Here is a 57,671-nt window from a genome sequence, read left to right as displayed (position 1 = left end):
CGAGTTTGTGATTCCTTCAGTTTTAGCTCGTAAAGTTTCATCATATTGATAAACGCTAATACAAAGAAGCTTCTAAACACCGCAATAATAATAATTTTATTTAACTCTTCGACTGTAAGTGAAGAACCCATTCCATATAGCTGAAGTATTAATTCGATTAAACTAGAAGTGATTTCAATAGTAATACCGAAGACTCCTATTAGTAAAGGATGCTGAAACCGATTCACCTTCAGTAAATAAAATAAAACGGAATATGAAAAATAATATAAGAAAGTAGGAAATCTAACCGAAAAAGATGAAGCAAGATTAAAATCGGTCAATACTAACCAATCTAGCCCAACACGGAATACAAAGACAGATATGCCTATTAATAGTCCTATTAAAACAGAATGATAATTCCTAAAATACAATAAAGAAAAGAAAAAAATTGGGGTTCCAAAACTAACTCGAAATATATTATCAAATGGATGAAAGTTCAGTTCACCCGCTATTGGAACTATAACCATAAGTGCAATAACAATCCAGAAATCTTTACCTTGCAGTCCTTTAGATTTCAAATCCGCCACTTCCTGATTTTTGCTACTAGTATATCGCCTTGTTGTTATTAACACAATGATCCTCCATACTACTAAATTTCATAAGAAAATACAGCTTGATAATACAAGCTGTATTTATGTGTATAGACAAAGTCCTAGTTATTTGATTTTTAGACTGATTGCAAGCGTTTATCTTTCGAGGCGTGAAGCCTGATGAGGAGCGGAGTTACCTTAGACTGTAATGAGCACCGCAGGTAGGCAAAGCAACGAAGAAAGCGAGCGTTTTCGGGCAGTCTAAAATTATATAGTGACCAATTCTTTTATAGCTTTAATCGGACGATATGCAGGCTCCCACATTGCGTTTCGTACTGCTTGCTCAATATCGTCGTGTACAACTCGAGCTACTCCATCAGCAACTGCTGCTTTTGCTACTTCAATCGCAACTACTTCAGAAATAGTACGTAGATTCTCGATTTGAGGAAGTAAAGGTGCACCTAATTTACTTACATCGATCATTTCCGCTACAGCTTCTGCAGCCGCTGCAAACATTCCATCAGTAATAATACTAGCGCGTGAAACATTTGTTCCAAGTCCTAAGCCTGGGAAAATAAGCGCGTTATTTGATTGACCTATTACATAAACCGTTTTGTTATATGTTACTGGAGCAAATGGACTTCCAGTTGCTACTAATGCTCTTCCTTCAGTCCACTTGATTAAATCAGAAGGTTTTGCTTCTGCAAGTGGTGTAGGATTGGACATCGGTAAAATTACAGGTCTTTCAACATGTGCTGCCATATCTTTTACAATCTCTTCTGTGAAAGCACCGGCAACAGTTGAAGTACCAATTAAAATCGTCGGATGAACTTGGCTTACAACTTCTGCTAGGCTTGCACCTGAGTTATTTTCCTCAATTTGGCGTGCATACGGTTGTTGGAAGTCGAACAACCCTTCCATATCCTCTGCAAGCAATCCATTTCGGTCAATACACCAGAATCTGCGGTTTGCTAATTCGAATGAAAGGCCTTCACGTACCATTGCGTCACGTACTTGATCTGCGATTCCAATACCAGCCGCTCCTGCACCGAATACAACTACACGATGTTCACTTAGTGGAATACCAGATGCATTCACTGCTGCTAGCACAGCTGCAAGTGATACAGCTCCTGTGCCTTGAATATCATCATTGAACGTACAAACTTGGTGACGATACTTATCTAATATGCTACGTGCATTTTTAGAGCTAAAATCCTCCCAATGAAGTAATGCATTTGGGAATTTTTCTACAGCAGTTGTTACAAACTTATCAATGAACGCATCATATCGACTATCGCGAACGCGAGGATGACGGTTTCCAACATAAAATGGATTATCTAGTAGCTCTTCGCGATCAGTACCAACATCTAAAACGACTGGCAATACTCTTGCTGGATCAATACCTGCCGCAGCTGTATATACCGCTAATTTACCAATTGCGATATTAATACCTCCAACTCCCCAGTCACCAATTCCTAATATTCCTTCACCGTCAGTAATAACGATTAAATCAATTTCATCTGCATTTGCGCCATAATTATCAAATGCTTGTTCAATACCATCCTCTTCATTAATCGATAAATACAAACCACGAGGTCTTCTATATTCATTACTATAACGTTGAATTGCTAAACCAACTGTTGGTGTATAAACAACCGGAAGCATTTCAGGTAAGTGATCAGTTAGCACTCGATAAAATAATGTTTCATTACGATCATGTAAAGCTGATAATGCAACATTTTTATGCAAATCAGTTGGTTGTGACGAGAATTGCGCGTAAGCTCGTTTAGCTTGCTCCTCCAGCGTCAATACAGCTGGCGGTAATAATCCTGTTAAACCTAATTCTTTTCGTTCCTCTTGAGTAAATGCAACTCCTTTATTAAGCATTGGCACACCTAATAATTCGGCACCTCGCAAGGTAGTCTCCACTTCTCCATTCGAACCTACCTTGAATTTATGCATATAATCCCATCCCTTTTCTATCTTTTTTATTTTTATCTTTTTTAGTTAAGCAAAAAAGGGCTTTTCGCCCTTACTTTGTAATTATTAATTTTCAGTCTGATTGAAAACGAATTATCTTTCAATGCGCAAGGCCAGAAGCGGTGCTAAATTTACATACATGGCGGTATAAGCACCGCAAACAGGCTAAGCACAGAGAAAGTGAGCGTTTATCAGCAGGCTAACTGTTTTATTGACGTTCTAAAAGAACTGCACCAGCAATACCAGGGTGAGTCATTTCAAATGGATCTAAAATTAAATCAAGCTCTTCTTCTGATAATACGTCATATTTTAAGCAAAGTTCACGAATTGGCTTTCCTGTTAAAATTGCTTCTCTTGCTATTCTCGCAGCAACTTCATAACCGATATGTGGATTAACAGCTGTGATTAGACCAACGCTCTTTTCTACATATTCTTTCATTCTGTCTTCATTAGCTTCAATTCCTTTTAAACAATTATCTGTAAATACACGGAATGCATTATTCATGATGTTAATTGATTGAAGTAAATTAAATACTAAAACAGGCTCCATAACGTTTAATTCTAATTGTCCTGCTTCAGACGCTAAACAGATTGTATGATCATTACCGATTACTTGGAATGCAACTTGGTTAATAACTTCTGCCATTACAGGATTTACTTTACCTGGCATAATAGATGAACCAGGTTGACGTGCTGGTAATGAAATTTCACCAAGACCTGCGCGTGGGCCAGAAGCCATTAAACGTAAATCATTCGCAATTTTAGACATATTCATCATACATACTTTTAGAGCAGCCGATACTTCTGTGTAAGCATCAGTGTTTTGAGTAGCATCAACAAGATGCTCAGCTCCAACAAGTGATAAGCCGCTTATTTCAGCAAGTTGCTTAACAACTAGTTCAATATAGCGTGGATCTGCATTTAAACCTGTTCCAACCGCTGTAGCCCCCATATTTACTTCATATAAGTGCTGACGAGATTGTTCGATTCGTTTTATATCACGACCAAGTACTCGAGAATATGCTTCGAATTCTTGTCCTAAACGAATCGGCACTGCATCTTGTAAGTGAGTACGGCCCATTTTAATTACATGGTCAAATTCTTTTGCCTTTAACTCAAATACATCACGCATATAATTCACTGTGTTTAATAATTTATCTAACATATTTAAAGTCGCGATATGAATTGCAGTTGGGAATGCATCATTTGTAGACTGCGACATATTTACATGGCTATTTGGACTAATGCAGAAATAGTCACCTTTTTCTTTTCCTAGTATTTCAAGCGCACGATTTGCAATAACTTCATTTGCATTCATATTCATTGATGTACCCGCGCCACCTTGAATCGGATCAACAATGAACTGATCATGCCATTTGCCCTCAATAATTTCTTGAGCTGCCTCTGCAATCGCTTTACCATTTCCCTCATAAAGACGTTTTGTTTCTACGTTAGCAAGTGCTGCTGCCTTCTTTACAATTGCTAAAGCTTTAATTAGCTCTTCGTGAATTTTATAACCAGTAATAGGAAAATTCTCAACTGCGCGTAACGTTTGGACACCATAGTAGGCATCTGCTGGAATTTCTTTTTCCCCTAAAAAATCTTTTTCAATGCGTATGTTTGGTTTAATTTCAGTAGCCGCCATTTGTTTTTTCTCCCATCTTTACGCAACTTTTGATTCCTTAATAGAATCAATATATTGTTGCGCTTTATCTTTATCGTATTCGCCTTCCCATTTCGCCATCGTAATGGCTGCTAACGAGTTTCCTAATACATTTACTGCAGAACGAACCATATCTAAAATACGATCAATACCTGCAATTAATGCGATACCTTCTAAAGGTAATCCCATCGAACCTAGTGTAGCCAGTACTACTACGAACGATGCACCAGGGACACCAGCCATACCTTTTGATGTAAGCATTAGTACAAATAATAATGTGATCTGTTCCATAAATGACATGTGAATATTGTACATCTGAGCAACAAATAATGCAGCAAGAGCTTGGTAAATCGCTGAACCCGTTAAGTTAAACGAGTACCCTGTCGGTATAACAAAAGATACTATTGCTTTTGGACAACCCATGTCTTCCATTTTTTTCATAATGTTTGGAAGTACTGCTTCCGAACTTGCTGTTGTAAAAGAAAGAATCAGCTCTTCCTTTAAAATCTTCATAAGTGTAAAAATATTCGTCCCTGTCATTTTAGCATTAATACCTAAAATAACAATAGCAAAAAATGCCACAGTTATATAAACAGCTAAAACAAGTTTACCAAGTGGTAATAAAGTACTTACACCAAACTTTGCAACTGTTACAGCAATTAATGCGAAAACCCCAAACGGAGCGGTTTTCATAACTTGATTCGTAACCCAAAACATCGCTTCTAATACACCTTCAAAAAATCCAAGAACAGGCTTTCCTTTATCCCCTATCGCTGCTACTCCTAAACCAAATAGAACAGAGAAGAAAATAATCGGCAATAGATCACCTTGTGCCATTGATTCAAACACATTTTTCGGGAAAATGTGAACAATTGTCTCTGCAAAACCACTTTGTTGTGTTGCAGTTGCTGTTTGTTCATACGCTGAAATATCACCTTTTTGCAGATGAGTCATATCTACGCCTTTACCTGGGTGGAATAAATTCGCTGCAAGCATTCCAATTCCAAGCGCAATCGTCGTAATGATTTCAAAATAAAGAAGTGTTTTTCCTCCAAGTTTTCCTAGCTTCTTTATATCCCCTACACCTGCTACAGCTACTACAAGAGCTGAAATGACAATTGGCATAACAATCATTTTAATTAAATGAATAAAGATATCACCAATCGGTTGAATATAAGATATTGCTTTATCATTTCCGTATACTAAAGCTCCTACAACAATACCTAATATAAGAGCAACAAAGATTTGCGTAGCTAATCCAAATTTCTTCATATAAATCCCCCTTGTTAACGCTTTCAAACATATAAATGAAATACATAACTAATTCTATATGCAAACCTACAAAACAATACAAAAACCTACAAACACTTTTAAAATAATTATAAAAAGTTTCAAAAACACTAAATGGTGGAACGAATTGAACAAAGAGGAGACCTAAGAAAAATTAATGTATGTAAAAAAGCTGCTACTTTCTGAAATAACTAAAGACAGACAAAAATTAAAAAGTCCGTCCATAATCAAAGGAAAGATAGGGAAAAGGAAGAATAGTAAGGAGGAATTGAAAATAGCGGAATTTACGCATGATGAACTAATCCCACAAAATAAAAAAACTCCTGTCCACAAAGTGGAGAGGAGTTTTGAACGTATAAATAAAAATTAACGTTTTGAGAACTGAGGAGCTCTACGTGCACCTTTAAGACCGTATTTTTTACGCTCTTTCATACGTGCATCACGAGTTAATAATCCAGCGCGTTTTAAAGTTCCGCGGTATTCAGGATCAACTTGTAATAATGCTCTTGAGATACCGTGACGAATTGCACCAGCTTGACCAGTGTATCCACCACCGTTAACGTTTACTAAAATATCATAGCTACCTAATGTTTCAGTTGCAACAAGTGGTTGTTTAACAACTTCTCTTAATGCAGCGAATGGGATGTAATCTTCAAAATCACGACCGTTAATGATAACGCGTCCTTCGCCAGGAACTAAACGTACGCGAGCTACTGAGCTTTTACGACGTCCTGTGCCATAGTATTGTACTTGTGCCATGTGAATGCCCTCCTTTTATAATTATCCGCGAAGTTCGTAAACTTCTGGTTTTTGTGCTTGGTGTGGATGCTCATTACCAGCATACACGTGTAACTTTTTAATTTGAGCACGTCCAAGACGTCCTTTTGGAAGCATACCTTTAACAGCTAACTCAAGCATTTTAACTGGGTAGTTAGTACGCATTTCTAAAGCTGTACGCTCTTTTAAACCACCAGCATACATTGTATGACGGTAGTAAATTTTATTATTTAATTTGTTTCCTGTTAATTCAACTTTCTCAGCATTGATGATGATTACGTTATCACCTGTATCAACGTGTGGTGTGAAAGTTGGTTTGTGCTTACCGCGAAGTAAAGTAGCTACTTCAGTTGCAAGACGACCTAAAGTTTTTCCTTCAGCGTCTACAACGAACCACTTACGTTCAACTTCGCTAGCTTTTGCCATATAAGTTGTGCGCATTCTATTTTCCTCCTAATACAATATACATAAAGTAAAATTGTTTTTATTGTTTATCTTTAACACGACTGGTTCCGGGGCTAATCGTGGTTCTTAAAACAATACCGTATTTAATATTAAACTTTATACCTTCTAATGTCAAGCAAATGTTACACCAGGATTAGTTGTTATAATCAACTTTCCATAAAAACAGCCCATTAGGCGGTGAAGTCTTGCCAGCCTTGGCTCGATCACATGCTAATAATGCGTTTTTAACACTTTTTACATCACGCTTTCCTTGCCCTACTTCAATTAATGTTCCAACAATTATTCTTACCATATTATAAAGAAAACCATTTCCTTCAAGAGCGATGACAATCCCCTGATCTGTTTTATTAATACTTCCTTTATAAATCGTTCGTACTTTGTCCTTAATATCCGTATTTGATGCACAAAAGGAACTAAAATCATGTGTACCTAGTAAGCAATCTAATGCTTCTTGCATTTTATCAATATTTAGTTCAAAAGGAAAAAAATAATGATGGTTTCTAGAAAAAACATTTTCGTCTTTTTCATTCCAAATAAAATAACGGTATTCTTTCCGAACGACGTCAAATCTAGAATGAAAATTATCATCGACAATTTCTACATATCTCACATTAATATCTTTAGGCAATTGTGCATTTAATGCTCTCTTCCATTGCTCTGGTTGAAGCGCATATTCACTATCAAAATGTATTACTTGTCCTACTGCGTGTACCCCTGTATCTGTCCTACCAGATGCATGGATTCTTATTGGATTACCTTTGTGCATTTTTGTTAGTACCTTCTCAAAATCTGTTTGGACTGTTCTCTGATTAGGTTGAACTTGGTATCCATTAAATAGTGTGCCATCATATGAAATTATACATTTAATTCGATTCATAACTTATCTCCATTACTTACGTAAAAACAATAATAGTAAAAATAATATTAGTAATACAACAAAACATGCTGTATCCCTTAAATGCCACTTCATAATACGAAACTTTGATCTTCCATCTCCGCCTTGGTAACCTCTAGCTTCCATCGCAACAGCTAAGTCTTCAGCTCGTTTAAATGAATGAATAAATAATGGAACAAGTAAAGAGACTAATGCTTTTAACCTGTCTTTTATAGGTCCTGAAGAGAAATCCACTCCTCGAGACGATTGTGCCTTCATAATCTTTTCAGTCTCTTCCATAAGCGTTGGAATAAATCGTAGTGAAATTGACATCATTAAAGCCATTTCATGCACAGGTAAGCCAAATCTTTTAAATGGGTTAAATAATGACTCAAGTCCATCGGTAATTTCGATTGGATTTGTTGTTAATGTCAGTAAAGTAGTAATTGAAACTAAAAGAAAAAATCTCAAAGATATAAAAATACCTTGAATAATACCTTCTTTATGAATTTCGACCCATCCAAAATGATAAATTAGTGGTCCCTCTTTATTTGTAAAAACATGCAATAAAAACGTGAACACTGCTAATAACCAGATTGCTCTTAATCCTTTTAAATAATAATTAAGAGGCACTCTTGATAGCAATACTGTTACAATTGAAAATAAAAATAAAATACCGTATGTTATAAAATTATTTGCTAAGAAAACGATACAAATAAAAATAAACATTGTAAGAAGTTTTGCTCTAGCATCTAGACGATGAATAAGTGAATCGATTGGAATATATTTTCCGATAATTAGACTATTCATTTTGTTTCCCCATTATAAAGATTCGCTATATAATTAGCGAGTTGTTCGATTGTTAAACTTGTAGCTTTTTCATTAATGCCTAATTTTTGATTTAGTTCTTGGTGGAATTTTAAAGAAAGTGGAATTTGTAATCCAATTTCCTCTAGTTCCTTTTCATATGAAAACACTTCTAAAGGGCTTCCCTTTAAGTACGTAGTCCCTTTCTGAAGCACATGAATCGTATCAGCATATCTCGCTGCATCTTCCATGCTATGAGTCACCAAAATGATCGTCAGGCCCTTTTCTTTATGCAATTCGTAAAACATTTCCATTAACGCCTTTTGACCACTAGGATCAAGTCCAGCAGTTGGTTCATCCAAAACTAAAACTTCTGGCTCCATTGCTAAAACACCTGCAATAGCAACCCTTCTCATTTGACCACCACTTAATTCAAATGGTGACTTCATTAAATATTCTTCACTTAAGCCTACTTTTTCAATTAGATCTTTAGCTCTTTTTTTTGCTTCATCTTCAGAAACACCAAAATTCATTGGACCAAAGCAAATATCTTTCTCTACAGTTTCTTCAAATAATTGCTGCTCAGGAAACTGAAAAACTAATCCTACTTTTTTTCTTAATGATTTTAAATTCTTGTTTTTCTTATCTGATAAAAGGGTAATATCGTCTATTTTTGCGATGCCCTCTGTTGGTTGTAAGAGGCCATTTAAATGTTGCAGAAAAGTAGATTTACCTGAGCCTGTGTGACCAATTACAGCATAATATGACCCATCTGGTATCGCAACATCTATATCATAAAGAGCACGATGCTCGAAAGGTGTCTTCGGCTGATAAGTATAGCCTACTTTTTCAAAAGTAATTTGCATAATTCGCTCACCAAGCTTTCTTGCTCTAGATGGTCTTGTCTCAAAGGTAAACCTTTTTCAATTAATAAACTAGAAAGGTTATTTGTAAAAGGAGATGCTAATCCAAGCGACTCTAAAGAAAACTCTGTTTTTAAAAGCTCTTCTGGAGTTACGCTTTGAACTAAATGACCATCATGCATAATTAAAATACGGTCTGCATGTATTGCTTCTTCTATATCATGAGTAATTGAAATAACAGTCATATTAATGTCTTTATGTAAATCACGAATTGTCTCGATAACTTCTTTTCTACCAAAAGGATCTAACATCGATGTAGCTTCATCTAATATTAATATACTTGGTTGAATTGCTAATGCTCCTGCTATTGCTACTCTTTGTTTTTGGCCACCAGAAAGAGAGTGTGGCTCATGGAGTACAAACTCGTTCATATTGACGATGTTTAAAACTTCTTCAATTCGACGATCCATTTCTTTTTTCTCAATTCCATGGTTTTCTAATCCAAATGCAATATCGTCTATTACAGTCGTACCTACAAACTGATTATCAGGATTTTGAAATACCATCGCTATTTTCTTTCGCACGTCCCAAATTGTTTTTTCTGATAAGCTAATTTCCTCATCAATCACAATATGGCCTTCTTCGGGTAATATTAATCCATTTAAAAGTTTAGCTAATGTTGACTTTCCTGAACCGTTTCGACCTACAATAGCGATCCATTCATTTTCTTTTATATTAAATGATACAGAATGAACTGCATTTGATTGTGCCTGTGGATATTTAAAAGAGATGTTATCTACTTTAATACTATCTTTTCTCATTTGTTCACCTATAATTTCTCATTGTTTATAGATATATAATAGTCTAAAAGTAAACAGAAAAAAAGGGCAACGACATGTTTACAAGAAACGTCGAGCCCTTTTGTATTCGAATATTAAACTAATTCGATAACAACCATTGGTGCTGCGTCTCCGCGACGAGGACCAATTTTTGCGATACGAGTGTATCCACCTTGGCGCTCAGTGTAACGAGGAGCGATGTCAGCAAATAATTTTTGTAAAGCGTCTTGACCATTTTCAGCGTTAGCAACTTCATTACGGATGTAAGCAGCAGCTAGACGACGAGCGTGTAAGTCTCCACGTTTACCTAATGTAATCATTTTTTCAACAACTGAACGTAACTCCTTCGCACGAGTTTCAGTTGTTTGAATACGTTCGTTGATAATTAAATCAGTAGCTAAGTCACGTAACATAGCTTTACGTTGTGAGCTAGTACGTCCTAATTTTCTGTATCCCATTTCTAGTTCCCTCCTTTGTAAGTAGTATCAAAATTGGGTCATATAGACATGAAGAGAACGCCTCTCCCTTTATAGAAGCTACAATCAGTCTTCTTTACGTAGGCCAAGACCTAACTCTTCTAACTTATGTTTTACTTCTTCTAAAGACTTACGACCTAAGTTACGTACTTTCATCATGTCTTCTTCTGTCTTATTCGCAAGCTCTTGTACAGTATTAATACCAGCTCGCTTTAAGCAGTTATATGAACGAACAGAAAGATCAAGTTCTTCAATCGTCATTTCAAGGACTTTATCTTTTTGATCTTCTTCTTTTTCGACCATGATTTCTGCATTTTTAGCTTCGTCAGTTAAACCTACAAAAATGTTTAAGTGTTCAGTAAGAATTTTTGAACCAAGTGCGATCGCATCCTTTGGTCCAATACTTCCGTCAGTCCAAACATCAAGTGTTAACTTATCGAAATTTGAAACCTGTCCCACACGTGTATTTTCAACTTGGTATGTGACACGAGACACTGGAGTGTAAATCGAGTCGATAGGAATAACACCTATTGCTTGATCCTCTCTTTTGTTACCATCTGCAGGGATGTATCCACGTCCACGTCTAGCAGTTAGACGCATACGTAAATGAGCATCTTTAGCAAGAGTTGCAATATGAAGATCTGGATTTAGAACTTCAACATCGCTATCATGCGTAATATCGGCTGCAGTAATTGGCCCTTCACCGCGCACATCAATTTCTAATGTTTTTTCTTCATCTGAATAAATTTTCAGAGCAAGCTTTTTAACATTAAGGATAATTGTTGTAACGTCTTCTACAACACCTTCAACTGTAGAGAACTCATGTAACACGCCATCAATTTGAATAGCAGTTACAGCGGCACCAGGAAGTGAGGATAAAAGGATACGACGTAAGGAGTTACCTAGCGTTGTACCATATCCACGCTCAAGTGGTTCAATAACGAATTTACCATATTTGGAATCGTCACTGATCTCAACCGTTTCGATTTTCGGCTTTTCGATTTCAATCATTTTTTAAACCCTCCTTCAAAACGTCGAAACCCTCGGTTAGACCATGCTAACCGAAAGTCCCTATTAGGCAGTTCCTAATTGTGCACAACAAGAGATGTCTGTTAATATTTGCCAAACATATATCATAATCCATTATAGACAATTTTTGAAAATTTATACAGACAAATTATACACGACGACGTTTTGGTGGACGGCATCCGTTATGTGGAACTGGAGTAACGTCTCTGATAGCAGTTACTTCAAGACCAGCAGCTTGAAGAGCACGGATAGCAGCCTCACGACCAGCACCCGGACCTTTAACAGTTACGTCAAGAGTTTTTAAACCGTGTTCCATAGAAGCTTTAGCAGCAGTTTCAGCAGCCATTTGTGCAGCGAATGGAGTAGATTTACGAGATCCTTTGAAACCTAATGATCCAGCGCTTGACCATGAAATTGCGTTACCATGAACATCAGTGATTGTTACGATTGTGTTATTGAAAGTTGAACGAATATGAGCTGTACCAGCTTCAATATTCTTTTTCACACGACGTTTACGTACATTTGTTTTACGTGCCATGTTGAATACCCTCCTTTACTTAAAAAATATTATTTCTTTTTGTTCGCTACTGTACGGCGTGGGCCTTTACGAGTACGAGCATTATTTTTAGTGTTTTGACCACGAACAGGTAAGCTACGACGGTGGCGAATACCACGATATGAACCAATTTCGATTAGACGTTTAATGTTTAAAGAAACTTCACGACGAAGATCCCCTTCAACTTTCAACTTATCGATTAATTCACGAATTTTACCTAATTCTTCTTCTGTTAAATCACGTACACGAGTGTCTTCTGAAATACCAGCTTCAGCTAAGATTTTTTCAGAAGTTGCACGACCGATTCCGTATACATAAGTTAAAGAAACAACCACGCGTTTGTCGCGAGGAATATCTACACCAGCAATACGAGCCATTCTAGTGCACCTCCTTCTATATTAACCTTGTTTTTGTTTATGTTTTGGATTTTCACAAATTACCATTACTTTACCACGTCTGCGGATAACTTTACATTTTTCACAGATTGGTTTTACTGATGGTCTCACTTTCATGATTTCAACCTCCTTGTAGATTACGGAGTGCATATTTATTATTTAAAACGGTACGTAATACGGCCACGAGTTAAATCATATGGAGATAGTTCTACAGTAACCTTGTCACCTGGAAGAATACGAATGAAGTTCATACGAATTTTACCAGAAACGTGTGCAAGAACGACATGACCATTTTCCAATTCAACCTTGAACATCGCATTCGGAAGTGTTTCCGTAACGGTACCTTCAATTTCAATTACATCATCTTTCGCCATTAGGGCATTCTCCTTTCTTCAAATCAGTAGCTTGCTTGTAGGCAAACATACGCTTAGGAACATTAAGCCAAAGTGCTCTGATATGTTGGAGATTTATTGGCCTACAAAAGACCTAAATTATATCAATCGTTCCAAGCAAAGCCATGTTTAAGCTTTTATAACAGTATCAGTTTTGACGAAACAACAATACGTCATACACAAGGAACGACGATCTTATCGTTCAATTATTAAACTAACTCTTTTAAAAGATTATCAATGTCATTGAAAACATTGCTAATCTCTTGTTCACCTTCAATTGTTTTTACATAACCAAGATTATTGTAGAAATCAAGTAGAGGCTGAGTTTGTTTGATATTTACTTCAAGGCGATTTGCAACTGTTTCTTCATTATCATCCGCACGTTGATAAAGTTCTCCGCCACATTTAGGGCAAACACCCTCTTCAACAGGTGGATTGAAAATTAAATGATAAGTTGCTCCACACTCTTTGCAAATACGACGACCTGTTAAACGTTCAATTAAAAGTTGTTGGTCTACATGAATGTTTAACACGAAGTCAATTTTACGATTCATTACTTTCAAAGTCTCTTCTAGTGCTTCAGCCTGCGCAACTGTTCTAGGAAAACCATCCAGTAAAAAACCATTTTGGCAATCATCTTTTGCTAATCGTTCACGTACAATACCAATTGTTACCTCATCAGGAACAAGATGACCTTGATCCATAAACGATTTTGCTTGAAGACCTAGTTCAGTGCCGTCTTTAATCGCTGCACGGAACATATCACCAGTAGATATATGAGGAATGCCGTATTTTTCGACAATTTTCTCAGCTTGTGTGCCTTTGCCTGCACCAGGAAGCCCCATAAGAATTAAATTCATGGTTAATCCTCCTCAAAATTAGGTGAGCAATAGGGAATTATGCATTTCCCTATGCTCGTTCTTTAATAAAGCCTTTGTAGTTTCTCTTAACAAGCTGACTTTCTAATTGTTTCATTGTTTCAAGCGCAACGCCGACTACGATTAGTAAACTTGTTCCTCCAATTTGAGCTGAAGGTGGTAAGTTCGCAATTTTACCAAATACGATTGGTAATAAAGCGATGACAGCTAAGAAAATTGCTCCTACGAAAGTTAAACGATATAAGACTTTAATGATATATTCTTGAGTGCTCTTACCTGGGCGAATACCCGGGATGTAGCCACCTTGCTTCTGAAGATTTTCAGCCATTTGCTCTGGATTTGCCTGAACAAAAGTATAAAAATATGTGAATGCAATGATCAAGATTAAATAAAATGCCATTCCCCATGGATTGTTATACGTAAAATGCGTTTTAATCCATTCAGTCACATTGTTACTTGGTAAGAACGATGCAATTGTTGAAGGAGTAATTAAAAATGAAACAGCGAAGATTACCGGAATAACCCCAGCGCCATTTACTTTTAATGGCAAGTGAGTAGATTGTCCTCCGACATAGCTATTATTACCATTGTTACGTTTAGCATATTGAATTGGAATTTTACGATTAGCTTGTTGAATGTAAATTACAGAAACAATTACTAATAGTAAAACTAAAAACACTATGCCAACCTTAACGATGTTCATGAATAGCGCATCTCCAGCATTTTGAAATTGTTGCTGATAGACTTGGTGAAGTGTATTAGGAATAGCAGCAACTATACCGCCAAAGATGATAACTGAAATACCGTTCCCTACACCTTTAGCAGTAATCTGCTCACCTAACCACAATAAGAAAGATGTTCCAGCTGTTAGTACAATTGCTATATAAAGATAGGTTGACCAACCTGGATTTTCAATTAACATTCCGCCAGTAACATTGTTCATACTGATTGATAATCCAATTGCTTCTACAAAACCTAGAATAATTGTGATGTATCTAGTCAGTTGAGTCAATTTACGTCGACCAATCTCACCTTGCTTCGACCATTCAGTTAACTTCGGAACAACGTCCATTTGAAGTAACTGAATAATGATTGAAGCAGTAATGTACGGCATTATACCCATTGCAAAAATCGAGAACTGTTTAAGAGCTCCTCCACCGAATGTATTTAGCACACCGAAAATACTCGTTGCACTATCTTGAGATGCTAATACATCAGCGTTGACGTTTGGAACAGGTATAAACGTTCCAATACGAAATACAATTAACATTAATAACGTAAAGAATATTTTTTTTCTAATATCTGCAATGCGCATAAAGTTGGAGATTGTCCGGAACATTTTAGATCACCTCAGCATTTCCACCAGCTGCTTCGATTGCCTCTACCGCAGAAGATGAGAACTTGTGAGCTTTAACAGTAAGTTTAACTTCTAACTTACCTTTACCTAAAATCTTAATACCAGCTAATTCTTTACGAACGATACCAGTTTCGATCAGTAACTCAGGAGTTACTTCAGTTCCGTTTTCGAAGCGATTTAACGTTTCAACATTAACGATTGCGTAATCTTTACGGTTGATGTTAGTGAAACCACGTTTTGGTAAACGACGGAATAAAGGAGTTTGACCACCTTCAAATCCAAGACGAACACCGCCACCTGAACGAGCGTTTTGTCCTTTATGACCTTTACCAGCAGTTTTACCAGTACCTGAACCAATACCACGACCGATACGTTTAGATACTTTACGAGAACCTTCTGTAGGTTTTAATTCATGAAGTTTCATTAGGGCACCTCCTTACTTATTCATGTTCAATTAAATTTCTTTTACAGATACAAGGTGAGAAACTTTGTTAATCATCCCACGCATTGCAGCGTTATCTTGTTTAACAACAGTTTGGTTTGTTTTAGTAATACCTAAAGCACGAACTGTTGCGATTTGATCTTGTTTACGACCAATTACACTGCGAGTAAGGGTAATTTCTAACTGTTTAGCCATCGTTATCCCTCCTTATTAACCTAGTAATTCTTCTACAGATTTACCACGTAGTTTTGCAACTTCATCCGCACGTTTTAAGTTACTTAAACCTTCGATAGTAGCACGTACAATGTTTACTGGTGTGTTAGAACCAAGAGATTTAGATAAAATATCATGTACCCCAGCAAGTTCTAATACCGCACGAACAGGACCTCCAGCGATAACTCCAGTACCTTCAGAAGCAGGTTTTAAGAATACTTCACCAGCTCCAAAACGACCAGTAATTACGTGAGGAATTGTAGTTCCAACGATTGGTACGTTAATTAGGTTTTTCTTAGCATCTTCAACAGCTTTACGAATAGCATCAGGTACTTCTTGAGCTTTACCAGTACCAAAACCTACATGACCGTTTTTGTCACCAACAACTACTAATGCTGCAAAGCGGAAACGACGTCCACCTTTTACAACTTTAGCAACACGGTTGATCGTAACTAAGCGTTCTTCAAGCTCTAATTTATTAGGATCAATGCGACGCATGTATGTCCCTCCTTCTTTTATTAAAATTGTAAACCAGCTTCACGAGCAGCTTCAGCTAAAGCTTTTACGCGACCATGATATAAGTAACCACCGCGGTCGAATACAACTACAGAAACACCATTTTCAGTAGCGCGTTTTGCAACTAAACTACCAACTAATGTTGCTGCTTCGATATTGCCAGTACCATTTAAAGTTAATTCTTTATCTAAAGTTGATGCACTTGCTAATGTTACACCATTAACATCATCAATGATTTGAGCATAGATATGGTTGTTTGAACGGTAAACGTTTAAACGTGGACGTTCTTGAGTACCAGATAATTTAGTACGAACACGAGCATGTCTTTTTTTACGTACTGCATTTTTATCAGCCTTAAAGATCATCTTGGTCACTCCTTTCTCTTATCTAGTTATAGATTACTTCGCAGTTTTACCTTCTTTACGACGAACCATTTCGCCTTCGTAACGAATACCTTTGCCTTTGTAAGGCTCTGGTGGACGTACTTGACGGATGTAAGCAGCAAGTGCGCCTACACGTTCTTTGTCGATACCTTTAATACTGATTTTAGTATTTGAAGGTACTTCGATTTCAACACCATTTTCAGGAGTGATCTCAACTGGGTGAGAATAACCAACAGCTAGAACAAGTTTGTCACCTGTTTTAGTTGCACGGTAACCTACCCCAACTAACTCAAGGTTACGAGTATAACCATTAGTTACACCTTCAACCATGTTACCTAAGATAGCACGAGTTGTACCATGAAGAGCACGGTGCTCTTTGTTATCAGTTGGACGTGCAACTGATAATACGTTCTCGTTAACTTCGATTGTCATATCAGGGCTAAAAGTACGAGTTAACTCACCTTTAGGTCCTTTTACTGTAATAGTATTGTTGTTATTAGTAAGAGTAACTCCAGCAGGAATTACAAGTTCTTTTTTACCAACACGAGACATTCACTACACCTCCATTCTCTCTGTGTTATATTACCAAACGTATGCTAAGATTTCGCCACCAGTTTTTGCTTGACGAGCTTCTTTATCTGTCATTACACCTTTAGATGTTGATACAATAGCAACACCTAAACCGTTAAGTACGCGAGGTACTTCGTCAGCTTTCGCGTATACACGTAAGCCAGGCTTAGAAATTCTTTTTAATCCAGTGATAACACGTTCGTTGTTCACACCATATTTTAAGAAAATACGGATGATACCTTGTTTATCATCTTCAATGTACTCAACGTCACGGATGAAACCTTCACGTTTTAGAATTTCAGCAACTTCTTTCTTTAGGTTAGAACCTGGGAATTCTAATTTCTCGTGACGTACCATGTTCGCATTACGAATGCGAGTAAGCATATCTGCAATAGGATCTGTCATGACCATGTTCAGATAACCTCCTTCCTAATATCTATTGAATTACCAACTAGCTTTTTTAACGCCAGGGATTTGTCCTTTATAAGCAAGTTCACGGAAACAAATACGGCAAAGTTTAAATTTACGTAATACTGAGTGTGGACGTCCGCAACGTTCGCAACGTGTATACTCTTGTACTTTAAATTTCTGAGCACGTTTTTGTTTCGCAATCATTGATTTTTTAGCCACGTTTTCGCCTCCTCTTCTTTAGCGCTGGCTTTCATTATTTTTGAAAAGGCATTCCGAATAATGTTAGCATTTCACGAGCTTCTTCATCAGTATTTGCAGTAGTTACAATAACGATGTCCATACCACGTACTTTGTTTACTTTATCATAATCGATCTCTGGGAAGATTAATTGCTCTTTAACACCTAAAGTGTAGTTTCCACGGCCATCGAATGCTTTTTTAGAGATTCCACGGAAGTCACGTACACGAGGTAATGTTACAGATACTAATTTCTCAAAGAATTCGTACATACGCTCACCGCGTAATGTAACTTTAGCACCGATAGGCATTCCTTCACGAAGACGGAATTGTGCGATTGATTTTTTAGCTCTAGTTACAACAGGTTTTTGACCTGCGATTAAAGTTAATTCCTCAACAGCAGTATCTAATGCTTTTGAATTTGAAACAGCCTCACCAACACCCATGTTGATGACGATCTTTTCAATTTTTGGCACTTGCATAACTGATTTATAGTTAAACTTGCTCACTAGAGCAGGAGTGATTTCATTTTGATATTTCTCGACTAGGCGGTTCATTCAGTTGACCTCCTTTCATAAATTTCTATTATTTATCAAGTAATTCGCCTGATTTTTTTGCAATACGTACTTTTTTACCATCCACTAATTGGTAACCTACGCGTGTAGGTACTCCAGTTTTTGGATCTAATGCCATAACATTAGAAACATGGATTGGTGCTTCTTTCTCGATGATGCCACCTTGTGGGTTAGCTTGAGTAGGTTTTGAGTGTTTTTTAATGATGTTAACACCTTCAACTAGTACGCGGTTATTCTTTGGAAAAGCAGCAAGGATAACACCTTGTTTTCCTTTGTCTTTACCAGAGATAACTTGAACTTTATCACCTTTTTTTACATGCATCTTCTTCGTGCACCTCCTTAATAAGGCTTTCTGAAGTATTTATTAAAGTACATTAATTAAAGTACTTCTGGAGCTAATGATACGATTTTCATGAAGTTGCTATCACGTAATTCACGTGCAACTGGTCCGAAAATACGAGTACCACGTGGGCTCTTATCATCTTTAATGATAACAGCTGCGTTTTCATCAAATTTGATGTAAGTACCGTCTGGACGACGAACACCGCGTTTCGTACGAACGATAACGGCTTTAACTACATCACCTTTTTTAACAACGCCACCTGGTGTTGCTTGTTTTACTGTACATACGATGATATCACCGATGTTAGCAGTTTTACGGCCTGAACCACCTAATACTTTAATAGTAAGTAATTCACGTGCACCTGAATTGTCAGCAACTTTTAAACGAGTTTCTTGTTGGATCATGTCAAATTGACCTCCTTTCGGATTGAGAATAATATCCGATCATCTATTAGATAATAACAGCTTCTTCTACGATTTCAACTAAACGGAAACGTTTTGTAGCTGATAATGGACGAGTCTCCATGATTTTTACGATATCGCCAACTTTTGCAGTGTTTAGCTCATCGTGCGCTTTATATTTCTTAGAATATTTAACGCGTTTTCCGTATAGTTTATGTGTTTTATAAGTTTCAACTACAACAGTAATTGTCTTATCCATCTTATCAGAAACTACACGTCCTGTGTAAACTTTACGTTGGTTACGTTCGCTCACTGGGCAAACCTCCCCTCATTATTAATTATTAGAGTTAATTTCTCTTTCACGAACTACAGTTTTCATACGAGCAATTGCTTTACGAACCTCGCGGATACGAGCAGTGTTCTCTAATTGTCCTGTAGCTAATTGGAAACGAAGGTTGAATAACTCTTCTTTAAGAGATTTCACTTTTAATTCAATTTCAGCAGTGGTAAGATCGCGAATCTCATTAGTTTTCATTAGAATCACCACCATTGTCTTCACGTTTTACAAACTTACATTTAACTGGTAATTTGTGAGCTGCTAAGCGTAGTGCTTCACGAGCTACTTCTTCAGATACACCAGCGATTTCGAACATAATTTTTCCTGGTTTAACAACTGCTACCCAACCTTCAGGAGCACCTTTACCGCTACCCATACGAACCTCAAGAGGTTTAGCTGTGTAAGGTTTAGAAGGGAAGATTTTAATCCATACTTTACCGCCACGTTTCATGTAACGAGTCATTGCACGACGCGCTGCTTCAATTTGACGGTTAGTAATCCAAGAAGCTTCAGTAGATTGTAAACCGAATTCACCAAATGCTACTTCAGTACCACCTTTGGCACGTCCGCGCATTTTTCCACGATGCTCTCTTCTATATTTAACACGTTTAGGCATTAACATAATTAATTTCCTCCTTCCTCAGAAGCTTTCTTTTTTGTAGGAAGAACTTCACCTTTATAGATCCATACTTTTACGCCAAGTTTACCGTATGTTGTATCTGCTTCTGCAGTTGCATAGTCGATGTCTGCACGTAATGTATGAAGTGGCACTGTACCTTCGCTATATGATTCAGAACGAGCGATATCTGCTCCGCCAAGACGACCAGAAACTTGTGTTTTGATTCCTAATGCACCAGCACGCATAGCACGTTGAAGTACTTGCTTTTGAGCACGACGGAAAGAAACACGATTTTCTAATTGGCGAGCGATGTTTTCAGCTACTAATTTAGCATCAAGATCTGCTCTTTTAATTTCGATGATGTTGATATGAACACGTTTGCCAGTAAGGTTGTTTAAAGCTTTACGAAGAGCTTCAACTTCCGAACCACCTTTACCGATTACCATACCTGGTTTTGCAGTGTGAACAGTAATGTTTACACGGTTAGCAGCTCTTTCGATTTCTACTTTAGAAACAGCAGAATCTTTTAAACGAGTGCTGATGTACTCACGAATTTTGATGTCTTCATGTAAAAGATCAGCGTAATCTTTTTCAGCGTACCATTTAGATTCCCAATCTTTAATAATACCAACACGAAGTCCGACTGGATTTACCTTTTGTCCCATCGATTATCCCTCCTTCTTCTCTGATACCACGATTGTAATGTGGCTTGTGCGTTTGTTGATTGCGCTAGCACGTCCTTGTGCACGAGGGCGGAAACGTTTTAAAGTAGCACCTTCATCAACGAATACTTTTTCGATGTATAAGTTATTAACATCCATATCATAGTTATGCTCTGCGTTAGCAATAGCAGATTTTAATAATTTTTCTACAACAGGAGAAGCAGTTTTTGGTGTGTGTCGAAGGATTGCGATCGCTTCGCCAACTTGTTTACCTCGGATTAAATCGACTACTAGACGAACTTTACGAGGAGCGATACGAACTGTTCTCAGTACAGCTTTAGCTTGCATTGGAGTGCCTCCTCTCATTATCTTCTAGTTTTCTTGTCATCCGCATCGTGACCTTTATAAGTACGAGTTGGAGCAAATTCACCAAGTTTGTGACCTACCATATCTTCCGATACATATACAGGTACGTGTTTACGACCATCGTATACTGCAATAGTATGTCCGATAAATTGTGGGAAAATAGTCGAACGACGTGACCAAGTTTTAACAACTTGCTTAGAGTCAGTTTCGTTTAATTTCTCAACTTTAGCTAATAAGTGATCATCAATAAATGGACCTTTTTTTAGGCTGCGTCCCATTGTGGTACCTCCCTTCGTGATTGACCTACGGTTCTAGTGAACCGTAGCACAATCGCGTTATTTTTTACGACGACGAACGATAAACTTGTCTGACGCTTTGTTTTTCTTACGAGTTTTGTAACCAAGAGTTGGTTTACCCCATGGAGACATTGGTGATTTACGTCCGATTGGAGAGCGTCCTTCACCACCACCGTGTGGGTGATCAACTGGGTTCATTACAGATCCACGTACAGTTGGGCGTTTACCCATCCAACGAGAACGACCTGCTTTACCGATGTTAATAAGTTCGTGATGTTCGTTACCAACTTGACCTACTGTCGCGCGGCAAGTTGCTAAAATCATACGTACTTCACCAGAATTTAATCGAACTAGTACATAACGGTCTTCTTTACCTAATACTTGAGCAGAAGTACCAGCTGAACGTACTAATTGTCCTCCACGACCTGGTTTTAACTCGATGTTGTGGATTGTTGTACCTACTGGAATGTTTACAAGTGGTAAAGCGTTACCTACTTTAATATCTGCTTCAGGACCTGAAACGATTTCCATTCCTACTACTAAGTTTTTAGGAGCTAGGATGTAACGTTTTTCTCCATCAGCGTAGTTAATTAACGCAATGTTTGCAGAACGGTTTGGATCGTACTCGATTGTAGCAACGCGTCCTGGTATACCATCTTTATCTCGTTTGAAATCGATGATACGGTATTGACGTTTGTGTCCACCACCTTGGTGACGAACAGTAATTTTACCTTGGTTATTACGGCCAGCTTTTTTGCTAAGTGGAGCTAATAATGATTTTTCTGGTTTGTCAGTAGTGATCTCAGCAAAATCATTAGTAGTCATACCACGGCGACCGTTAGTGGTTGGTTTATACTTTTTGATTCCCATCGTAATTTCCCTCCTTTTCTAGTAGTTAGTATTAAACGCCTTCGAATAATGTAATTTCTTGGCTATCAGCAGTTAATTTAACGATTGCTTTTCTACGACGGTTTGTGTAACCAGCATGTTTACCCATACGTTTAAACTTACCTTTGTAGTTCATTACGTTAACTTTTTCTACTTTAACACCGAAGATTGCTTCAACAGCATCTTTAACTTCAGTTTTATTAGCTCTTACATCTACTTCAAAAGTGTATTTTTTTTCAGCGATTGCTTCCATAGAAGCTTCAGTGATAACTGGGCGTTTGATAATATCACGAGGATCCTTCATTACGCAAGCACCTCCTCTACTTTTTCCACCGCAGCTTTAGTCATGATTAATGTATCATGATGTAAAACGTCGATTACGTTTACTTCATTTGCTGCAAGAACTGTGATTCCAGGGATATTGCGAGCAGATAAAGCTACGTTTTCATTTAAGTCAGCTGTTACGATTAAAACTTTCTTAGCAACTGATAAGCCAGTTAAAACAGTAACCATATCTTTTGTTTTTGGTGCGTTTAACGCTAAATCTTCAAGAACTAGCATGCTTTGTTCTAATACTTTAGTAGATAAAGCAGATTTAATCGCTAAGCGACGTACCTTTTTAGGTAATTTATAAGAGTATGATCTTGGAGCTGGACCGAATACGATACCACCACCACGCCATTGTGGAGAACGGATTGAACCTTGACGAGCACGGCCAGTTCCTTTTTGTCTCCATGGTTTACGACCACCACCACGTACTTCAGAACGTGTTTTAACTTTGTGAGTACCTTGACGTAAAGATGCACGTTGCATCATTACAGCATCAAATAAAGCATGTTCGTTTGGAGCAATTCCGAATACAGCATCAGCTAATTCGATTTCTCCTACTTGAGCACCTGTTTGATTAAACATAGTAACTTTAGGCATTTTATTTCCTCCTTTCTTCTAAATTAATTATTTAGATTTAACCGCAGTACGGATTGTTACGTAAGATTTTTTAGAACCTGGTACATTACCTTTTACTAAAAGTAAGTTACGTTCAACGTCAACTTTAACGATTTGTAGGTTTTGTACAGTTACTTTTTCTCCACCCATTTGACCAGGTAAAGCTTTGTTTTTGAATACACGGTTCGGAGCAACAGGACCCATTGAACCTGGACGACGGTGGTAACGAGAACCGTGAGACATTGGTCCACGAGATTGTCCGTGGCGCTTAATGCTACCTTGGAATCCTTTACCTTTTGAAGTTCCAGTTACATCAACGATGTCACCATTTGCAAAAATATCTACTTTGACTTCTTGACCAACTTCATAAGCTGATACGTCAGCGTTGCGAAGTTCACGAACGAAGCGCTTAGGTGCAGTGTTTGCCTTAGCAGAGTGCCCTTTTTCTGGTTTGTTAGCTAATTTTTCACGTTTGTCAGCGAAACCGATTTGAATAGCTTCGTAGCCATCAGTTTCAGTAGTTTTCTTTTGTAAAACCACGTTTGGAGTAGCTTCGATTACAGTTACTGGAATTAACTCGCCGTTTTCAGCAAATACTTGTGTCATACCGATCTTTTTCCCTAAGATTCCTTTAGTCATAAGTCACACCTCCTGAATTTATATATAATTTTATTAAAGTTTGATTTCAATATCAACGCCAGATGGTAAATCTAGTCTCATTAATGAATCAACTGTTTGTGGAGTTGGATTCACGATATCGATTAAACGTTTGTGAGTGCGCATTTCGAATTGCTCACGAGAATCTTTGTATTTATGAACCGCACGAAGGATCGTGTAAACTGATTTCTCAGTTGGTAACGGAATCGGACCAGATACAGAAGCACCAGAACGTTTCGCTGTTTCAACGATTTTCTCTGCAGATTGATCTAAAATACGGTGATCATAAGCTTTTAAACGAATACGAATTTTTTCTTTTGCCATAATTTTCCCTCCTTTTTCGCCTATTTAAATAATAGACATACTCCGTGGAAATTTCCTTACACTCGCCATGGCAAAGCGGCCGGGTGTATCAGCAACCTTCCACTTCTACGCAGTCAAAGACCAACATCATCTATTATACATAAAAAATAATGCTATTGCAAGCACTTGTTATAAGTTTAATTAAATAATGTTCTCGTCGTCTTCAGTACTTAGTTATTATATTATCTTCAATTATTAAAATCAAGCAAGAATCGGTTTTAATGCATATTTTAAATATTTCCAATTTACTTATAAAAAAAAGCTTAGAAGAAAAGATCTTCTAAGCTTTTAAGTTTAATTATTCAACGATTGTAGCAACTACGCCAGCGCCTACAGTACGTCCACCCTCACGGATAGAGAACTTAGTTCCTTCTTCAACAGCGATTGCGTTGATTAACTCAACAGTCATTTCGATGTTGTCGCCAGGCATAACCATTTCAACGCCTTCTGGTAATTGGATGATTCCAGTTACGTCAGTTGTACGGAAATAGAATTGTGGACGGTAGTTAGCGAAGAATGGAGTGTGACGTCCACCTTCTTCTTTAGATAAAACGTAAACTTCAGCTTTGAACTTAGTGTGTTGTTTAACTGAACCTGGTTTAGCTAAAACTTGACCACGTTGGATATCGTCACGAGCAACCCCACGAAGAAGTGCACCGATGTTGTCTCCAGCTTCTGCTTGGTCAAGAAGTTTACGGAACATTTCAACACCTGTTACAGTAGTTGATTTTGGCTCTTCAACAAGACCAACGATTTCTACTACGTCACCAACTTTAACGATACCACGCTCAACACGACCAGTAGCAACTGTTCCACGACCAGTGATTGAGAATACATCCTCAACTGGCATTAAGAAAGGCTTGTCAGTTTCACGAGCTGGTGTTGGGATGTAAGTATCAACTTCAGCCATTAATTCATGAATTTTAGCTTCCCACTCAGCATCTCCTTCAAGAGCTTTAAGCGCAGAACCTTTGATTACTGGAATGTCATCGCCTGGGAAATCGTATTCTGATAATAGATCACGGATTTCCATTTCAACTAATTCAAGTAATTCTTCGTCGTCAACCATGTCACATTTGTTCATGAATACTACGATGTAAGGTACACCTACTTGACGAGATAAAAGAATGTGCTCACGAGTTTGAGGCATTGGACCATCAGCAGCAGATACTACTAAGATACCACCGTCCATTTGAGCAGCACCAGTGATCATGTTTTTAACATAGTCAGCGTGACCTGGGCAGTCAACGTGTGCATAGTGACGAGTTTCTGTTTCGTACTCAACGTGTGCAGTAGAGATTGTGATTCCACGTTCTCTTTCTTCTGGAGCACCATCGATTTGATCGTAAGCGCGAGCTTCAGCTCCACCTACTTTAGCTAATACTGTAGTAATAGCAGCAGTTAATGTAGTTTTACCATGGTCAACGTGTCCGATTGTACCAATGTTAACGTGTGGTTTTACACGTTCGAATTTAGCTTTACCCATTGTAAAAATCCTCCTTATAATTAAGAAAATTAATTTTAGTTTTGTTTTATTATTATGCCATAAAGGGGGAGTCCCCTTTATAGCTAACATAAATAGTTATACATGATGAGAACTAAATAATCAATTACTCACCTTTATATTTTTTGATAATCTCTTCAGAAATTGATTTTGGTACATCTTCGTAATGGTCAAATACCATTGAGAACGTTCCACGACCTTGTGTGTTAGAACGTAATGAAGTTGCATATCCAAACATTTCAGAAAGAGGAACCATTGCACGTACTACTTGAGCGTTACCGCGAGCTTCCATACCTTCAACGCGTCCACGACGAGAAGTAATATCACCCATGATATCTCCTAAGTATTCCTCAGGGATAACAACTTCTACTTTCATTAATGGTTCAAGTAGAACTGGGTTACATTTCTTAACAGCATTTTTAAGAGCTAATGAAGCAGCTACTTTAAACGCCATCTCGTTTGAGTCAACATCATGGTAAGATCCATCGAATAATTTCGCTTTAATGTCGATTAGTGGGAAACCAGCTAACACACCATTTTTAAGAGAATCTTCAAGACCTGCAGCTACAGCTGGGATGTATTCACGAGGAACAACACCACCAACGATTGCGTTTTCAAATTCGAAGCCTTTTCCTTCTTCGTTTGGTGAGAATTCAATCCAAACGTGTCCGAATTGTCCACGTCCACCTGATTGACGAACGAATTTACCTTCTACTTGTGCAGAAGAACGGAAAGTTTCACGGTATGCTACTTGAGGAGCACCAACGTTAGCTTCTACTTTGAATTCACGACGCATACGGTCAACGATGATATCAAGGTGAAGCTCACCCATACCAGCGATGATTACTTGACCAGTTTCTTGGTCAGTATGTGCACGGAAAGTTGGATCTTCTTCAGTTAATTTTACTAATGCTTGACCCATTTTATCTTGGTCAGCTTTAGATTTTGGCTCAATCGCAATTGAGATAACTGGATCAGGGAATTCCATAGACTCAAGAATTACTAAATTCTTTTCATCACATAAAGTATCACCAGTTGTAGTATCTTTAAGACCTACAGCTGCTGCGATATCCCCAGCGTATACTTTCGAAATCTCTTGACGAGAGTTAGCATGCATTTGTAGGATACGACCTACACGCTCACGCTTACCTTTTGTAGAGTTTTGAACGTATGAACCAGATTCTAACGTACCTGAGTATACTCGGAAGAACGTTAATTTACCAACATAAGGATCAGTCATGATTTTAAATGCTAATGCAGCGAAAGGCTCTTCATCACTTGAAGGAACGATTTTCTCTTCATCAGTATCAGGTAATGTTCCTTTGATAGCTGGTACATCTAGTGGAGATGGTAGGTAGTCAATTACTGCATCAAGCATTAATTGAACACCTTTGTTTTTGAAAGCAGAACCACAAACTACTGGGTAGAATTGTACTGAACATGTAGCTGTACGAATAGCAGCTTTTAATTCAGGAATTGTGATTTCTTCACCTTCAAGGTATTTCATCATTAATTCTTCATCTAGCTCAGCTACCGCTTCGATTAAACGACCACGGTACTCTTCAGCAAGTTCTTGATATTCTTCTGGAATTTCGATCGTTTCAATGTCAGTTCCTAAGTCATTATTGTACTTAATAGCTTTCATTTCAACTAGGTCAACAATACCCCAGAAGTTATCTTCAGCACCCATCGCTAATTGGATTGGGTGTGCGTTAGCTTGTAAACGGTCATGTAACGTACCTACAGAGTATAAGAAATCCGCGCCGATTTTATCCATTTTGTTAACGAATACTACACGTGGAACTCCGTAAGTAGTTGCTTGGCGCCAAACTGTTTCAGTTTGAGGCTCAACACCTGATTGAGCATCAAGTACTGCTACTGCGCCATCAAGTACACGTAGAGAACGTTCAACTTCTACAGTGAAGTCTACGTGACCTGGAGTATCAATGATATTTACACGGTGGTTATTCCACTGAGCTGTTGTAGCAGCAGATGTGATAGTGATACCACGCTCTTGCTCTTGCTCCATCCAGTCCATTTGTGAAGCTCCTTCATGAGTTTCACCAATTTTGTGAATACGACCTGTGTAATAAAGGATACGCTCTGTTGTTGTTGTTTTACCAGCATCAATATGAGCCATGATCCCGATATTACGAGTGTTATTTAAGGAGAACTCTCTAGTCATCAGGGTTCTTTCTCCCTTCCAGTATTAGTTAGGATTTTTTAGTACAAGAAAAAGTTATTCCTATACATACTTCATGTTATTAAGTTAAGCAAGCACTACAAGCAAGGAACTATTATGTCATCCTAAATTATGTAATCCGACGTTCACCTATTTAATCTAGCAAGCTAAATTAGAAATAGGTGAACGACTTAACCAACATTCATTATGTGCAGAAATAACTAAATTGCTTTTAATCTTACCAACGGTAGTGAGCAAACGCTTTGTTCGCTTCTGCCATTTTGTGTGTATCTTCACGTTTCTTAACTGCAGAACCTGAGTTGTTAGCTGCATCAAGAATTTCATTAGCTAAACGCTCTTCCATCGTTTTTTCTCCACGAAGACGAGCATAGTTAACTAACCAGCGAAGACCTAAAGTTGTACGGCGCTCAGGGCGAACCTCAACTGGTACTTGGTAGTTTGAACCACCAACACGACGAGCTCTAACTTCTAGAACTGGCATGATATTTTTAAGAGCTGCTTCGAATACTTCCATTGGTTCTTTACCAGAACGTTCTTGGATTAATTCAAATGCTCCGTATAAGATAGCTTGAGACTTTCCTCTTTTTCCGTCAATCATCATTTTGTTGATTAAACGAGAAACTAATTTTGAATTATAAAGTGGATCTGGCAATACATCTCTTTTTGCAACAGGACCTTTACGTGGCATGTTATTTCCTCCTTTCGGCTAGTTGTTATTTATTACTTCTTAGCTGCTTTTGGTCTCTTAGTTCCATATTTAGAACGACCTTGCATACGTTTGTCAACACCTGCAGTATCTAATGCACCACGAACGATATGGTAACGTACCCCTGGTAAATCTTTTACACGTCCACCACGGATAAGAACAACACTGTGCTCTTGTAAGTTGTGTCCGATACCTGGGATATAAGCAGTTACCTCGATTTGGTTAGTTAAACGCACACGAGCATATTTACGTAAAGCTGAGTTTGGTTTCTTTGGAGTCATTGTACCAACACGAGTACAAACACCACGTTTTTGTGGAGCTGATAAATCAGTTGATTTTTTCTTTAATGAGTTGAAACCTTTATTTAATGCTGGTGATTTTGATTTCCATACTTTAGAAGTACGTCCATTACGCACTAACTGGTTAATAGTAGGCATGATTTTTCCTCCCTTCAAATATTTATAAGACCACACATCCAGGTGGTTCATAATAAGTTGAAAACAAAGTTTTTGCAAGAAGAAGGAAGCCCTCCTTCTCACAAAAACAGTTTTAACTACTGTATATTCCTAAATTAGCCCCGGATCTAACCTGCTTAGATTAGCAGTGCTATTGTCTAGGAGCAACCTTGAATATCTTATCATTTTTCATCAAATGATGTCAACTCAAGTTTTAAAATATTTTAAGTTTATTTTTCAACTAATACTTCTTCGTTCATTTCAACTGATTCAGTTAAATCTTTTACAAGATCTACTTTACGGTATCTGTTCATACCAGTACCAGCTGGAACCAACTTACCTATAATAACATTCTCTTTTAATCCTAGCAACTCATCACGTTTTCCTTTAATCGCAGCGTCTGTTAATACACGCGTTGTTTCTTGGAATGATGCAGCAGATAGGAATGAGTCTGTTTCTAATGATGCTTTTGTAATACCTAGTAATAATGGGCGTGCAGTAGCTGGTTGTTTACCTGCAAATAAAGCTTCTTTATTTGCTTCAGTAAACTGATGAAGTTCTAATAATGTACCAGGTAATAAATCAGTCTCACCTGCATCCATTACACGAACTTTCTTCAGCATTTGACGTACCATTACCTCTACGTGCTTGTCGCCAATTTCTACCCCTTGCATACGGTATACTTTTTGTACTTCACGTAGTAAGTATTCTTGAACAGCATTTGTACCTTTTACTTTTAGAAGTTCTTTAGGATCAATTGAACCTTCAGTCATTACTTGACCGCGTTCAATTGATTCACCTTCTTGAACTTTTAGTCTAGCGCCATAAGGAACTGGGTAGTTTCTAGATTCAACTGAGCCTTGAACAATAATTTCTTGTTTATCTTTAGCGTCAGTAGAAATTGAAATAATACCATCAATTTCAGAAATAACCGCTTGACCTTTAGGATTACGTGCTTCAAATAGCTCTTGGATACGAGGTAAACCTTGAGTAATATCGTCTCCTGCTACCCCACCTGTATGGAATGTACGCATCGTTAACTGTGTACCTGGTTCACCGATTGATTGTGCAGCGATAATACCTACTGCCTCACCAACTTCAACCTCAGCACCTGTAGCTAAGTTACGGCCATAACATTTTTTACATACTCCATGGTTAGTATTACATGTGAACGCAGAACGGATATTAACTTCTTCAATACCAGCATCGATAATTTCACGAGCTAAGTCTTCTGTAATTAAATCGTTCTCTTGAGCAAGTAATGCACCTGTTTCTGGGTGGCGTATAGTTGAACGTAAATGACGACCAACTAAACGATCGTATAATCCTTCAATAATTTCGTTACCTTCTTTAATTGCTTTAACGTGTAATCCGCGGTCAGTACCACAATCATCTTGACGAACGATTACATCTTGTGCAACGTCAACTAGACGACGAGTTAAGTAACCTGAATCGGCTGTTTTTAGTGCTGTATCGGCAAGACCTTTACGCGCACCGTGTGTAGAGATGAAGTATTCAAGTACCGTTAGACCTTCACGGAATGAAGATTTGATTGGTAACTCAATAATACGACCAGCCGGGTTGGCCATCAGACCACGCATACCAGCAAGCTGAGTAAAGTTAGATGCGTTACCACGGGCACCAGAGTCACTCATCATAAAGATTGGGTTACGTTTATTTAGGGAAGCCATCAGTTTGCCTTGAATAACATCCTTCGCATCACTCCAAATTGCGATTACACGATCGTAACGCTCATCTTCTGTGATTAAACCACGGCGGAATTGTTTTAGAACTTTATCTACTTTTTCTTGAGCTTCAGCAATAATTAACTGTTTCTCAGGTAATACGATGATGTCTGATACACCAACTGTAATACCAGCTTTAGTAGAGTGTCTGAATCCAAGATCCTTCATGCGGTCTAGCATTTTTGACGTTTCAGTAATTTTGAAACGTTTAAATACTTCTGCGATAATATTTCCAAGTATTTTCTTTTTGAAAGGAGCAATTTCTTCTCTACTTTCAATAATTTCTTTAATATTCGAACCTTTAGCTACGAAATACATCTGAGGAGTTTCCTTCTCAAGATTACTCTGAGTAGGTTCATTAATATATGGGAACGAAGTAGGTAAGATTTCATTGAAAATTAACTTACCAACCGTTGTGATTAATAATGAATTTTTTTGTTCTTCAGTAAATGTTTCGTTATTTAATGAATTTGCTGCAACAGCAACACGAGAATGTAAATGTACATAGCCATTTTGGTATGCAATTAACGCCTCATTGATATCTTTAAATACCATACCTTCACCAACTGCGCCTGCACGCTCAAGAGTTAAGTAATAGTTACCTAATACCATATCTTGAGATGGTGTAACTACTGGTTTACCATCTTTCGGGTTCAGGATGTTTTGTGCTGCTAGCATTAGGATACGTGCTTCTGCTTGTGCTTCACTTGATAACGGTACGTGAACAGCCATTTGGTCTCCATCAAAATCGGCATTGTATGCAGTACATACAAGTGGATGTAGACGGATTGCACGGCCTTCTACTAATGTAGGTTCGAACGCTTGGATACCAAGTCTGTGCAGAGTTGGGGCACGGTTTAGTAACACTGGATGCTCACGAATAACTGATTCTAATACATCCCAAATCTCAGGGTGTAAACGCTCAATTTTACGTTTTGCAGACTTAATGTTATGTGCTAATCCGCGCTCTACTAATTCTTTCATCACGAATGGCTTGAATAATTCAATTGCCATTTCTTTTGGTAATCCACATTGATACATTTGTAGGTTTGGTCCTACAACGATAACCGAACGGCCAGAGTAGTCAACACGTTTACCAAGTAAGTTTTGACGGAAACGTCCTTGCTTACCTTTAAGCATGTGAGAAAGAGATTTTAATGGACGGTTACCTGGTCCAGTAACTGGACGGCCACGACGACCATTGTCAATTAACGCATCAACTGCTTCTTGAAGCATACGTTTTTCGTTTTGTACGATGATGCTTGGTGCACCAAGGTCTAATAAACGTTTTAAACGGTTGTTACGGTTAATTACACGACGATATAAATCGTTTAGATCTGAAGTTGCAAAACGTCCACCATCTAATTGAACCATTGGTCGTAATTCAGGTGGGATTACTGGTAGCACATCTAAGATCATCCAAGAAGGCTCATTACCAGAGTTACGGAATGCTTCCAAAACTTCTAAACGTTTAATTGCTCTTGTACGACGTTGACCTTGAGCAGTTTTTAACTCTTCTTTTAATGAATCAACATCTTTTTCAAGATTAATATCGCTTAATAATTTTTTAATTGCTTCAGCACCCATAGATGCTTGGAAAGTTTGACCGTAACGCTCACGATAAGCACGGAACTCTTTCTCAGAAAGCAATTGTTTCTTTTCTAAAGGAGTATCTCCAGCTTCAGTTACTACGTAAGAAGCAAAGTAGATAACTTCTTCCAGAGCACGAGGGGACATGTCTAAAACAAGTCCCATTCGGCTTGGAATACCTTTGAAATACCAAATATGTGATACTGGTGCAGCTAATTCGATGTGACCCATACGCTCACGACGTACTTTTGCACGAGTTACTTCAACTCCACAACGATCACAAACTACACCTTTATAACGTACACGTTTATATTTTCCGCAGTGACATTCCCAATCTTTAGTAGGACCGAAAATGCGTTCACAGAAAAGACCATCTTTTTCAGGTTTTAATGTACGGTAGTTAATTGTTTCAGGTTTTTTAATTTCCCCGTATGACCACGAGCGAATTTTGTCAGGCGATGCAAGTCCGATCTTCATATACTCGAAATTATTTACATCTATCAAGGGGCCTACCTCCCTTTCTGTCCTAAGGTTTTACCCTATATAATACTTATTCTTTTACGTATTCCATATCCATCGCTAAATGTTCTGAATTTTGATCATCATCATCTTCAGTATCACGCATTTCAATTTCTTCGTCTGTAGCAGACATCATCTTAACATCCATACCAAGTGACTGTAATTCTTTAATTAATACTTTGAATGATTCAGGAACACCTGGTTCCGGTACATTTTCACCTTTAACGATTGCTTCATATGTTTTCACACGTCCAACAACGTCATCAGATTTAACTGTTAAGATTTCTTGTAATGTGTATGCAGCACCGTATGCTTCAAGTGCCCAAACCTCCATCTCACCAAAACGTTGTCCACCAAATTGTGCTTTACCACCAAGTGGTTGTTGCGTAACAAGTGAGTAAGGTCCTGTTGAACGAGCATGTAGCTTATCGTCAACCATGTGTGCAAGTTTAATCATATACATGACACCAACAGATACACGGTTATCGAATGGCTCACCTGTACGTCCATCATAAAGTACAGTTTTCGCATCACGTGCCATACCAGCTTCTTCAATTGTTCCCCAAACATCTTCCTCACGCGCTCCGTCAAATACTGGAGAAGCAACATGAATGCCAAGATATCTTGCAGCCATACCTAAGTGTAGCTCTAACACCTGACCGATGTTCATACGAGAAGGTACCCCTAATGGATTTAACATGATATCAACTGGCGTTCCATCAGGTAAGAATGGCATATCTTCTTCTGGTAAAATACGAGAGATAACCCCTTTATTACCATGTCGTCCAGCCATTTTATCCCCTTCAGAGATTTTACGTTTCTGAACGATATAAACACGAACAAGTTGGTTTACTCCTGGTGGTAGCTCATCACCGTTCTCACGAGTGAATACTTTCACATCAAGAATAATTCCGCCTCCACCGTGTGGAACACGTAAAGATGTATCACGAACTTCACGAGCTTTTTCACCGAAGATTGCATGTAGAAGACGCTCTTCAGCAGTTAATTCAGTTACACCTTTAGGCGTTACTTTACCAACTAATAAATCTCCATCTTTTACTTCTGCACCAATTCGGATAATTCCACGCTCATCAAGATTTTTAAGTGCATCTTCACCGACGTTTGGAATATCACGAGTGATTTCTTCAGGTCCTAATTTTGTATCACGAGCTTCTGATTCATATTCTTCAATATGAACTGAAGTGTAAACATCTTCTTTAACAAGACGGCGACTCATAATGATCGCATCCTCGTAGTTGTAACCATCCCATGTCATGAATGCTACTAATACGTTACGTCCTAGTGCTAATTCACCTTTTTCCATCGAAGGTCCATCTGCAAGAATTTCGCCTCTTACTACTTCGTCACCAACACTTACGATTGGGCGTTGGTTATAACAAGTACCTTGGTTAGAACGCACGAATTTTAACATACGATATTTATCAAGGTCACCTTTAACTTTTTGTCCATCTACTTCTGAGTAGCGACGTACCCAAACTTCTTTCGCTTCAACACGTTCAACGATACCTGGGTGTTTACAAATTACTGCAGCACCAGAGTCTTTTGCTGAAACGTATTCCATACCTGTACCTACGATTGGAGATTCAGGGTTTAATAATGGTACTGCTTGACGTTGCATGTTCGCTCCCATTAGGGCACGGTTTGAGTCATCGTTCTCTAAGAAAGGAATACATGCTGTCGCAGCTGATACTACTTGTTTTGGAGATACATCCATGTAGTCAATACGCTCACGTTTTACAACAGTGTTGTCTCCACGGAAACGAGCAACTACATCTTCATCTAAGAAACTACCATCTTCACCTAAACGAGCATTCGCTTGGGCTACAACGTATAGATCCTCTTCATCAGCAGTTAAGTAATCAATTTTATCAGTTAGACGACCAGTTTCAGAGTCTACACGACGATATGGAGTTTCAATGAAACCAAATTGATTTACTTTTGCATAAGAAGAAAGTGAGTTAATTAATCCGATGTTTGGTCCCTCAGGCGTTTCAATCGGACACATACGGCCATAGTGAGAGTAATGAACGTCACGCACTTCAAATCCTGCACGTTCACGTGTTAAACCACCTGGTCCAAGTGCTGATAGTCTTCGTTTATGAGTTAATTCAGCAAGAGGATTTGTTTGGTCCATGAATTGAGATAGCTGTGAACTACCAAAGAACTCTTTTATTGAAGCAATTACAGGGCGAATATTAATTAACGCCTGTGGAGTAACTGCGTTTGTATCTTGAATTGACATACGTTCACGTACTACACGTTCCATACGAGATAAACCGATACGGAATTGGTTTTGAAGTAATTCACCAACTGAACGTAAACGACGATTTCCTAAATGGTCAATATCGTCAGTGTCACCTACGTTATGTAGCAGGTTAAAGAAGTAAGAAATTGAAGAAATAATGTCCGCAGGTGATATGTTTTTCACACTTTTGCTTACATTCGCATTTCCAATAACTTGAATAACTTGTTCACCATCATCTACAGGAGCGTAAATTTTAATAGATTGTAGAGTAATCTCTTCTTCTAATACGCCAGCAGCAGGGTGAGCAACTTTTTCACCGATATTCTTTTCTAAGAATGGAATAATACGGTCTAACGTACGGCGATCAAGAGTTGTCCCTTTTTCTACAATAATTTCACCAGTTTCTGGATCCACTAATGTTTCTGCAATACGTTGGTTAAATAGTCTATTTTTAATGTGTAATTTTTTATTTATTTTGTAGCGTCCAACGCTAGCTAAATCATAACGCTTCGGATCAAAGAAGCGAGTAATTAATAGGTTTTTAGCGTTTTCTACTGTAGGTGGTTCACCTGGACGTAATCTTTCATAGATTTCAAGAAGCGCCTTTTCAGTGCTATCTGTGTTATCTTTTTCAAGAGTATTACGTAGGTATTCATTCTCGCCTAATAAGTCTAGAATCTCTTGGTCTGTACCAAACCCAAGCGAACGTAGTAGTACCGTTACAGGTAATTTTCTTGTACGGTCAATACGTACATAAACTACATCCTTCGCGTCCGTTTCGTACTCTAACCAAGCACCACGGTTCGGAATAACTGTAGCCGTAAAACCTTTTTTACCATTTTTGTCGATCTTTCCACTGTAGTACACACTCGGAGAACGTACTAATTGTGAAACGATTACACGTTCAGCACCATTAATAATGAATGTACCAGTGTCCGTCATCAATGGGAAATCACCCATGAAAACGTCTTGCTCCTTAACTTCGCCAGTTTCCTTATTTAATAGGCGAACTTTTACTCGAAGCGGAGCAGCGTAGTTTACGTCACGCTCTTTTGATTCTTCTACAACATACTTCGGCTCACCTAAACTGTAATCAATGAATTCTAATGATAGATTACCTGTGAAATCCTCAATTGGTGAAATGTCTTGGAACATTTCTCTCAAACCTTCATCTAAAAACCATTGGTAAGATGCTGTTTGAATTTCAATTAAGTTAGGTAACTCTAAAACTTCACTGATACGAGCATAACTTCTGCGTTGGCGGTGTCGTCCATATTGAACTAGTTGACCTGTCAACATATTCACCCCTTAAATTAAGAGTATTTATAACAAAAAAATAGTAACAAATAAGCAGAAAAATATCCCTTACTTGTTAGACAAAAAATAAAATGGTTTCAAAATGAAAACCATTTATTAAACTCAACGACAGTCATTTTACTATCATTTCCAAAGAATATAGAAATATACCCACTTCCAAAAAATCCTTTTTGAAAATAAATATATATTGGCATTTAATAATACTATCACAAGCAAAATTTACAGTCAATCTTTTTTACTTTTTATGATATAATATCCTTTATCTTTTTTTACAACCTCAACCTCGTCGAAAGTTTCTTTTAATAAATCAAGCGCAGATGGCGCTCCTTGCTTTTTTTGTATAACTACCCATAGCTCTCCACCAGGGAGTAATTTATCATGAGCACCTTTTAAAATTTCATGAACAACGATTTTCCCAGCACGAATTGGCGGATTTGTTAAAATAGCTGCATATTCACCAATTACATTTTCATAGATGCTACTTTCATAGATTTTCACATTTTCTATTTTATTTACACTCGCATTTTCTTTCGCTAATTCAATCGCTCTTAAATTCACATCGACCATATCCACCATACGATTAGAATCATCTTTTGCGATCGATAATCCTATTGGACCATACCCGCATCCAACATCTAATATGTCCCCATCAATTTCAGGGAATGTGAATATGTCAATTAAAACACGAGACCCAAAATCAACTTCATTCCTAGAAAAAACACCTGAATCAGATTGGAACTTCAAATCATTCCCTCTCAGAGTAAATGAAAATACCTTTTTATCAGTTTTACTATTCGGTTGATTTGTAAAATAATGATCTGCCATTAAAAATCCTTCTTCCATATATATACTTATCAACAGTCTTCCCAAAAGTAATCCCATATGTACAAAAAAAGCTCGCATAAATGCGAGCTTTTCTAAAAACATCTAGAAATTACTTAACTTCTACGTTAGCGCCAACTTCTTCAAGTTTAGCTTTCATTTCTTCAGCTTCTTCTTTGCTGATTCCTTCTTTAATTGCTTTAGGAGTGTTGTCAACTAATTCTTTAGCTTCTTTTAATCCTAAACCAGTTAATTCACGAACAACTTTGATAACTTTGATTTTTTGGTCGCCAGGGCTAGCTAATACTAAATCAAATTCAGTTTGCTCAGCAGCAGCTTCTACAGCGCCACCCATCATAGCTACAGGAGCAGCAGCAGTTACGCCGAACTCTTCTTCGATTGCTTTTACTAAGTCATTTAATTCTAATACAGTCATGTTTTTAACTGCTTCAATGATTTGTTCTTTAGTCATTGTTAATTTCCTCCTTGTTTATACCTTTAAATTATATATTTTAAGCGATCTTGGCATTAAGCGCCTTGTTCTTCTTTTTGTTCTGCAACTGCTTTAGTTGCAAGAGCGAAGTTGCGGATTGGTGCTTGTAGCACGCTAAGCAACATAGAAAGTAAACCTTCGCGAGATGGAAGTTCAGCAAGAGCTTTAACTTCTTCAACAGTAGCAACGTTTCCTTCGATTACACCAGCTTTAATTTCTAAAGCTTCGTGTTTTTTAGCGAAATCGTTGATTACTTTAGCAGGAGCAATTACATCCTCCGTACTAAACGCGATTGCGTTTGGACCAGTTAATGATTCGTTTAAACCAGCTAAGCCAGCCTCTTCAGCAGCACGACGAGTTAAAGTGTTTTTGTAAACTTTGAACTCAACGCCAGCTTCACGTAATTGCTTACGTAATTCAGTTACTTCAGCAACATTTAAACCACGGTAGTCAACAACAATTGTTGATTTACTATCACGTAATTTAGCAGCTACTTCAGATACAACTTGTTTTTTAGCTTCTAATACTGCGCTCATTTATTACACCTCCTGTGGATTTTTGTGTGTATACCGCAAAAGTGTAACCATAGCAAAACCTCCACGAACTTTTCAAAAAAAGACATGGAGGTTGTATATGCACGAATTTATCAGTTATACACCTCGGTAGGATATTAAGCATAAGCACCTACTGTCTACGGTAGTCTATTTAATTAGCAAGACAATCTCCATTATAGAGAGTTCTTGTCGAATTGTCAACTTTGTTTTTTATCTTAGAAACTAGCTGGATCTACTTTGATACCAGGGCCCATAGTTGAAGTGATTGCTACGTTCTTCATATATGTTCCTTTAGCAGCAGCAGGTTTAACTTTTACCATTGTTTCAAAGATTGTTGTAAAGTTTTCTACTAACTTTTCGTTTTCGAAAGATACTTTACCGATTGGTACGTGAATGTTACCTGCTTTATCAACACGGTATTCAACTTTACCAGCTTTGATTTCGTTAACAGCTTTTGTTACGTCAAATGTAACTGTACCTGTTTTCGGGTTTGGCATTAAACCTTTAGGTCCTAATACACGTCCTAATTTACCAACTTCAGCCATCATGTCTGGAGTTGCTACTACTACATCAAAATCGAACCAACCTTGTTGGATTTTGTTAATCATGTCAGCATCGCCTACGAAATCAGCACCAGCAGCTTCAGCTTCTTTAGCTTTTTCACCTTTAGCGAATACTAATACACGTTGTACTTTACCAGTACCGTGTGGAAGAACTACTGCACCACGAATTTGTTGGTCAGCTTTCTTTGGATCTACTCCTAAACGGAATGCTACTTCAACTGTTGCATCGAAGTTAACAGTTGTAGTCTTTTTAACAAGTTCAACAGCTTCGTTTACTGCGTAAACAGCTGTACGATCTACTAATTTAATAGCTTCTTGGTATTTTTTACCTTTGTTAGCCATGTTTTATTCCTCCTAATGTGGTTTTAACGGATTTTCCTCCCACGAATAAAGGTTGCGATAAAACACATCAAATGATGTTCGCAACCTCCTCAATCACACCTTATTGAAGATGGGATTAGTCTTCAATAACGATACCCATACTACGTGCAGTACCTTCTACCATACGCATAGCAGCTTCAACAGAAGCAGCATTTAAGTCAGGCATTTTTTGTTCAGCAATCTCACGCACTTTATCGCGTTTAACTGTTGCTACTTTTTTACGATTTGGTTCACCAGAACCAGACTCAATACCAGCCGCTACTTTAAGAAGTACAGCAGCAGGAGGAGTTTTCGTAATAAATGTAAACGAACGATCTTCGAATACAGTGATTTCAACAGGAATAATTAGACCAGCTTGGTCAGCTGTACGAGCGTTGAACTCTTTACAGAATCCCATGATGTTAACACCTGCTTGTCCTAGTGCAGGACCAACTGGTGGTGCTGGGTTTGCTTTTCCTGCAGGAATTTGCAATTTTACCATTTTAATTACTTTTTTAGCCACGAGACACACCTCCTTAAGTCCGTGATGTGGTAACGGGTTTTTACACCCTCCCACTCATATCGTTTTGCATTTGCATGCATATTCTTATACAGAAGTTAATATCATCTTTTCGATGCATATTGACCTTTAAAAGTCTAACATTTTCAAATTAAAAATGCAAGGTCTTGTATTATAATTTTTCAATAAGGTGTAAATCCAATTCTACCGGTGTTTCTTTATTAAAGAATTCTACTAACACAGTCACTTTTTTCTTTTCGAAGTCAATTTCTTTAATTGATCCAGTATAATTCGCAAATGGACCTTCTTTTAATCGAACAACTTCATTTACATCTAAATCAAAATCAATTGTTTGTTCATCTAGACCCATATGTTTTAGAATATGAGTAATTTCTTCTTCTAAAAGTGGGGTTGGTTTTGAACCAGATCCTGCCGAGCCAACGAAACCAGTTACTCCCGGTGTATTTCGAACTACATACCAAGAATCGTCAGTCATAACTAGTTCAACTAACACATAACCTGGAAACACTTTACGTTTCGTTACTTTCTCTTTACCGTTCTTCATTTCTACTTCTGATTCTTCTGGAACTATTACACGGAAAATTTTATCCTGCATTCCCATTGTTTCTACACGTTTTTCTAAATTCGCTTTTACTTTATTCTCATATCCTGAGTAAGTATGAACTACATACCATCTTTTTTCCATGTTAGAGGACTACTTGTCCTTCCCTCCCCGGTCAACTTTCTTTGCAAATTAAAAAACCCGTCACCGGGCTTTTTTTTAAACATTATCACTCATTATAGCACAATTAGTTTTAACTTATTCAAGAATAAGTCGAATTAGTTTAGAAAGTCCTGTGTCAATTACAGCGAAGAATACTACAAAGAATAAAACTGTAGCTAATACTGTAACTGTTGAATTAACTAATTCTTTACGTTTAGGCCATGAAACTTTTTTCATTTCACTTTTTACTTCGCGAAAAAACTTACCGATACGACCCACAGATGCAACCCCCATATATACTAGTTTAGAGATTTACGAAACGTCCGCCTTGTCCAAAAAATAGTGCTGAATCTTAAGTTAATATAATGAATAAGGACATTCGCAATTTTCATTTATCTTACTTCGTTTATTTTGTTTCTTTATGTGTAGTATGCTCATTGCATGTTTTACAAAACTTTTTCATCTCCAAACGTTCTACAGAAGAGGAATTCTTCATCGTGGAGTAATTTCTATTATTGCAATTAGCGCACGACAGGACAACTTTTTTTCTCATGGTGACACCAACCTAATTCATCTTATAATTATCCATTTAGAATGTACCATGTGAAATATAAACTGTCAAATTCATTACTAAACCCTTGTATTCCTATATATTATTTTGATTTACAAAGGAAATTCTTTGATCTAATTAAACTGATAGTTCTCTAATTTCCATATATCTTTCAAGCTTTCTTTTTACTCGTTGAAGAGCATTATCAATCGATTTTACATGTCTGTTTAACTCTTCTGATATTTCTTGGTAAGATCGACCATCTAAATAAAGTGATAATACTTTTCTTTCTAAATCGCTTAATAATTCAGACATTTTAAGCTCTATGTCCACATTTTCTTCTTGATTGATCACAAGTTCCTCTGGATCCATGTTTTTTGTTTCTGTTAAAACATCCAATAATGTACGATCAGATTCCTCATCATAAATAGGCTTGTCCAATGAAACATAAGAATTTAATGGGATGTGCTTTTGTCTAGTTGCTGTTTTAATCGCTGTAATAATTTGTCTTGTAATGCATAATTCTGCAAACGCCTTGAAAGACGAAAGTTTGTCTTCTTTGTAATCACGAATTGCTTTGTATAATCCAATCATACCTTCTTGAATGATGTCTTCACGGTCAGCTCCTATTAGGAAATAAGACCTAGACTTTGCTTTAACGAAATTTCGGTACTTTTGAATTAAAAATGTTAGTGCCTCTTGATCACCCTCTCGAACATATTCGAGAATTACCTCATCTTCTAAAGGGCCATACTCTATCATTAGCTTCAATTCCTGTTCAACGTTCAAAATTAGCACCTCCGACCAAACAATTTAATTAAATTATACAGCACAAAGAAGAAGGAAACAATAAGTCATCGTTCCCCTCTTCGCCATTTTTCTAAAATTTCTGTTTGTTTCGAATTTAAAGTCTTACTAATCGTCAGTCTTTGATCAGGTATTTCACTAATTCGACTACTTATCATTTTTTTATTTTGAGTAACCGATCGATATAGTTCCATTGCAGGTATACGAAGTGCACCTTGTCCAAATATTTGCCATTGCTCAGTAAAGTCAGATGTCGCAACATAAATATGATGGTTAACATGACGAAGCTCAATTGCAAGTTTTTCAATTTTTTCATCAGCCGTTTGGTTTTTTCGAGTAAAAATCACTTCGACCTTTGAATTCTTGTCGACCTTCTCGATTCCATTTACAAAATGAGCATCAAATACAACAATTATATACATCCCTGTGTATGCTTTATACTCGGCAAGTTGAGTAATTAGATAATCACGTGATTTATCAAAGTCAATTTCTCGAAGTTTTCTAAGATTCGGCCAAGCTCCAATCATGTTATAACCATCTACAATAAGAATCTCTTTCTTTTTATGATCCAAGCGGATGTCTCTTACGATATATTTCATACATTAATAAACTAGCCGCAACAGACGCATTTAACGATGTAACTTTACCGACCATTGGTAACTTAATTAGGAAATCACATTTTTCCTTTAAGATCCTGCTCATGCCTTTACCTTCGCTACCAATAATTAACCCAAGAGAAATTTGGCCATCCATGTTTCGATAGTCATCAGCACCTTTTGCATCTGTACCAAAAATCCAAACTCCTCTTTCTTTTAATTCATCTATAGTTCTTGCTAAGTTTGTTACTCGAGCTACTGGAATGTATTCAATTGCTCCAGTAGAAGCTTTAGCAACCGCTGAAGTTAAACCTACCGCTCTTCTCTTTGGAATAATGATTCCATGAGCACCAACTGCATCAGCTGTTCTCATAATTGAGCCTAAATTATGAGGGTCTTCAATTTCATCAAGAATTAAGAAGAACGGTTGTTCATTTCGACTACTAGCCACTTCAAACAAATCATCAATTTCCACATATTCATATGCAGCCACTTGTGCTACTACACCTTGGTGATTTCCTTTAACCATTCCATCTAATTTCTTGTTTGGTGCTGTTTGAACTATCACTTTATTTTGGTTAGCTAATTCTAAAAGTTTATGGATTTGACCTTTATTTGCTCCTTCGCTAACCCAAATTTTATTTATATCACGACCTGAACGTATTGCTTCCATAACTGGATTACGTCCAATAATAAATTCCTCAGACATATTATGCTCCTTTTTCATTCTCAATAAATTGAATCGCAAAATGTACAATTGTATTGAGTCTATCTTCATTTTTTAATAAATAATGGTATCCAATTAACGCTTCCATTGCGGTTGCGTATCGATAGGTTTGTACATCCGTATTTTTTGGTACAGTTCCTGATTTTGCATTACGGCCCCTTTTAACAACTGCAACTTCTTCATCTGACAATATCTCAGTAAAAAGCATTTCTCTAATTACTTTAGCTTGTCCTTTCGCAGAAACAAATCTTGTTGCTGCTCGGTGAAGTTGATTAGGTCTTACTGTCCCTTTTTCAAGGAGGTGATGACGCACATAAATTTCATATACAGCATCACCTATATAAGCAAGTGCTAAACTATTTAGTTGTTTAGCATCAATATTTTGGTTACTTTCAATCATGAAGTTATCCTCTTTTCCAGCGAATACCTTGCGGAGTATCTTCAATGATTATATTCATTTCTTTTAATTGATCCCGAATTTGGTCCGCTAATGCAAAATCACGATTTTTACGTGCGTCTGTACGTTTTTGAATTAATGCTTCGATTTCATCATCTAACATTGCTTCTTCTTTAACTAGTGTAATGCCTAGTACATTTGATAATTCATCAAAAGTTGCTACTAATTGATTTAATACATTCGTAGAAGTATGTGTCTCTAGTAAATATTGATTTGCCAATTTAGCTAATTGATATAAAACAGAAATCGCATTAGCCGTATTAAAGTCATCATCCATTACTTTTGTGAAGACAGCTTTTTCGTCTGCTATTTCTTTTAGCCATTTATTGTCATCTTCTGTTAAATTAGTACTGCTTTCTAAACGGTGTTTACTATTTTGGTAAGCCGTTTTAATACGTTCAAAACCATTTTTAGCTTCTTGTAAAAGTTCTTCGCTATAGTTAATTGGGTGACGATAATGCACTGATAACATGAAGAAACGTAATAACATAGGATCAACGATTTTAATAATGTCATGTACTAATACAAAATTACCCAATGACTTAGACATTTTTTCGTTGTCGATATTGATGTATCCATTATGCATCCAATAATTTGAAAAAGTTTTCCCGCTTAAAGCTTCTGACTGAGCTATTTCATTCTCATGGTGTGGAAATGATAAATCTTGACCGCCTGCATGTATATCAATTGTTTCTCCAAGGTATTTCTTTGCCATTGCTGAGCATTCAATATGCCACCCTGGTCTACCTTTCCCCCATGGACTTTCCCAGAATATTTCACCTGGTTTAGCTGCTTTCCATAGGGCAAAATCTAATGGATCTTCTTTCTTTTCGCCAACTTCAATTCTTTCACCAATTCGAAGGTCTTCAATTGATTGGTGTGAAAGTTTACCGTAACCATCGAATTCCTTTGTTTTGAAGTAAACATCACCTTCAGATTCATATGCATAACCTTTTTTTACTAGCTCATCGATAAACTCAATAATAATATCCATATTATCCATTACACGAGGATGATTCGTTGCTGTTTTGCAACCTAGTTCTTGAACATCTTCAAAATATGCATTAATAAAACGATCTGCAATAGTTGGAACATCTGAGCCTAATTCATTTGCTGCTTTAATTAACTTATCATCAACATCAGTGAAATTTGAAACATAGTTTACTTCGTATCCACGATATTCAAAATAGCGTCTTACTGTATCAAAAACAATAGCAGGTCTTGCATTACCAATGTGAATATAGTTATATACAGTAGGTCCACATACATACATTTTGACCTTGCCTTCTTCTATAGGCTTAAAATCTTCTTTATTTCTTGTTAATGTATTATAAATTTGAATTGCCATAGTTTTACTTCCTTTCAGATATTCTCATTAAACTTCTTAGCTCTTCTAATTCCGCTTCTAGTTGTAGTAATCGATCTGCTACTGGGTCAGGTAGATCACAGTGATCAAATTGATTATTTACTCTAATTCCATCTTGAACAACTATCTTACCAGGTATACCAACAACCGTAGTATTATTTGGAACATCCTTTAGTACAACTGAATTTGCACCGATTTTTGCATTTTCTCCGATTGTGATTGACCCCAGAACTTTTGCTCCCGTAGCTACTAATACCCCACTCAATAAGGTTGGATGTCGCTTACCTTTTTCCTTACCGGTTCCGCCTAATGTTACTCCTTGATAAATCGTAACATCATCACCTATTTCACATGTTTCTCCAATTACGACTCCTGCTCCATGATCGATAAAAAATCGTCGACCAATTTTCGCCCCTGGGTGAATCTCGATTCCTGTTAAAAAACGAGCAAACTGTGAAATACTCCTTGCAATAAAGTGCCATTTTTTCCGATAGAAATAATGAGCAAATCGATAAAGCCATAATGCATGTAAACCAGCATACGTAAGAATAACTTCTAAATAGCTAGTAGCGGCTGGATCGCGTTCAAATATCGTCGCTACATCTTCCTTCATGTACTTTAGCATCTTCATTTCCCCTTAAAGAATTTATTAAGAATTTGATTTTTTTCTCTATAAAAAATAAAAAGCGTCCCAGTGTACATATAATACACAGAGACGCTTTATGCGCGGTTCCACTCTGTTTAGATAAAATAAATTTATCTCAACTCATGTAATGTAACGGTTTCCACCGCCCTAGCCTACTAAAACGTATTTTTCGGCTAAGGACTCAAGGGGGCACTTCTATGACTACCGTTAAAATCACTTTCACCAATGTGATTCTCTCTGGGTAACGAGTAACCATTTACTTTTCCCTATCAACATTTTACCTATATGAATATTACTTATATATATTACAAATTAATCAAAATGTTAACCAATTATTTGTTGTAAACGAGCAATAACTTTTTCTTTTCCTAATAAAGTCATCGCTGCTGGTAATTCAGGACCATGACATTGACCAGTTGTTGCAACACGAATTGGCATAAATAACTTTTTGCCTTTTTGTCCAGTTGACTTTTGAACTGATTTCATTGCAGCTTTAATTGAATCAACTGTAAATTCTTCAGAAGCTTTAAGTTCATCAACTAATGCTGAAAGTACTTCCTTCACTTGCTCTTCAGAAATAACAGCTTGCTCTTCTTCACCGAATGTTAATACTTCTTTGAAGAATAAGCTCGATAATTCTACTATTTCAGCACCAAAGCTCATTTGGTCTTGATATAAAGCTACTAGATTTGTAACCCACAGATTTTCGTCTGCAGTGCGTTCTTCATTTACAAAACCAGCTTTAATTAGATGTGGTAAAGAAATTTCTACCACTTTTTCTAATGGTTGCTCTTTAATATATCGGTTGTTAATCCAAGTTAATTTTTGCTTATCAAACATAGCAGGAGCAGAACTTAAACGACTTGGATCGAAAATCTTAATAAATTCATCTTTGCTGAAAATTTCTTCTTCACCAACTGGTGACCAACCAAGAAGAGCAATAAAGTTAAATAATGCTTCCGGTAAGTAACCAAGATTTTGATATTGTTCAATAAATTGTAATACAGATTCGTCACGTTTTGAAAGCTTTTTACGGTTTTCATTCACAATTACTGCCATATGACCAAAATCTGGAGCATCCCAATTTAATGCACGATATACCATTATTTGTTTAGGAGTATTAGAAATATGCTCTTCCCCGCGCAGTACGTGACTAATCTTCATTAATGCATCGTCAACTACTACCGCGTAGTTATAAGTAGCGATTCCGTTCTTTTTAACAAGAACCCAGTCACCGATATCTTTTGATTCAAATTTAATATTTCCACGAACGATATCTTCCCACTCATACGTATCGTTTGCTGGTACTGCAAAACGAATAGTGTACTCTGCACTTGCTGCTTCTTTAACAGCTCTTTCTTCAGCTGTTAAATGACGGCATTTTCCGCTATAACGTGTAGTTGGATGACCAGCCGCTAATTGCGCTTCACGTTCCGCTGCAAGCTCTTCCTCTGTACAATAGCACTTGTATGCATGACCATTCTCAACTAATTCATTAGCATATTGTTTGTATAAGTCTAGTCTTTCTAGCTGACGATAAGGACCGTACTCGCCACCTTTATCTGGACCCTCATCCCAATCAATACCTAACCAGTGTAAATATTTCGCTTGGCTTTCTTCGCCACCTTCAACATTACGTTCGATATCAGTATCTTCAATACGTAATACCATATCACCGTTAAAATGCTTAGCAAATAAATATACGTATAATGCTGTACGTGCATTTCCAATATGTAAATGACCTGTCGGACTAGGTGCATAACGAACTCTTACTCTATTTGACATTTATAGACACTCTCCACTGAATAATTAATATACTTTATTAGTTTAAGCCTTCTTTTGTAACAATACAACCGCTTGGGATGCAATTCCTTCTTTTCTTCCTGTAAAACCTAATTTTTCAGTTGTTGTTGCTTTAACATTAATACAATCAGATGTCGTTTCAAGCAGTTCTGCAATTCTCTCTCTCATTAATTGGATATATGGTGCCATTTTAGGCGCTTGAGCAATAATCGTACAATCCGCGTTAACTAACTCATAGCCTTTATCCTTAACAATATGAAATACGTGTTGAAGTAGTTTTGCTGAATCAGCATCTTTAAAAGCTGGATCCGTATCCGGGAAATGTCTACCTATATCTCCTTCACCAATAGCCCCTAGTAATGCATCCGATATTGTATGAAGAAGAACATCGGCATCAGAATGACCTAATAAACCTAATTCGTATGGGATCTCAATTCCACCAATAATTAACGGGCGATTTTCTGCAAAAGCGTGAACATCAAACCCTTGTCCAATTCTAAACATGTAAACACCTTCTAACCTCTATATTGTTCATAGATTGTTTCAGCAAAAAACAAATCTTCTTTAGTTGTTACTTTAATATTGTTATAATCTCCATTTACTACAAAAACTTTACTTCCGTTCCATTCAACTAAGCTAGCATCATCAGTTCCTAAATAACCATTTTCGATTGCTTTTTGATGAGCTTCTATTAAGCATTGGTATGTAAAAGCTTGGGGAGTCTGTACTCCCCAAAGTGTAGAACGATCGATTGTTTCAACGACTTCTTGATCAATAACTTTCTTTATTGTATCTTTCATCGGAACTGCACAGATGACTGCCTCATGTTCACTCATCTTTTCAAGAATCCGCTCAATCACTGCATTTGTCACAAAAGGTCTCGCCCCATCGTGTACTAAAATAAAACTTTCAGTATCCTTAATTGAAACTAAACCATTATAAACACTTTCTTGCCTTTCTGCTCCACCTTTTACATAGGTAATTTTATTTTGAATAAAGCTTGGCAAATTTAAAGTTTCAAAGAACTGTTTTTCAGATTCTTTAATCGGTAAGATAATCTCATTGCAACGATGATCTTCGCCAAATACTTTTAAAGTTAATTCAATAATTGGCGAGCTAATTATTTTTAGAAATAATTTATTATAGCCTGCACCCATTCGTGAGCCAGAACCCGCTGCTGGAATGATGACCTTATATTGCATTTTACGTATACCCCTCTAACTTACTTTACTTTTGCAAAAATCATACGACCTGCAGAAGTTTGTAGTACGCTCGTAACGACTGTCTCTACTCGTTTACCAATTGATTCTTTACCGTCTTCTACAACGATCATTGTACCATCGTCTAAATATGCAACACCTTGTAATTTTTCTTTACCTTCTTTTACTACAAAAGCAGTTAATACTTCCCCAGGTAATACTACTGGTTTAATTGCATTTGCTAGATCGTTAATATTCCAAACTTTAATTTGCTGAAGTTCACTTACTTTATTTAAATTAAAGTCATTTGTCACTAAAATACCATTTTTTAATTTAGTAAGCTTTACTAATTTGGCATCTACTTCAGGAACATCTTCAAAATCCCCTTCGTAAATTTCAACTTTCATAGCTAGCTCTTTTTGAATTCTATTTAGAATATCTAATCCTCTTCGTCCTCTATTTCGTTTTAACGTATCTGAGGAATCAGCTATATATTGTAATTCTGCTAATACAAATTGTGGAATCACAATTGTTCCTTCTATGAATCCAGTTTGGCATATATCAGCAATACGACCATCAATGATTACACTAGTATCTAAAATTTTAACTGGAATATCGAATGATGAATCTTGCTCTTCAGCAGCCTTTTTCTTGGCTTTTGAAGATAAAGTAAATAAACTCAATAATTCTTCTCTCTTTTTAATCCCAACTTGAAAGCCTAAATATCCTAATAAAATCGTAACTACTATTTGAATAATAGATGAAACATACTGTAATCTAATTGAGTCAATTGGCAATGAAATAAGAAATGCCAGAATAAGTCCAAAAACAAGTCCTAAACTACCAAACAAAATCATTGAAATAGGAGCTTTTAATAATTTCTCCTCAATATACTTGATAAACGTTACTGTTGGATCAACTAACCAAAGCGATAAAATAAAAAAGATCACTGCTCCACTTAAAGCTTGCACATAAGAATTATGCAATATATTAGGTAACTCTGTTTTTAACAGTTTATCTAACAGTGGAAAAAGTACTAAACCTAAAGTACTTCCGACAAAAATATAAATAACTTGAACGATCCTCTTTATCAATTCGCCACCTCCTTTAAATAAATAATAACTCTATCTTAGACGAAATAACTTAGTTATGTCTATTGATATACAGTTGCTCCTGAATTCGTTTTAATCCTTCTTTGATTTTTTTTGCACGAATTTCACCTATTCCATCAACATCATCTAACTCAGCAAGAGTAGCTTTGTAAATCCCTTTAAGATGCTTAAATCGCTGTGTTAAATTTTCAATTACTAGCGGCGGCAGTCTAGAAATTTTCATCAACATACGATACCCTCTAGGCTCTACCATTTCCTCAAGATTTGTGTTATTCGGATAACCTAACAATTTAATAATGGCATGATCCTCTAACAATTCTTCATTTGCCAGTTCTTGGAGTTTTTGCAAAATACTTTTAGGATCTTGTTCCTTACTATAATGATAATCCTTTATTAAAAGTAATGCCTCCTCCTCAAGGTCCGAAATGATCTCAATTAACTGTAATTCAATCAGTCTTCCTTCATCACCAAGCTCAATTACATAGTTATTAATTTCATTTTTAATTCGAAGAACCATTTCAACACTATGTAAAACATTTACAACTTCAAATAATGTAACTAGCTCTTCAAATTCTAAAATACTAAGTGAAGTAATCCCTTGATTCCACACAATTTTATATTTTTCAAGAGTCTGAATCGCCTGATTAGCTTTTGTTAAAATTACACCAATATCTCGCAGTGTATAGCGCAAATTACCTTTATACAAGGTAATAACATTACGTCTTTGCGAAATAGCAATTACTAAGTTTCCAGTCTGTCTTGATACTCGTTCTGCAGTTCGATGACGCATACCAGTTTCTTTTGTAAAGATTGATTGATCTGGTATCAATTGTGCATTTGCTAACAGGATTTTTGTCCCTGTTTCATTTAAAATGAGTGCTCCATCCATTTTTGCTAATTCATATAAGCTAGCTGGAGAGAAAGGGTCATTAATATGAAATCCACCATCGACCATTTCTTTTGTTTCATCATTAAAGCCAAGAACAATTAATCCACCAGTCTGTGCTCTAAGTACATTATCAATGCCATCACGCAATGGTGTACCTGGAGCGATCATTTCTAAAACTGGCAACATTGATTTAGCTTTTTGTTTTTGATCCTCCATCTCTACCCTCCTAACACGTATTTTAATGCTTCATGTACTGTATTAATACCTATTATTTCCATTCCTTCAGGAAAACTCCATCCTCCAATATTTTTTGATGGAATTATTGCTCTTTTAAATCCAAGTTTTGCTGCTTCTTGTACTCTTTGCTCTATTCTAGATACCCTTCGAACTTCTCCTGTTAAACCAATCTCACCAATTACTACATCTGTTGGATTAGTAGGTTTATCTTGAAAGCTTGATGCTATACTTACTGCAACAGCTAAGTCTACAGCTGGCTCATCTAACTTCAGTCCTCCGGCAACCTTTAAATAAGCATCTTGATTTTGTAATAAAAGGCCCATTCTCTTTTCTAATACAGCCATAATTAATGATACTCTATTATGATCTATACCAGTTGCCATTCGTCTTGCATTTCCAAAGCTCGTTGGGGAGACAAGTGCTTGTAGTTCAACTAATACAGGTCTAGTACCTTCCATAGAAGCAACAACAGTTGAACCTGCTACTCCAAAAGGTCTCTCTTCTAAAAATATTTCCGATGGATTCAGCACTTCCACTAATCCTAACTCTTTCATCTCAAAAATGCCAGTTTCATTAGTAGACCCAAAACGATTTTTAACTGCCCTTAATATACGATATGTATGATGTCTTTCGCCCTCAAAATATAATACTGCATCTACCATATGTTCCAGTAAACGTGGGCCAGCAATTGATCCTTCTTTTGTCACATGCCCTACTATAAAGATTGGGATACCTTTTGTCTTCGCGATTTTCATTAATTCTGAAGTACACTCTCGTACTTGTGAAACACTACCAGGAGCAGATGTCACTTCTTGTAAATAGATTGTTTGAATTGAATCAATTACAACAAAATCAGGAGACATCTCATCCATATATCGAGCAATATAAGACAAATCTGTCTCGGATAAAACATATAAGTTTTGTGTAGCGACACCTAGTCGTTCTGCTCTTAATTTAATTTGCTTCTGGGATTCTTCACCTGAAACATATAAAACTTTATGGTCCTTTTTAGCCAATTGTGAGGAAACCTGTAATAGCATTGTCGACTTACCAATTCCCGGGTCACCACCAATTAATACTAATGAACCTAAAACGATACCGCCACCTAAAACCCGGTTAAACTCATCGAAGGAGGTTTCGATACGAGTTTCAGTACCTATTTCAACTTCCATAATTGAAATTGGCTTCGTTCCTTCTACTGTAGCGTTTGTATTAAATGTTAGCCTTCTTGAACTAGCAGGCTGTTCTATAAACTCAACCATCGTGTTCCACTCGTTACATGCAGGACACTTTCCGATCCACTTAACTGATTCATATCCACAAGATTGACAGACGAATTTCGTTTTCTTTTTAGCCATATGTATAGTACCTCTTTTGTTACTATGATTTTCTATATTAATAGAGTATGTATTCTAAGTCTATCCTAACGCTTTTTTGATATAAGAAAAAGGGCTTCACGCCCTTTTTCACAAATTAGATAACTTTACAATTAATTTGTTCAATTATCCTTCATAAAAGGTATGAACTTTGTAATTGTTTATTGATTTACAGTTTCAGCCGCTGATCTAATCAAATATTCATTATCCTTTACATCAAGAATAACTTTTCGGCCTTTTTCTATATTACCTTTTAATAATTCTTCGGATAAACGATCCTCTACTTGTTTTTGAATTGCTCTTCTTAATGGACGAGCTCCGTATTCAGCATCGAATCCTTCATCTGAAATTTTATCAATTGCAGCATCTGATAATTCTAGTTCAATTTCTTGTTCTTTTAAACGCTTCGTTAAGCTATTAACCATTAAGTGAACAATTTCTTTAATATGTTTCTTCTCTAATGAATGGAAGACGATTGTTTCATCGATACGGTTTAGGAATTCAGGACGGAATGCTTTTTTCAGTTCCTCTAATACTTTTCCTTTCATATCTTTGTAATCTTTTTCTCCATCGTTAATATTGAATCCAACATATTTATTTGTTTTTAAAGCACTTGCTCCAACGTTTGATGTCATGATAACAAGCGTATTTCTAAAGTCCACTGTACGACCTTTTGAATCAGTTAATCGACCGTCTTCTAATACTTGAAGTAGGATATTAAATACGTCTGGATGAGCTTTCTCAATTTCATCTAATAGAATTACTGAGTAAGGTTTACGTCTAACTTTCTCAGTCAATTGACCACCTTCATCATATCCTACATATCCTGGAGGTGCTCCTACTAAACGAGAAGTTGCGTGTTTTTCCATATACTCCGACATATCAATACGAATCATCGCATCTTCATCGCCGAAAATTGTTTCAGCTAATGCTCGAGCCAACTCAGTTTTACCTACCCCTGTAGGACCTAAGAAAATAAATGAACCAATTGGGCGTTTTGGATCTTTTAATCCAGCTCTTGCACGTCTTACAGCTTTAGAAACTGCTACTACTGCTTCTTCTTGACCAATTACACGTTTATGAAGAACGCTTTCCATATTTAACAGTTTATCTGCCTCTGTTTGAGCAAGTTTTGTAACTGGAATATTAGTCCATGATGATACAACATTCGCGATATCCTCTACAGTTACTTCAGAATTTTCTTTACCTTGTTTCTCTTTCCATTGACGTTTTGTATCTTCTAATTGTTCACGTAATCTTTGTTCTGAGTCTCTTAATGATGCTGCTTTCTCAAATTCTTGACTTTGAACAGCTGCATCTTTCTCTTTACGAACTTCCTCTAATTTTAATTCTAATTCTTTTAAATTTGGCGGTGTTGTAAAGCTACGTAATCGTACTTTAGAACCTGCCTCATCAATAACATCAATTGCTTTATCTGGTAAGAAACGGTCTGTAATATATCGATCAGATAGTTTTACAGCTTCAATAATTGCCTGATCAGAAATTGATACTCTATGATGTGCCTCATATCGGTCACGTAAGCCTTGAAGAATTTGAATTGACTCCTCTACACTCGGCTGATCAACTTGAATTGGTTGGAAACGACGCTCTAACGCAGCATCTTTTTCGATATATTTACGGTATTCATCAATTGTTGTTGCACCGATGCATTGTAGTTCACCACGTGCTAATGATGGCTTTAAGATGTTAGATGCATCAATTGCACCTTCAGCTCCACCTGCACCAATTAATGTATGAAGTTCATCAATGAAAAGAATAATATTACCAGCTTGACGAATTTCGTCCATTACTTTTTTTAGACGATCTTCAAATTCACCACGGTACTTAGTTCCAGCTACGACAGTACCCATATCAAGTGTCATTACTCGTTTATCTCTTAAAATTTCTGGTACTTCATTATTAACAATTTGTTGAGCTAATCCTTCTGCAATAGCTGTTTTACCTACACCAGGCTCACCAATTAATACTGGATTATTCTTAGTGCGTCGGCTTAACACTTCAATTACTCGCTGAATTTCTTTACCACGTCCGATTACTGGATCTAAGCGACCCTCTCTAGCTGATACAGTTAAATCACGAGCTAAGCTGTCTAATGTCGGTGTGTTTGCTTGATTAGCAGATCCATTTTGATGATTAGACGAGCTTTCATTGCTACCTAATAATTGAAGAACTTGTTGACGAGCTTTATTTAAGCTAACACCAAGATTATTTAATACTCTTGCTGCTACGCCTTCTCCTTCTCGAATTAATCCTAAAAGGATGTGTTCTGTTCCTACATATGAATGCCCTAATTTACGAGCTTCATCCATTGATAATTCAATCACTTTTTTAGCTCTAGGAGTGTAGTGTACTGTTTGAGCAACTCCCTGGCCACGTCCTATTAATGTTTCTACTTCTTGTTGTACTTTCTCTGGGCTTAATCCAAGTGCAAGTAATGCCTTAGCAGCAATGCCTTCTCCCTCTCGAACAAGTCCTAGTAAAATATGTTCTGTACCTATATTTGAGTGTCCAATTCGGATTGCCTCTTCTTGAGAAAGAGCTAATACTTTTTGAGCACGTTCTGTAAATCGACCAAACATCATAATTGGTTCCTCCCATATAATTAGTTATTTTTGTTAGATAGTCTTTCGCGTATTAGTGATGCTCTTTTAATATCCCTTTCTTCGGGAGTAAGCTGATCACCTACATACTGTTGTAAAATACCTGGTTGAGTTAATATCATTAATTCATGTAAAAAGTTTTTAGATAAACCATCAATTAAACCTAAATCAATCCCTAATTGTACATCCGATAAACACTTAGCACTTTCCTTTGTTTCTATTATTCTTCCGTATTTCAATGTACCTAAAGAACGAAAGACTCGATCTTCTAAAAGAATTAAAGAAGTTTTGGCAAGTGCATCTCTTGCTGATTTCTCGTGTTTGATCAGTTGTTGAACAATTGTCGTTAAATCTTCTATTATTTCTTCTTCCGATTTCCCTAATGTTATTTGATTCGAAATCTGAAAGATATTACCTAATGCTTCGCTACCTTCACCATAAATTCCTCTTACTACTAAACCAAGTTGATTAATAGTAGGGATTAAACGGTTAAATTGTTTCGTGATGACTAGTGCTGGCAGATGCATCATCACTGAGGCCCTTAATCCGGTACCAACATTAGTAGGACAACTAGTTAAATAACCAATTGTTTCATCAAAAGCATATTCAAGCTGACTCTCTATATAATTATCAATATGATTCGCTTGAGTAAGTGCCTCTCTAAGTTGTAAACCTGGAAATAGAGCTTGAATTCTTAAATGGTCTTCTTCATTAATCATAATACTAATTTGTTCATCCTGAGATAATATACATGCCCCATGTACCGACTCTTGAACTAAATTAGGACTTATTAAGTGTTTTTCAATTAACACTCTTTTCTCTACTGGTTCTAACTTATTGATTTCAATATATTCAAAAGGTCCGTTTGGTAAGGCTGTACTACCTTCAAAATAATGTTTAACTAAATGACAAATTTCTTTAGCCTTGTCTTGACTTAGTAAAGTTGGATACAAATATGCACTGAAATTTCTAGCTAACCTAATACGACTACTTAAAACGATATCATCATCTGGACCTTCTTGTTTCATCCAAGGACTGATGGCCTCATTAATAATTCGATTAATAGACATGTAACTTACTCCACCTCCTTTTGAAGGGCTTGTAAATCTTTCTCAATTTCACGAATTTCATCCCGAATCTTAATCGCTTGCTCAAAATCTTCTTTATCAATAAAATTTTTCATTTGAGATTTCAAGTCTTGTAACTTCCTTTTCAAGGAGATCGCCCCATTAATCTTTTGAGGTATTTTCCCTGTGTGAGATACATTACCGCTATGAATTCTTTTAACAATTGGTTTCATCTGATCCATAAATGTTTCATAACAAGTAGAACAACCTAAACGTCCAATTTTAGTAAATTTTTGAAAAGTCATCTTACATCTAGGACAATCAATTTGTGAATCTTGATGAAATTTATTTTTCTTCATTTCATAAATACCAGTATTACCTTTAAACAATCCAGCTAATAAATCATTTACAGAATAACCACCTATTTCAGAAAAAATATGTTTATTGTTCGATTCATTTGCGCATTTCTCACATAAGTGAATATCTGTTTTCTCACCATTAATAATTTTAGAATAGTGTAATGTTGCCGGACGTTCTTGACATTCTTGACAAATCATTATGGGCAACCTCCATATTCTATTTGTACTTTAAGCTTCTAAGCATTGCCTTGAACATTCTTGCTCTTAATTCGTCTCGATAAGGTAAATTAACCATTATTACTGAACGGTCTAATACACTTAACATCATTTTTGCTTCTCTTTGAGTAATTACATTCTTTTCAAGTAGTAGACGAATATAGTCCTCTGAACTAGACTGTGCAATATTATTAGTAAAGCTACTTAATATTTGATCTATTACGCTCGCTTTATCATGAAATTGCACTTTAATAATTCGAATATACCCGCCACCACCGCGTTTACTTTCTACTACATATCCTCTTTCTAATGTGAATCTAGTATTAATTACATAATTTATTTGAGAAGGTACACAATCAAATTTATTCGCTATTTCACTTCTTTTTATCTCGACATAATCTTTATCGGATATGTCAAAGTAGTTCATTAGATATTGTTCAATAATATCTGATATATTCTTCATCTATTTACCACCTTTACTGACTTTGACTATCTTTGACTATTATTATATTCCTTTCATGAAAAATTTCAACTATTATCTCTTTACCATTTTTTCCAAACGATACAGCTCTTAATCTTTTTTACCATTAAGAATTGTATAAATTGGTAGCCTATAAGAAAAATTGACGTATTTTTCAATTTGGGGTATTAAATATAAGTGCTATATCCTCTCTGTCTTTACCTAAAGGCTCGCCAATTGGCGATTTTTCTTTATCAGTATATATATATATATGTTATACAATTCTTTTAAGAAGCTTTTTTTCCTTTTTACTTTTATTAAAAAAATTATTAACTTGATCTATTTCGTTTGAGCATTTTTAGGTAACAAAAAAAACATCAGCTATTAGGCTGATGTTTTTGTTTACCAG

General features: G+C 36.7%; 69 protein-coding genes and 2 other annotated features (1 of these 71 running past the window's edge). All 69 genes read right to left on the bottom strand.

The window, feature by feature from the left end:
- On the bottom strand, window positions 1-506 hold the 5' portion of the coding sequence (locus ABEY15_RS22180) for an ATP-binding protein (RefSeq protein WP_429892186.1). 748 nt of this gene lie to the left of the window's left edge; only the first 506 of its 1,254 coding nucleotides appear in the window; the start codon lies at window positions 504-506; its stop codon lies beyond the left edge, outside the window.
- 330 nt (window positions 507-836) lie between these two features.
- Complete coding sequence (locus ABEY15_RS22175) at window positions 837-2,531, bottom strand: NAD-dependent malic enzyme (protein ID WP_429892175.1); 1,695 nt, start codon at window positions 2,529-2,531, stop codon at window positions 837-839.
- Between the two features lie 226 nt (window positions 2,532-2,757).
- A complete protein-coding gene (gene aspA / locus ABEY15_RS22170) occupies window positions 2,758-4,194 on the bottom strand; it encodes an aspartate ammonia-lyase (protein WP_429892174.1) in 1,437 nt (478 codons plus the stop codon).
- A gap of 18 nt (window positions 4,195-4,212) precedes the next feature.
- On the bottom strand, window positions 4,213-5,484 hold the full coding sequence (locus ABEY15_RS22165) for a cation:dicarboxylate symporter family transporter (protein ID WP_429892173.1): 1,272 nt from the start codon (window positions 5,482-5,484) through the stop codon (window positions 4,213-4,215).
- A 384-nt stretch (window positions 5,485-5,868) separates the two neighbouring features.
- Window positions 5,869-6,261 (bottom strand): 30S ribosomal protein S9, encoded by a 393-nt coding sequence (gene rpsI, locus ABEY15_RS22160; protein ID WP_056467505.1) that lies wholly within the window; start codon window positions 6,259-6,261, stop codon window positions 5,869-5,871.
- A gap of 21 nt (window positions 6,262-6,282) precedes the next feature.
- Window positions 6,283-6,720, bottom strand: a complete 438-nt coding sequence (gene rplM / locus ABEY15_RS22155; RefSeq protein WP_056467502.1) for a 50S ribosomal protein L13 — start codon at window positions 6,718-6,720, stop codon at window positions 6,283-6,285.
- 157 nt (window positions 6,721-6,877) lie between these two features.
- Entirely contained in the window at window positions 6,878-7,621 is a 744-nt protein-coding gene (truA, locus tag ABEY15_RS22150) for a tRNA pseudouridine(38-40) synthase TruA (protein WP_429892172.1), read from the bottom strand.
- 12 nt (window positions 7,622-7,633) lie between these two features.
- On the bottom strand, window positions 7,634-8,428 hold the full coding sequence (gene cbiQ, locus ABEY15_RS22145) for a cobalt ECF transporter T component CbiQ (RefSeq protein ID WP_429892171.1): 795 nt from the start codon (window positions 8,426-8,428) through the stop codon (window positions 7,634-7,636).
- Entirely contained in the window at window positions 8,425-9,291 is an 867-nt protein-coding gene (locus ABEY15_RS22140) for an energy-coupling factor ABC transporter ATP-binding protein (protein WP_429892169.1), read from the bottom strand. The genes cbiQ and ABEY15_RS22140 overlap by 4 nt, the downstream gene beginning before the upstream one ends.
- The gene (locus ABEY15_RS22135) at window positions 9,267-10,109 is read right to left on the bottom strand and encodes an energy-coupling factor ABC transporter ATP-binding protein (protein WP_429892168.1); all 843 of its coding nucleotides are present in this window, start codon (window positions 10,107-10,109) and stop codon (window positions 9,267-9,269) included. The genes ABEY15_RS22140 and ABEY15_RS22135 overlap by 25 nt, the downstream gene beginning before the upstream one ends.
- A gap of 113 nt (window positions 10,110-10,222) precedes the next feature.
- Window positions 10,223-10,585: a 50S ribosomal protein L17 gene (rplQ, locus tag ABEY15_RS22130; RefSeq protein ID WP_056467487.1), complete on the bottom strand. Its 363-nt coding sequence runs from the start codon at window positions 10,583-10,585 to the stop codon at window positions 10,223-10,225.
- Window positions 10,586-10,669: 84 nt separating this feature from the next.
- A complete protein-coding gene (locus tag ABEY15_RS22125; RefSeq protein WP_056467484.1) occupies window positions 10,670-11,614 on the bottom strand; it encodes a DNA-directed RNA polymerase subunit alpha in 945 nt (314 codons plus the stop codon).
- A gap of 166 nt (window positions 11,615-11,780) precedes the next feature.
- The gene (gene rpsK, locus ABEY15_RS22120; protein ID WP_056467481.1) at window positions 11,781-12,170 is read right to left on the bottom strand and encodes a 30S ribosomal protein S11; all 390 of its coding nucleotides are present in this window, start codon (window positions 12,168-12,170) and stop codon (window positions 11,781-11,783) included.
- A gap of 29 nt (window positions 12,171-12,199) precedes the next feature.
- The gene (rpsM, locus tag ABEY15_RS22115) at window positions 12,200-12,565 is read right to left on the bottom strand and encodes a 30S ribosomal protein S13 (protein ID WP_056467478.1); all 366 of its coding nucleotides are present in this window, start codon (window positions 12,563-12,565) and stop codon (window positions 12,200-12,202) included.
- A gap of 21 nt (window positions 12,566-12,586) precedes the next feature.
- Window positions 12,587-12,700, bottom strand: coding sequence for a 50S ribosomal protein L36 (gene rpmJ / locus ABEY15_RS22110; RefSeq protein WP_000868344.1), 114 nt, complete (start codon window positions 12,698-12,700; stop codon window positions 12,587-12,589).
- A 38-nt stretch (window positions 12,701-12,738) separates the two neighbouring features.
- Window positions 12,739-12,957: a translation initiation factor IF-1 gene (gene infA, locus ABEY15_RS22105; RefSeq protein WP_056467475.1), complete on the bottom strand. Its 219-nt coding sequence runs from the start codon at window positions 12,955-12,957 to the stop codon at window positions 12,739-12,741.
- 227 nt (window positions 12,958-13,184) lie between these two features.
- On the bottom strand, window positions 13,185-13,835 hold the full coding sequence (locus ABEY15_RS22100; protein WP_429892167.1) for an adenylate kinase: 651 nt from the start codon (window positions 13,833-13,835) through the stop codon (window positions 13,185-13,187).
- A 49-nt stretch (window positions 13,836-13,884) separates the two neighbouring features.
- A complete protein-coding gene (secY, locus tag ABEY15_RS22095) occupies window positions 13,885-15,192 on the bottom strand; it encodes a preprotein translocase subunit SecY (protein WP_429892166.1) in 1,308 nt (435 codons plus the stop codon).
- Window position 15,193: 1 nt separating this feature from the next.
- On the bottom strand, window positions 15,194-15,634 hold the full coding sequence (gene rplO / locus ABEY15_RS22090) for a 50S ribosomal protein L15 (protein ID WP_056467467.1): 441 nt from the start codon (window positions 15,632-15,634) through the stop codon (window positions 15,194-15,196).
- 30 nt (window positions 15,635-15,664) lie between these two features.
- Window positions 15,665-15,847, bottom strand: coding sequence for a 50S ribosomal protein L30 (rpmD, locus tag ABEY15_RS22085; protein WP_056467464.1), 183 nt, complete (start codon window positions 15,845-15,847; stop codon window positions 15,665-15,667).
- Window positions 15,848-15,862: 15 nt separating this feature from the next.
- Window positions 15,863-16,363, bottom strand: coding sequence for a 30S ribosomal protein S5 (gene rpsE / locus ABEY15_RS22080; protein WP_056467462.1), 501 nt, complete (start codon window positions 16,361-16,363; stop codon window positions 15,863-15,865).
- Between the two features lie 20 nt (window positions 16,364-16,383).
- Window positions 16,384-16,746, bottom strand: coding sequence for a 50S ribosomal protein L18 (rplR, locus tag ABEY15_RS22075; protein ID WP_429892165.1), 363 nt, complete (start codon window positions 16,744-16,746; stop codon window positions 16,384-16,386).
- Between the two features lie 33 nt (window positions 16,747-16,779).
- Window positions 16,780-17,316: a 50S ribosomal protein L6 gene (gene rplF, locus ABEY15_RS22070; RefSeq protein WP_069033614.1), complete on the bottom strand. Its 537-nt coding sequence runs from the start codon at window positions 17,314-17,316 to the stop codon at window positions 16,780-16,782.
- Window positions 17,317-17,346: 30 nt separating this feature from the next.
- Window positions 17,347-17,745, bottom strand: a complete 399-nt coding sequence (gene rpsH / locus ABEY15_RS22065) for a 30S ribosomal protein S8 (RefSeq protein WP_056467453.1) — start codon at window positions 17,743-17,745, stop codon at window positions 17,347-17,349.
- A 33-nt stretch (window positions 17,746-17,778) separates the two neighbouring features.
- Window positions 17,779-17,964: a type Z 30S ribosomal protein S14 gene (locus tag ABEY15_RS22060; RefSeq protein WP_056467450.1), complete on the bottom strand. Its 186-nt coding sequence runs from the start codon at window positions 17,962-17,964 to the stop codon at window positions 17,779-17,781.
- A 34-nt stretch (window positions 17,965-17,998) separates the two neighbouring features.
- Window positions 17,999-18,538, bottom strand: coding sequence for a 50S ribosomal protein L5 (rplE, locus tag ABEY15_RS22055; RefSeq protein WP_069033613.1), 540 nt, complete (start codon window positions 18,536-18,538; stop codon window positions 17,999-18,001).
- Window positions 18,539-18,566: 28 nt separating this feature from the next.
- Window positions 18,567-18,878, bottom strand: coding sequence for a 50S ribosomal protein L24 (rplX, locus tag ABEY15_RS22050; RefSeq protein ID WP_056467443.1), 312 nt, complete (start codon window positions 18,876-18,878; stop codon window positions 18,567-18,569).
- Between the two features lie 56 nt (window positions 18,879-18,934).
- Entirely contained in the window at window positions 18,935-19,303 is a 369-nt protein-coding gene (gene rplN, locus ABEY15_RS22045; protein WP_056467440.1) for a 50S ribosomal protein L14, read from the bottom strand.
- A 46-nt stretch (window positions 19,304-19,349) separates the two neighbouring features.
- Complete coding sequence (rpsQ, locus tag ABEY15_RS22040) at window positions 19,350-19,613, bottom strand: 30S ribosomal protein S17 (protein WP_056467437.1); 264 nt, start codon at window positions 19,611-19,613, stop codon at window positions 19,350-19,352.
- Between the two features lie 21 nt (window positions 19,614-19,634).
- Entirely contained in the window at window positions 19,635-19,835 is a 201-nt protein-coding gene (gene rpmC, locus ABEY15_RS22035) for a 50S ribosomal protein L29 (protein WP_056467434.1), read from the bottom strand.
- Window positions 19,825-20,259 (bottom strand): 50S ribosomal protein L16, encoded by a 435-nt coding sequence (gene rplP, locus ABEY15_RS22030; protein ID WP_069033611.1) that lies wholly within the window; start codon window positions 20,257-20,259, stop codon window positions 19,825-19,827. Before rplP ends, rpmC begins: the two co-directional genes overlap by 11 nt.
- Before the next feature lie 2 nt (window positions 20,260-20,261).
- Window positions 20,262-20,921, bottom strand: a complete 660-nt coding sequence (rpsC, locus tag ABEY15_RS22025; RefSeq protein ID WP_056467428.1) for a 30S ribosomal protein S3 — start codon at window positions 20,919-20,921, stop codon at window positions 20,262-20,264.
- Window positions 20,922-20,924: 3 nt separating this feature from the next.
- A complete protein-coding gene (rplV, locus tag ABEY15_RS22020) occupies window positions 20,925-21,266 on the bottom strand; it encodes a 50S ribosomal protein L22 (RefSeq protein WP_056467425.1) in 342 nt (113 codons plus the stop codon).
- Window positions 21,267-21,283: 17 nt separating this feature from the next.
- The gene (rpsS, locus tag ABEY15_RS22015; protein WP_069033610.1) at window positions 21,284-21,562 is read right to left on the bottom strand and encodes a 30S ribosomal protein S19; all 279 of its coding nucleotides are present in this window, start codon (window positions 21,560-21,562) and stop codon (window positions 21,284-21,286) included.
- 57 nt (window positions 21,563-21,619) lie between these two features.
- Window positions 21,620-22,450, bottom strand: coding sequence for a 50S ribosomal protein L2 (gene rplB / locus ABEY15_RS22010; protein WP_056467419.1), 831 nt, complete (start codon window positions 22,448-22,450; stop codon window positions 21,620-21,622).
- 31 nt (window positions 22,451-22,481) lie between these two features.
- Window positions 22,482-22,772, bottom strand: a complete 291-nt coding sequence (rplW, locus tag ABEY15_RS22005; protein ID WP_056467416.1) for a 50S ribosomal protein L23 — start codon at window positions 22,770-22,772, stop codon at window positions 22,482-22,484.
- The gene (gene rplD, locus ABEY15_RS22000; RefSeq protein WP_056467413.1) at window positions 22,772-23,395 is read right to left on the bottom strand and encodes a 50S ribosomal protein L4; all 624 of its coding nucleotides are present in this window, start codon (window positions 23,393-23,395) and stop codon (window positions 22,772-22,774) included. The genes rplW and rplD overlap by 1 nt, the downstream gene beginning before the upstream one ends.
- A 27-nt stretch (window positions 23,396-23,422) precedes the next feature.
- The gene (gene rplC / locus ABEY15_RS21995) at window positions 23,423-24,052 is read right to left on the bottom strand and encodes a 50S ribosomal protein L3 (protein WP_056467410.1); all 630 of its coding nucleotides are present in this window, start codon (window positions 24,050-24,052) and stop codon (window positions 23,423-23,425) included.
- A gap of 33 nt (window positions 24,053-24,085) precedes the next feature.
- Entirely contained in the window at window positions 24,086-24,394 is a 309-nt protein-coding gene (gene rpsJ, locus ABEY15_RS21990) for a 30S ribosomal protein S10 (protein WP_056467407.1), read from the bottom strand.
- Between the two features lie 337 nt (window positions 24,395-24,731).
- Window positions 24,732-25,919, bottom strand: coding sequence for an elongation factor Tu (gene tuf, locus ABEY15_RS21985; protein WP_097978201.1), 1,188 nt, complete (start codon window positions 25,917-25,919; stop codon window positions 24,732-24,734).
- A 124-nt stretch (window positions 25,920-26,043) separates the two neighbouring features.
- Complete coding sequence (gene fusA, locus ABEY15_RS21980; protein WP_069033608.1) at window positions 26,044-28,122, bottom strand: elongation factor G; 2,079 nt, start codon at window positions 28,120-28,122, stop codon at window positions 26,044-26,046.
- A 235-nt stretch (window positions 28,123-28,357) separates the two neighbouring features.
- Window positions 28,358-28,828, bottom strand: a complete 471-nt coding sequence (gene rpsG, locus ABEY15_RS21975) for a 30S ribosomal protein S7 (protein WP_056467395.1) — start codon at window positions 28,826-28,828, stop codon at window positions 28,358-28,360.
- Window positions 28,829-28,860: 32 nt separating this feature from the next.
- On the bottom strand, window positions 28,861-29,283 hold the full coding sequence (rpsL, locus tag ABEY15_RS21970; RefSeq protein ID WP_056467392.1) for a 30S ribosomal protein S12: 423 nt from the start codon (window positions 29,281-29,283) through the stop codon (window positions 28,861-28,863).
- 248 nt (window positions 29,284-29,531) lie between these two features.
- On the bottom strand, window positions 29,532-33,140 hold the full coding sequence (gene rpoC / locus ABEY15_RS21965) for a DNA-directed RNA polymerase subunit beta' (protein WP_429892164.1): 3,609 nt from the start codon (window positions 33,138-33,140) through the stop codon (window positions 29,532-29,534).
- Between the two features lie 46 nt (window positions 33,141-33,186).
- Complete coding sequence (gene rpoB / locus ABEY15_RS21960; protein ID WP_429892163.1) at window positions 33,187-36,717, bottom strand: DNA-directed RNA polymerase subunit beta; 3,531 nt, start codon at window positions 36,715-36,717, stop codon at window positions 33,187-33,189.
- 246 nt (window positions 36,718-36,963) lie between these two features.
- A complete protein-coding gene (locus ABEY15_RS21955; protein ID WP_429892162.1) occupies window positions 36,964-37,563 on the bottom strand; it encodes a class I SAM-dependent methyltransferase in 600 nt (199 codons plus the stop codon).
- Window positions 37,564-37,672: 109 nt separating this feature from the next.
- On the bottom strand, window positions 37,673-38,032 hold the full coding sequence (gene rplL / locus ABEY15_RS21950) for a 50S ribosomal protein L7/L12 (protein ID WP_069033604.1): 360 nt from the start codon (window positions 38,030-38,032) through the stop codon (window positions 37,673-37,675).
- A gap of 56 nt (window positions 38,033-38,088) precedes the next feature.
- Complete coding sequence (rplJ, locus tag ABEY15_RS21945; protein WP_069033603.1) at window positions 38,089-38,589, bottom strand: 50S ribosomal protein L10; 501 nt, start codon at window positions 38,587-38,589, stop codon at window positions 38,089-38,091.
- A gap of 43 nt (window positions 38,590-38,632) precedes the next feature.
- Window positions 38,633-38,768 (bottom strand) — a sequence feature (ribosomal protein L10 leader region).
- 54 nt (window positions 38,769-38,822) lie between these two features.
- A complete protein-coding gene (gene rplA, locus ABEY15_RS21940; protein ID WP_056467376.1) occupies window positions 38,823-39,512 on the bottom strand; it encodes a 50S ribosomal protein L1 in 690 nt (229 codons plus the stop codon).
- Between the two features lie 115 nt (window positions 39,513-39,627).
- On the bottom strand, window positions 39,628-40,053 hold the full coding sequence (gene rplK / locus ABEY15_RS21935) for a 50S ribosomal protein L11 (RefSeq protein ID WP_056467373.1): 426 nt from the start codon (window positions 40,051-40,053) through the stop codon (window positions 39,628-39,630).
- Window positions 40,054-40,222: 169 nt separating this feature from the next.
- Window positions 40,223-40,756, bottom strand: coding sequence for a transcription termination/antitermination protein NusG (gene nusG, locus ABEY15_RS21930; protein WP_097978206.1), 534 nt, complete (start codon window positions 40,754-40,756; stop codon window positions 40,223-40,225).
- A gap of 114 nt (window positions 40,757-40,870) precedes the next feature.
- Entirely contained in the window at window positions 40,871-41,068 is a 198-nt protein-coding gene (secE, locus tag ABEY15_RS21925) for a preprotein translocase subunit SecE (protein WP_235832964.1), read from the bottom strand.
- Window positions 41,069-41,180: 112 nt separating this feature from the next.
- A complete protein-coding gene (gene rpmG / locus ABEY15_RS21920; protein ID WP_082459366.1) occupies window positions 41,181-41,327 on the bottom strand; it encodes a 50S ribosomal protein L33 in 147 nt (48 codons plus the stop codon).
- Between the two features lie 135 nt (window positions 41,328-41,462).
- Complete coding sequence (gene sigH, locus ABEY15_RS21915) at window positions 41,463-42,113, bottom strand: RNA polymerase sporulation sigma factor SigH (protein WP_056467364.1); 651 nt, start codon at window positions 42,111-42,113, stop codon at window positions 41,463-41,465.
- 65 nt (window positions 42,114-42,178) lie between these two features.
- Entirely contained in the window at window positions 42,179-42,658 is a 480-nt protein-coding gene (locus ABEY15_RS21910) for an NYN domain-containing protein (RefSeq protein ID WP_387332445.1), read from the bottom strand.
- 34 nt (window positions 42,659-42,692) lie between these two features.
- The gene (gene rlmB, locus ABEY15_RS21905) at window positions 42,693-43,436 is read right to left on the bottom strand and encodes a 23S rRNA (guanosine(2251)-2'-O)-methyltransferase RlmB (protein WP_429892161.1); all 744 of its coding nucleotides are present in this window, start codon (window positions 43,434-43,436) and stop codon (window positions 42,693-42,695) included.
- Between the two features lies 1 nt (window position 43,437).
- Window positions 43,438-43,854, bottom strand: a complete 417-nt coding sequence (locus ABEY15_RS21900) for a Mini-ribonuclease 3 (RefSeq protein WP_429892159.1) — start codon at window positions 43,852-43,854, stop codon at window positions 43,438-43,440.
- Window positions 43,855-43,858: 4 nt separating this feature from the next.
- On the bottom strand, window positions 43,859-45,259 hold the full coding sequence (cysS, locus tag ABEY15_RS21895) for a cysteine--tRNA ligase (RefSeq protein WP_429892158.1): 1,401 nt from the start codon (window positions 45,257-45,259) through the stop codon (window positions 43,859-43,861).
- 4 nt (window positions 45,260-45,263) lie between these two features.
- Window positions 45,264-45,902: a serine O-acetyltransferase gene (gene cysE / locus ABEY15_RS21890; RefSeq protein WP_097978211.1), complete on the bottom strand. Its 639-nt coding sequence runs from the start codon at window positions 45,900-45,902 to the stop codon at window positions 45,264-45,266.
- 83 nt (window positions 45,903-45,985) lie between these two features.
- Window positions 45,986-46,205 (bottom strand) — a binding site (T-box leader).
- A 42-nt stretch (window positions 46,206-46,247) separates the two neighbouring features.
- Entirely contained in the window at window positions 46,248-47,708 is a 1,461-nt protein-coding gene (gene gltX / locus ABEY15_RS21885; protein WP_429892157.1) for a glutamate--tRNA ligase, read from the bottom strand.
- Window positions 47,709-47,750: 42 nt separating this feature from the next.
- Window positions 47,751-48,230 (bottom strand): 2-C-methyl-D-erythritol 2,4-cyclodiphosphate synthase, encoded by a 480-nt coding sequence (gene ispF / locus ABEY15_RS21880; protein WP_056467343.1) that lies wholly within the window; start codon window positions 48,228-48,230, stop codon window positions 47,751-47,753.
- 11 nt (window positions 48,231-48,241) lie between these two features.
- Window positions 48,242-48,928 (bottom strand): 2-C-methyl-D-erythritol 4-phosphate cytidylyltransferase, encoded by a 687-nt coding sequence (gene ispD / locus ABEY15_RS21875; protein WP_429892156.1) that lies wholly within the window; start codon window positions 48,926-48,928, stop codon window positions 48,242-48,244.
- 20 nt (window positions 48,929-48,948) lie between these two features.
- Window positions 48,949-50,019: a PIN/TRAM domain-containing protein gene (locus ABEY15_RS21870; RefSeq protein ID WP_429892155.1), complete on the bottom strand. Its 1,071-nt coding sequence runs from the start codon at window positions 50,017-50,019 to the stop codon at window positions 48,949-48,951.
- A 49-nt stretch (window positions 50,020-50,068) separates the two neighbouring features.
- A complete protein-coding gene (gene disA / locus ABEY15_RS21865; protein ID WP_129692059.1) occupies window positions 50,069-51,142 on the bottom strand; it encodes a DNA integrity scanning diadenylate cyclase DisA in 1,074 nt (357 codons plus the stop codon).
- 2 nt (window positions 51,143-51,144) lie between these two features.
- Window positions 51,145-52,521 (bottom strand): DNA repair protein RadA, encoded by a 1,377-nt coding sequence (radA, locus tag ABEY15_RS21860; protein ID WP_429892154.1) that lies wholly within the window; start codon window positions 52,519-52,521, stop codon window positions 51,145-51,147.
- Window positions 52,522-52,700: 179 nt separating this feature from the next.
- Entirely contained in the window at window positions 52,701-55,142 is a 2,442-nt protein-coding gene (gene clpC, locus ABEY15_RS21855) for an ATP-dependent protease ATP-binding subunit ClpC (protein WP_429892153.1), read from the bottom strand.
- A 20-nt stretch (window positions 55,143-55,162) separates the two neighbouring features.
- Complete coding sequence (locus tag ABEY15_RS21850) at window positions 55,163-56,230, bottom strand: protein arginine kinase (protein ID WP_429892152.1); 1,068 nt, start codon at window positions 56,228-56,230, stop codon at window positions 55,163-55,165.
- Between the two features lie 5 nt (window positions 56,231-56,235).
- Window positions 56,236-56,784 (bottom strand): UvrB/UvrC motif-containing protein, encoded by a 549-nt coding sequence (locus tag ABEY15_RS21845; RefSeq protein ID WP_429892151.1) that lies wholly within the window; start codon window positions 56,782-56,784, stop codon window positions 56,236-56,238.
- Window positions 56,785-56,803: 19 nt separating this feature from the next.
- The gene (locus tag ABEY15_RS21840) at window positions 56,804-57,265 is read right to left on the bottom strand and encodes a CtsR family transcriptional regulator (RefSeq protein WP_429892150.1); all 462 of its coding nucleotides are present in this window, start codon (window positions 57,263-57,265) and stop codon (window positions 56,804-56,806) included.
- Between the last annotated feature and the right edge of the window lie 406 nt (window positions 57,266-57,671).

Origin of the sequence: Gottfriedia acidiceleris (assembly GCF_050457485.1) — a bacterium.
Taxonomy (GTDB): Bacteria; Bacillota; Bacilli; order Bacillales; family Bacillaceae_G; genus Gottfriedia; species Gottfriedia acidiceleris_D.
Note: the sequence above shows the minus strand (reverse complement) of the source record. Positions and strands in the feature narration are given on the sequence as shown.

Excerpts from the sequence above, each read along its gene's own strand:
- ABEY15_RS22175 (WP_429892175.1), bottom strand. The coding sequence starts at position 2,531 with ATGCATAAATTCAAGGTAGGTTCGAATGGAGAAGTGGAGACTACCTTG.
- aspA (WP_429892174.1), bottom strand. The coding sequence starts at position 4,194 with ATGGCGGCTACTGAAATTAAACCAAACATACGCATTGAAAAAGATTTT.
- ABEY15_RS22165 (WP_429892173.1), bottom strand. The coding sequence starts at position 5,484 with ATGAAGAAATTTGGATTAGCTACGCAAATCTTTGTTGCTCTTATATTA.
- rpsI (WP_056467505.1), bottom strand. The coding sequence starts at position 6,261 with ATGGCACAAGTACAATACTATGGCACAGGACGTCGTAAAAGCTCAGTA.
- rplM (WP_056467502.1), bottom strand. The coding sequence starts at position 6,720 with ATGCGCACAACTTATATGGCAAAAGCTAGCGAAGTTGAACGTAAGTGG.
- truA (WP_429892172.1), bottom strand. The coding sequence starts at position 7,621 with ATGAATCGAATTAAATGTATAATTTCATATGATGGCACACTATTTAAT.
- cbiQ (WP_429892171.1), bottom strand. The coding sequence starts at position 8,428 with ATGAATAGTCTAATTATCGGAAAATATATTCCAATCGATTCACTTATT.
- ABEY15_RS22140 (WP_429892169.1), bottom strand. The coding sequence starts at position 9,291 with ATGCAAATTACTTTTGAAAAAGTAGGCTATACTTATCAGCCGAAGACA.
- ABEY15_RS22135 (WP_429892168.1), bottom strand. The coding sequence starts at position 10,109 with ATGAGAAAAGATAGTATTAAAGTAGATAACATCTCTTTTAAATATCCA.
- rplQ (WP_056467487.1), bottom strand. The coding sequence starts at position 10,585 with ATGGGATACAGAAAATTAGGACGTACTAGCTCACAACGTAAAGCTATG.
- ABEY15_RS22125 (WP_056467484.1), bottom strand. The coding sequence starts at position 11,614 with ATGATTGAAATCGAAAAGCCGAAAATCGAAACGGTTGAGATCAGTGAC.
- rpsK (WP_056467481.1), bottom strand. The coding sequence starts at position 12,170 with ATGGCACGTAAAACAAATGTACGTAAACGTCGTGTGAAAAAGAATATT.
- rpsM (WP_056467478.1), bottom strand. The coding sequence starts at position 12,565 with ATGGCTCGTATTGCTGGTGTAGATATTCCTCGCGACAAACGCGTGGTT.
- rpmJ (WP_000868344.1), bottom strand. The coding sequence starts at position 12,700 with ATGAAAGTGAGACCATCAGTAAAACCAATCTGTGAAAAATGTAAAGTT.
- infA (WP_056467475.1), bottom strand. The coding sequence starts at position 12,957 with ATGGCGAAAGATGATGTAATTGAAATTGAAGGTACCGTTACGGAAACA.
- ABEY15_RS22100 (WP_429892167.1), bottom strand. The coding sequence starts at position 13,835 with ATGAATTTAATTCTTATGGGGCTTCCTGGTGCAGGCAAAGGCACACAA.
- secY (WP_429892166.1), bottom strand. The coding sequence starts at position 15,192 with ATGTTCCGGACAATCTCCAACTTTATGCGCATTGCAGATATTAGAAAA.
- rplO (WP_056467467.1), bottom strand. The coding sequence starts at position 15,634 with ATGAAACTTCATGAATTAAAACCTACAGAAGGTTCTCGTAAAGTATCT.
- rpmD (WP_056467464.1), bottom strand. The coding sequence starts at position 15,847 with ATGGCTAAACAGTTAGAAATTACCCTTACTCGCAGTGTAATTGGTCGT.
- rpsE (WP_056467462.1), bottom strand. The coding sequence starts at position 16,363 with ATGCGTCGCATTGATCCTAATAAATTAGAGCTTGAAGAACGCTTAGTT.
- rplR (WP_429892165.1), bottom strand. The coding sequence starts at position 16,746 with ATGATCTTTAAGGCTGATAAAAATGCAGTACGTAAAAAAAGACATGCT.
- rplF (WP_069033614.1), bottom strand. The coding sequence starts at position 17,316 with ATGTCTCGTGTTGGTAAAAAAGAACTTGTAATTCCTGCTGGAGTTACT.
- rpsH (WP_056467453.1), bottom strand. The coding sequence starts at position 17,745 with ATGGTCATGACAGATCCTATTGCAGATATGCTTACTCGCATTCGTAAT.
- rplE (WP_069033613.1), bottom strand. The coding sequence starts at position 18,538 with ATGAACCGCCTAGTCGAGAAATATCAAAATGAAATCACTCCTGCTCTA.
- rplX (WP_056467443.1), bottom strand. The coding sequence starts at position 18,878 with ATGCATGTAAAAAAAGGTGATAAAGTTCAAGTTATCTCTGGTAAAGAC.
- rplN (WP_056467440.1), bottom strand. The coding sequence starts at position 19,303 with ATGATCCAACAAGAAACTCGTTTAAAAGTTGCTGACAATTCAGGTGCA.
- rpmC (WP_056467434.1), bottom strand. The coding sequence starts at position 19,835 with ATGAAAACTAATGAGATTCGCGATCTTACCACTGCTGAAATTGAATTA.
- rplP (WP_069033611.1), bottom strand. The coding sequence starts at position 20,259 with ATGTTAATGCCTAAACGTGTTAAATATAGAAGAGAGCATCGTGGAAAA.
- rpsC (WP_056467428.1), bottom strand. The coding sequence starts at position 20,921 with ATGGGACAAAAGGTAAATCCAGTCGGACTTCGTGTTGGTATTATTAAA.
- rplV (WP_056467425.1), bottom strand. The coding sequence starts at position 21,266 with ATGCAAGCTAAAGCTGTACTGAGAACAGTTCGTATCGCTCCTCGTAAA.
- rpsS (WP_069033610.1), bottom strand. The coding sequence starts at position 21,562 with ATGGGACGCAGCCTAAAAAAAGGTCCATTTATTGATGATCACTTATTA.
- rplB (WP_056467419.1), bottom strand. The coding sequence starts at position 22,450 with ATGGGAATCAAAAAGTATAAACCAACCACTAACGGTCGCCGTGGTATG.
- rplW (WP_056467416.1), bottom strand. The coding sequence starts at position 22,772 with ATGAAGGATCCTCGTGATATTATCAAACGCCCAGTTATCACTGAAGCT.
- rplD (WP_056467413.1), bottom strand. The coding sequence starts at position 23,395 with ATGCCTAAAGTTACTATGTTTAATCAAACAGGTGCTCAAGTAGGAGAA.
- rplC (WP_056467410.1), bottom strand. The coding sequence starts at position 24,052 with ATGACTAAAGGAATCTTAGGGAAAAAGATCGGTATGACACAAGTATTT.
- rpsJ (WP_056467407.1), bottom strand. The coding sequence starts at position 24,394 with ATGGCAAAAGAAAAAATTCGTATTCGTTTAAAAGCTTATGATCACCGT.
- tuf (WP_097978201.1), bottom strand. The coding sequence starts at position 25,919 with ATGGGTAAAGCTAAATTCGAACGTGTAAAACCACACGTTAACATTGGT.
- fusA (WP_069033608.1), bottom strand. The coding sequence starts at position 28,122 with ATGACTAGAGAGTTCTCCTTAAATAACACTCGTAATATCGGGATCATG.
- rpsG (WP_056467395.1), bottom strand. The coding sequence starts at position 28,828 with ATGCCACGTAAAGGTCCTGTTGCAAAAAGAGATGTATTGCCAGATCCA.
- rpsL (WP_056467392.1), bottom strand. The coding sequence starts at position 29,283 with ATGCCTACTATTAACCAGTTAGTGCGTAATGGACGTACTTCTAAAGTA.
- ABEY15_RS21955 (WP_429892162.1), bottom strand. The coding sequence starts at position 37,563 with ATGGCAGATCATTATTTTACAAATCAACCGAATAGTAAAACTGATAAA.
- rplL (WP_069033604.1), bottom strand. The coding sequence starts at position 38,032 with ATGACTAAAGAACAAATCATTGAAGCAGTTAAAAACATGACTGTATTA.
- rplJ (WP_069033603.1), bottom strand. The coding sequence starts at position 38,589 with ATGAGCGCAGTATTAGAAGCTAAAAAACAAGTTGTATCTGAAGTAGCT.
- rplA (WP_056467376.1), bottom strand. The coding sequence starts at position 39,512 with ATGGCTAACAAAGGTAAAAAATACCAAGAAGCTATTAAATTAGTAGAT.
- nusG (WP_097978206.1), bottom strand. The coding sequence starts at position 40,756 with ATGGAAAAAAGATGGTATGTAGTTCATACTTACTCAGGATATGAGAAT.
- secE (WP_235832964.1), bottom strand. The coding sequence starts at position 41,068 with ATGGGGGTTGCATCTGTGGGTCGTATCGGTAAGTTTTTTCGCGAAGTA.
- rpmG (WP_082459366.1), bottom strand. The coding sequence starts at position 41,327 with ATGAGAAAAAAAGTTGTCCTGTCGTGCGCTAATTGCAATAATAGAAAT.
- ABEY15_RS21910 (WP_387332445.1), bottom strand. The coding sequence starts at position 42,658 with ATGATTGGAGCTTGGCCGAATCTTAGAAAACTTCGAGAAATTGACTTT.
- rlmB (WP_429892161.1), bottom strand. The coding sequence starts at position 43,436 with ATGTCTGAGGAATTTATTATTGGACGTAATCCAGTTATGGAAGCAATA.
- ABEY15_RS21900 (WP_429892159.1), bottom strand. The coding sequence starts at position 43,854 with ATGATTGAAAGTAACCAAAATATTGATGCTAAACAACTAAATAGTTTA.
- cysS (WP_429892158.1), bottom strand. The coding sequence starts at position 45,259 with ATGGCAATTCAAATTTATAATACATTAACAAGAAATAAAGAAGATTTT.
- cysE (WP_097978211.1), bottom strand. The coding sequence starts at position 45,902 with ATGCTAAAGTACATGAAGGAAGATGTAGCGACGATATTTGAACGCGAT.
- gltX (WP_429892157.1), bottom strand. The coding sequence starts at position 47,708 with ATGTCAAATAGAGTAAGAGTTCGTTATGCACCTAGTCCGACAGGTCAT.
- ispF (WP_056467343.1), bottom strand. The coding sequence starts at position 48,230 with ATGTTTAGAATTGGACAAGGGTTTGATGTTCACGCTTTTGCAGAAAAT.
- ispD (WP_429892156.1), bottom strand. The coding sequence starts at position 48,928 with ATGCAATATAAGGTCATCATTCCAGCAGCGGGTTCTGGCTCACGAATG.
- disA (WP_129692059.1), bottom strand. The coding sequence starts at position 51,142 with ATGGAGGATCAAAAACAAAAAGCTAAATCAATGTTGCCAGTTTTAGAA.
- radA (WP_429892154.1), bottom strand. The coding sequence starts at position 52,521 with ATGGCTAAAAAGAAAACGAAATTCGTCTGTCAATCTTGTGGATATGAA.
- clpC (WP_429892153.1), bottom strand. The coding sequence starts at position 55,142 with ATGATGTTTGGTCGATTTACAGAACGTGCTCAAAAAGTATTAGCTCTT.
- ABEY15_RS21850 (WP_429892152.1), bottom strand. The coding sequence starts at position 56,230 with ATGTCTATTAATCGAATTATTAATGAGGCCATCAGTCCTTGGATGAAA.
- ABEY15_RS21845 (WP_429892151.1), bottom strand. The coding sequence starts at position 56,784 with ATGATTTGTCAAGAATGTCAAGAACGTCCGGCAACATTACACTATTCT.
- ABEY15_RS21840 (WP_429892150.1), bottom strand. The coding sequence starts at position 57,265 with ATGAAGAATATATCAGATATTATTGAACAATATCTAATGAACTACTTT.